The 57220-nt window shown below is 63.0% G+C and carries 50 protein-coding genes and 1 tRNA gene (1 of these 51 cut by a window edge); 26 read left to right on the top strand and 25 right to left on the bottom strand.

The window, feature by feature from the left end:
* A protein-coding gene (locus NKH63_RS28580; protein ID WP_023716470.1) for a DUF3422 family protein crosses the window boundary here: on the bottom strand, positions 1-828 show its 5' portion. 456 nt of this gene lie to the left of the window's left edge; the window shows 828 of its 1284 coding nt (coding positions 1-828); the start codon lies at positions 826-828; its stop codon lies beyond the left edge, outside the window.
* A 364-nt stretch (positions 829-1192) separates the two neighbouring features.
* Here NKH63_RS28580 and NKH63_RS28575 point away from each other — a divergent pair, with 364 nt between their 5' ends.
* Genes NKH63_RS28575 through NKH63_RS28565 form a run of 3 tightly spaced genes read left to right on the top strand, consistent with a single transcriptional unit; the run spans position 1193 to position 3997 of the window.
* Positions 1193-1996: a FadR/GntR family transcriptional regulator gene (locus NKH63_RS28575; protein ID WP_352482361.1), complete on the top strand. Its 804-nt coding sequence runs from the start codon at positions 1193-1195 to the stop codon at positions 1994-1996.
* A 55-nt stretch (positions 1997-2051) separates the two neighbouring features.
* On the top strand, positions 2052-3188 hold the full coding sequence (locus NKH63_RS28570) for an alpha-hydroxy acid oxidase (RefSeq protein ID WP_023716468.1): 1137 nt from the start codon (positions 2052-2054) through the stop codon (positions 3186-3188).
* Between the two features lie 38 nt (positions 3189-3226).
* A complete protein-coding gene (locus tag NKH63_RS28565; RefSeq protein WP_352791198.1) occupies positions 3227-3997 on the top strand; it encodes a metallophosphoesterase family protein in 771 nt (256 codons plus the stop codon).
* Positions 3998-4025: 28 nt separating this feature from the next.
* Here NKH63_RS28565 and NKH63_RS28560 read toward each other — a convergent pair whose 3' ends face one another.
* Together NKH63_RS28560 and NKH63_RS28555 are read right to left on the bottom strand one after the other, a co-directional pair.
* Positions 4026-4166, bottom strand: a complete 141-nt coding sequence (locus NKH63_RS28560; RefSeq protein ID WP_023716466.1) for a hypothetical protein — start codon at positions 4164-4166, stop codon at positions 4026-4028.
* Between the two features lie 291 nt (positions 4167-4457).
* Complete coding sequence (locus tag NKH63_RS28555) at positions 4458-5156, bottom strand: type 1 glutamine amidotransferase (protein ID WP_023716464.1); 699 nt, start codon at positions 5154-5156, stop codon at positions 4458-4460.
* A gap of 74 nt (positions 5157-5230) precedes the next feature.
* Between NKH63_RS28555 and NKH63_RS28550 the strand changes: the two genes are divergently transcribed.
* From NKH63_RS28550 to NKH63_RS28535, 4 genes are all read left to right on the top strand, one after another.
* A complete protein-coding gene (locus tag NKH63_RS28550; protein WP_352919788.1) occupies positions 5231-5893 on the top strand; it encodes a hypothetical protein in 663 nt (220 codons plus the stop codon).
* A 31-nt stretch (positions 5894-5924) separates the two neighbouring features.
* On the top strand, positions 5925-6659 hold the full coding sequence (locus NKH63_RS28545) for a 16S rRNA (uracil(1498)-N(3))-methyltransferase (RefSeq protein ID WP_352919787.1): 735 nt from the start codon (positions 5925-5927) through the stop codon (positions 6657-6659).
* Between the two features lie 204 nt (positions 6660-6863).
* Positions 6864-8237, top strand: a complete 1374-nt coding sequence (locus NKH63_RS28540; RefSeq protein ID WP_023716461.1) for a glutamate--cysteine ligase — start codon at positions 6864-6866, stop codon at positions 8235-8237.
* A 103-nt stretch (positions 8238-8340) separates the two neighbouring features.
* On the top strand, positions 8341-9417 hold the full coding sequence (locus NKH63_RS28535) for a DUF937 domain-containing protein (protein WP_352482366.1): 1077 nt from the start codon (positions 8341-8343) through the stop codon (positions 9415-9417).
* Positions 9418-9593: 176 nt separating this feature from the next.
* Here NKH63_RS28535 and NKH63_RS28530 read toward each other — a convergent pair whose 3' ends face one another.
* The gene (locus tag NKH63_RS28530; RefSeq protein WP_352919785.1) at positions 9594-9884 is read right to left on the bottom strand and encodes a DUF1127 domain-containing protein; all 291 of its coding nucleotides are present in this window, start codon (positions 9882-9884) and stop codon (positions 9594-9596) included.
* Between the two features lie 178 nt (positions 9885-10062).
* On the opposite strand from NKH63_RS28530, the gene NKH63_RS28525 reads away from it, so the two are divergent.
* The gene (locus tag NKH63_RS28525; RefSeq protein ID WP_023716458.1) at positions 10063-11019 is read left to right on the top strand and encodes a LysR substrate-binding domain-containing protein; all 957 of its coding nucleotides are present in this window, start codon (positions 10063-10065) and stop codon (positions 11017-11019) included.
* Between the two features lie 59 nt (positions 11020-11078).
* Here the strand turns inward: NKH63_RS28525 and NKH63_RS28520 are convergent, their stop codons facing one another.
* Entirely contained in the window at positions 11079-12506 is a 1428-nt protein-coding gene (locus tag NKH63_RS28520; RefSeq protein WP_198030444.1) for an MFS transporter, read from the bottom strand.
* Positions 12507-12639: 133 nt separating this feature from the next.
* Here NKH63_RS28520 and NKH63_RS28515 point away from each other — a divergent pair, with 133 nt between their 5' ends.
* The 3 genes from NKH63_RS28515 (at position 12640) to NKH63_RS28505 (ending at position 16316) form a co-directional block, all read left to right on the top strand.
* Positions 12640-13542 carry a LysR substrate-binding domain-containing protein gene (locus NKH63_RS28515; RefSeq protein ID WP_023716457.1) on the top strand — a complete coding sequence of 301 codons (903 nt, stop codon included), beginning with the start codon at positions 12640-12642 and terminating at the stop codon, positions 13540-13542.
* A gap of 73 nt (positions 13543-13615) precedes the next feature.
* Positions 13616-15181, top strand: a complete 1566-nt coding sequence (gene xseA, locus NKH63_RS28510) for an exodeoxyribonuclease VII large subunit (protein WP_352919782.1) — start codon at positions 13616-13618, stop codon at positions 15179-15181.
* Between the two features lie 7 nt (positions 15182-15188).
* A complete protein-coding gene (locus NKH63_RS28505; protein WP_352919779.1) occupies positions 15189-16316 on the top strand; it encodes a DmpA family aminopeptidase in 1128 nt (375 codons plus the stop codon).
* 61 nt (positions 16317-16377) lie between these two features.
* On the opposite strand, the gene NKH63_RS28500 is transcribed toward NKH63_RS28505, so the two are convergent.
* The 4 genes from NKH63_RS28500 to NKH63_RS28485 form a co-directional block, all read right to left on the bottom strand.
* Positions 16378-16632, bottom strand: coding sequence for a DUF768 domain-containing protein (locus tag NKH63_RS28500; protein WP_023719384.1), 255 nt, complete (start codon positions 16630-16632; stop codon positions 16378-16380).
* A gap of 509 nt (positions 16633-17141) precedes the next feature.
* Positions 17142-17486, bottom strand: coding sequence for an Atu4866 domain-containing protein (locus tag NKH63_RS28495; protein WP_502895967.1), 345 nt, complete (start codon positions 17484-17486; stop codon positions 17142-17144).
* Positions 17486-18214, bottom strand: a complete 729-nt coding sequence (locus tag NKH63_RS28490; protein ID WP_352919776.1) for an SDR family oxidoreductase — start codon at positions 18212-18214, stop codon at positions 17486-17488. Before NKH63_RS28490 ends, NKH63_RS28495 begins: the two co-directional genes overlap by 1 nt.
* A 90-nt stretch (positions 18215-18304) precedes the next feature.
* Positions 18305-19057, bottom strand: coding sequence for an SDR family NAD(P)-dependent oxidoreductase (locus NKH63_RS28485; RefSeq protein ID WP_352919773.1), 753 nt, complete (start codon positions 19055-19057; stop codon positions 18305-18307).
* Between the two features lie 137 nt (positions 19058-19194).
* Here NKH63_RS28485 and NKH63_RS28480 point away from each other — a divergent pair, with 137 nt between their 5' ends.
* Positions 19195-20118, top strand: a complete 924-nt coding sequence (locus NKH63_RS28480; protein WP_352547841.1) for a LysR family transcriptional regulator — start codon at positions 19195-19197, stop codon at positions 20116-20118.
* Positions 20119-20162: 44 nt separating this feature from the next.
* Here the strand turns inward: NKH63_RS28480 and NKH63_RS28475 are convergent.
* A tRNA-His gene (locus NKH63_RS28475) sits at positions 20163-20239 on the bottom strand.
* 345 nt (positions 20240-20584) lie between these two features.
* On the bottom strand, positions 20585-21043 hold the full coding sequence (locus NKH63_RS28470) for a phasin (RefSeq protein ID WP_023719389.1): 459 nt from the start codon (positions 21041-21043) through the stop codon (positions 20585-20587).
* Positions 21044-21296: 253 nt separating this feature from the next.
* On the opposite strand from NKH63_RS28470, the gene NKH63_RS28465 reads away from it, so the two are divergent.
* Positions 21297-25097 carry a PAS domain S-box protein gene (locus tag NKH63_RS28465; RefSeq protein ID WP_352919771.1) on the top strand — a complete coding sequence of 1267 codons (3801 nt, stop codon included), beginning with the start codon at positions 21297-21299 and terminating at the stop codon, positions 25095-25097.
* 272 nt (positions 25098-25369) lie between these two features.
* Here NKH63_RS28465 and NKH63_RS28460 read toward each other — a convergent pair whose 3' ends face one another.
* Entirely contained in the window at positions 25370-27328 is a 1959-nt protein-coding gene (locus NKH63_RS28460) for an acetoacetate--CoA ligase (RefSeq protein WP_352919801.1), read from the bottom strand.
* A 182-nt stretch (positions 27329-27510) separates the two neighbouring features.
* On the opposite strand from NKH63_RS28460, the gene NKH63_RS28455 reads away from it, so the two are divergent.
* The gene (locus NKH63_RS28455; RefSeq protein ID WP_023719392.1) at positions 27511-29361 is read left to right on the top strand and encodes an AsmA family protein; all 1851 of its coding nucleotides are present in this window, start codon (positions 27511-27513) and stop codon (positions 29359-29361) included.
* An 11-nt stretch (positions 29362-29372) separates the two neighbouring features.
* On the opposite strand, the gene NKH63_RS28450 is transcribed toward NKH63_RS28455, so the two are convergent.
* The 5 genes from NKH63_RS28450 to NKH63_RS28430 form a co-directional block, all read right to left on the bottom strand.
* Entirely contained in the window at positions 29373-30191 is an 819-nt protein-coding gene (locus NKH63_RS28450) for an ABC transporter permease (protein WP_352791192.1), read from the bottom strand.
* Complete coding sequence (locus tag NKH63_RS28445) at positions 30188-31156, bottom strand: ABC transporter permease subunit (RefSeq protein WP_031194151.1); 969 nt, start codon at positions 31154-31156, stop codon at positions 30188-30190. The genes NKH63_RS28450 and NKH63_RS28445 overlap by 4 nt, the downstream gene beginning before the upstream one ends.
* A gap of 9 nt (positions 31157-31165) precedes the next feature.
* Positions 31166-32305: an ABC transporter ATP-binding protein gene (locus NKH63_RS28440; RefSeq protein WP_023719395.1), complete on the bottom strand. Its 1140-nt coding sequence runs from the start codon at positions 32303-32305 to the stop codon at positions 31166-31168.
* 72 nt (positions 32306-32377) lie between these two features.
* Positions 32378-33478, bottom strand: coding sequence for a polyamine ABC transporter substrate-binding protein (locus tag NKH63_RS28435; protein ID WP_352919767.1), 1101 nt, complete (start codon positions 33476-33478; stop codon positions 32378-32380).
* 352 nt (positions 33479-33830) lie between these two features.
* Positions 33831-34778 (bottom strand): DMT family transporter, encoded by a 948-nt coding sequence (locus NKH63_RS28430; protein WP_352791196.1) that lies wholly within the window; start codon positions 34776-34778, stop codon positions 33831-33833.
* 246 nt (positions 34779-35024) lie between these two features.
* On the opposite strand from NKH63_RS28430, the gene NKH63_RS28425 reads away from it, so the two are divergent.
* Positions 35025-35771, top strand: coding sequence for a class I SAM-dependent methyltransferase (locus tag NKH63_RS28425; protein WP_352919765.1), 747 nt, complete (start codon positions 35025-35027; stop codon positions 35769-35771).
* Between the two features lie 41 nt (positions 35772-35812).
* Here NKH63_RS28425 and NKH63_RS28420 read toward each other — a convergent pair whose 3' ends face one another.
* Positions 35813-37264 carry a helix-turn-helix domain-containing protein gene (locus NKH63_RS28420; protein WP_023719400.1) on the bottom strand — a complete coding sequence of 484 codons (1452 nt, stop codon included), beginning with the start codon at positions 37262-37264 and terminating at the stop codon, positions 35813-35815.
* Between the two features lie 239 nt (positions 37265-37503).
* On the opposite strand from NKH63_RS28420, the gene aceA reads away from it, so the two are divergent.
* Both aceA and NKH63_RS28410 read left to right on the top strand, forming a co-directional pair.
* Positions 37504-38793, top strand: coding sequence for an isocitrate lyase (aceA, locus tag NKH63_RS28415; protein ID WP_352919762.1), 1290 nt, complete (start codon positions 37504-37506; stop codon positions 38791-38793).
* Between the two features lie 61 nt (positions 38794-38854).
* On the top strand, positions 38855-39097 hold the full coding sequence (locus tag NKH63_RS28410; protein WP_023719402.1) for an SMc00767 family acetate metabolism repressor: 243 nt from the start codon (positions 38855-38857) through the stop codon (positions 39095-39097).
* A gap of 64 nt (positions 39098-39161) precedes the next feature.
* Here NKH63_RS28410 and NKH63_RS28405 read toward each other — a convergent pair whose 3' ends face one another.
* The gene (locus tag NKH63_RS28405; protein ID WP_023719403.1) at positions 39162-39623 is read right to left on the bottom strand and encodes a RidA family protein; all 462 of its coding nucleotides are present in this window, start codon (positions 39621-39623) and stop codon (positions 39162-39164) included.
* A gap of 431 nt (positions 39624-40054) precedes the next feature.
* Between NKH63_RS28405 and NKH63_RS28400 the strand changes: the two genes are divergently transcribed.
* Positions 40055-40444 (top strand): ANTAR domain-containing protein, encoded by a 390-nt coding sequence (locus tag NKH63_RS28400; RefSeq protein WP_156948085.1) that lies wholly within the window; start codon positions 40055-40057, stop codon positions 40442-40444.
* A 32-nt stretch (positions 40445-40476) separates the two neighbouring features.
* Here the strand turns inward: NKH63_RS28400 and NKH63_RS28395 are convergent, their stop codons facing one another.
* The gene (locus NKH63_RS28395) at positions 40477-41193 is read right to left on the bottom strand and encodes an HAD family hydrolase (RefSeq protein WP_352493833.1); all 717 of its coding nucleotides are present in this window, start codon (positions 41191-41193) and stop codon (positions 40477-40479) included.
* A gap of 168 nt (positions 41194-41361) precedes the next feature.
* Between NKH63_RS28395 and NKH63_RS28390 the strand changes: the two genes are divergently transcribed.
* The 4 genes from NKH63_RS28390 to NKH63_RS28375 all read left to right on the top strand — a co-directional run bounded on the left by NKH63_RS28390 (position 41362) and on the right by NKH63_RS28375 (position 45659).
* Positions 41362-42795 (top strand): glutamine synthetase family protein, encoded by a 1434-nt coding sequence (locus tag NKH63_RS28390; protein ID WP_023719406.1) that lies wholly within the window; start codon positions 41362-41364, stop codon positions 42793-42795.
* A 59-nt stretch (positions 42796-42854) separates the two neighbouring features.
* The gene (locus NKH63_RS28385) at positions 42855-43223 is read left to right on the top strand and encodes a four helix bundle protein (protein WP_023719407.1); all 369 of its coding nucleotides are present in this window, start codon (positions 42855-42857) and stop codon (positions 43221-43223) included.
* A gap of 89 nt (positions 43224-43312) precedes the next feature.
* Positions 43313-44599 carry an NAD(P)/FAD-dependent oxidoreductase gene (locus NKH63_RS28380; protein WP_352493830.1) on the top strand — a complete coding sequence of 429 codons (1287 nt, stop codon included), beginning with the start codon at positions 43313-43315 and terminating at the stop codon, positions 44597-44599.
* A gap of 259 nt (positions 44600-44858) precedes the next feature.
* Complete coding sequence (locus NKH63_RS28375; protein WP_352919759.1) at positions 44859-45659, top strand: SH3 domain-containing protein; 801 nt, start codon at positions 44859-44861, stop codon at positions 45657-45659.
* Positions 45660-45726: 67 nt separating this feature from the next.
* On the opposite strand, the gene NKH63_RS28370 is transcribed toward NKH63_RS28375, so the two are convergent.
* Complete coding sequence (locus NKH63_RS28370) at positions 45727-46473, bottom strand: SDR family oxidoreductase (protein ID WP_023719410.1); 747 nt, start codon at positions 46471-46473, stop codon at positions 45727-45729.
* 274 nt (positions 46474-46747) lie between these two features.
* Between NKH63_RS28370 and zwf the strand changes: the two genes are divergently transcribed.
* The 3 genes from zwf to edd all read left to right on the top strand — a co-directional run bounded on the left by zwf (position 46748) and on the right by edd (position 50809).
* Complete coding sequence (gene zwf / locus NKH63_RS28365; RefSeq protein ID WP_352919758.1) at positions 46748-48217, top strand: glucose-6-phosphate dehydrogenase; 1470 nt, start codon at positions 46748-46750, stop codon at positions 48215-48217.
* Positions 48199-48912: a 6-phosphogluconolactonase gene (gene pgl / locus NKH63_RS28360; protein WP_352482394.1), complete on the top strand. Its 714-nt coding sequence runs from the start codon at positions 48199-48201 to the stop codon at positions 48910-48912. Before zwf ends, pgl begins: the two co-directional genes overlap by 19 nt.
* Before the next feature lie 73 nt (positions 48913-48985).
* Positions 48986-50809, top strand: coding sequence for a phosphogluconate dehydratase (gene edd / locus NKH63_RS28355; protein WP_352482395.1), 1824 nt, complete (start codon positions 48986-48988; stop codon positions 50807-50809).
* A gap of 48 nt (positions 50810-50857) precedes the next feature.
* On the opposite strand, the gene NKH63_RS28350 is transcribed toward edd, so the two are convergent.
* From NKH63_RS28350 to NKH63_RS28335, 4 genes are all read right to left on the bottom strand, one after another.
* Positions 50858-52525, bottom strand: coding sequence for a vWA domain-containing protein (locus NKH63_RS28350; RefSeq protein ID WP_352919755.1), 1668 nt, complete (start codon positions 52523-52525; stop codon positions 50858-50860).
* 111 nt (positions 52526-52636) lie between these two features.
* Positions 52637-53635 carry a GlxA family transcriptional regulator gene (locus tag NKH63_RS28345; protein ID WP_023719415.1) on the bottom strand — a complete coding sequence of 333 codons (999 nt, stop codon included), beginning with the start codon at positions 53633-53635 and terminating at the stop codon, positions 52637-52639.
* A gap of 16 nt (positions 53636-53651) precedes the next feature.
* Positions 53652-54551, bottom strand: a complete 900-nt coding sequence (gene folD / locus NKH63_RS28340) for a bifunctional methylenetetrahydrofolate dehydrogenase/methenyltetrahydrofolate cyclohydrolase FolD (RefSeq protein WP_352919753.1) — start codon at positions 54549-54551, stop codon at positions 53652-53654.
* A 209-nt stretch (positions 54552-54760) separates the two neighbouring features.
* Positions 54761-55411 carry a hypothetical protein gene (locus NKH63_RS28335; protein WP_352919750.1) on the bottom strand — a complete coding sequence of 217 codons (651 nt, stop codon included), beginning with the start codon at positions 55409-55411 and terminating at the stop codon, positions 54761-54763.
* Between the two features lie 674 nt (positions 55412-56085).
* Between NKH63_RS28335 and proC the strand changes: the two genes are divergently transcribed.
* Positions 56086-56901, top strand: a complete 816-nt coding sequence (proC, locus tag NKH63_RS28330; RefSeq protein ID WP_352919747.1) for a pyrroline-5-carboxylate reductase — start codon at positions 56086-56088, stop codon at positions 56899-56901.
* Positions 56902-57220: the final 319 nt, after the last annotated feature.

Below are 57220 nucleotides of genomic sequence, written 5' to 3'. Positions count from 1 at the left end.
CCGCTCGCCGACGATGCCGTCATAGGCACGGCTGGCGCCGAACCGGTAGAGGCTGGAGGCGGCATCCGCCTCCAGTTCGGCGGCAAGTTCGGTCAGGTCGGCCAGCAAGGTCTGGCTGTCGCGGGTTTCGGCGACCTTCATTTCCAGCGTGGTCTGGGCCAGCCTGTCCTCGATGCGGCGGGCACGCCCCGAAAGCATCAGCGCCAGCGGCAGCCCAAGCATGGCCAGCGTGCGGTAGGTCTCGATATCGATCAGCCGCTGCGACAGCGCCCCGGTGCGCGCCGGTGTCAGCCCGCGATCGAGCACCAGCATGCGGGTCAAGCCGTCGCCATCCTGGCGGAAATCGGTGACGATGGCCGCGTTGCCGCGCTCGACCAGCGAATAGCACAGGCTGGTCGGGTCGAAGCCGGCGATCAGCCGCTCGTTCGCCGGTGTCCATTTGCGGATTTCGAGCCTGATGCCGGAAATCACCGTGCCCGGCGGCGAAAACCCGTTGCCGAAGGGGGTATCTTCTTGCCCCCTGCCGTTTTCGGCGAGCGGCCCTTCCCAGAGATAGGTCGAGAACTCCGTGTGCCGTTCCCAGCGCAGCGAGCCCTTGCCCCACTTCATCGCGTGATGGCGGGCATGGCGGTCGGGCGCGGCAATACCAAGGCGCTGCGACAGTTCCGAAAGCACTGCCAGATCGACGCTCGATCCGCCTTCGGTCATGAAGGAAAGCTGCACCAGCACGCGCGGCTTTTCGACCAGCGGATGCGGTCGGGCGTGGACCTCGCCGAGCGCGCCGGGCCGACCTTCGTGCGCCGGAAAGCCCATGACGCTGCCGCCCATGGCTTTGGCGCGCAGCTGGAATTCGAGATTGGACGGGTCGGCGTCTGGCACGGCTGGTCCCCCGGGCTTCTCTGAGCCCTTTGGCAATGATGTCCCTCTAGAGCGGTTTTATCGTTTCACGGAAACGCCGAACCGCTCTATCCCTTTGATTCTGCGCAATTCCGGACGGAAAACCGTTTCACACTTTTCCTGGAATTGCTCTAGAGGCAATCGCCAGGGGACGCAAACAGCCAGTTTAGCAGAAGGTGATATGAAGCCGCGGCTGTGAAACCGACCCGGCCGGGCGAATTGGATAAATAATTTGACCAGTTGGCGACGCTGGCTTTATCTTGCGCGACATCGGTTCAACCCCCAGGCACCCCGTTTGAGCGACATTTTCTCCCGGATCGAGCATTCGCGCACCGCCGACGAGGTGGTGCAGCAGATCGAGAGCCTGATCCTCGAAGGCGTGCTGCGCACCGGCGACCGGCTGCCGGGCGAGCGCGAGCTGGCGCGCCAGTTCGAGGTGTCGCGGCCGATCCTGCGCGATGCCTTGAAAGCCTTGGAAGGGCGCGGGCTATTGACGACACGGCCAGGCGGCGGCACCCATGTCGCCGACGTCATCGGCCAGCTGTTCACGAAGCCGGTGGCCGACCTGATCTCGATGCATCGCAAGGCGGTGACCGACTATCTGGAGTACCGCCGCGAGATCGAGGCGGTGGCGGCGGAATATGCGGCGCGGCGCGCCACATCGGACGATCTGGCGCTGCTCGACCGCATCATGGCACGGATGGACGAGGCGCACCGGACCGGCAATTTCGACGACGAGGCGGAAATCGACGTTGAGTTCCATCACGCGATCTGCGAATGCGCGCACAACATCATCCTGCTGCACACGCTGCGCGCCTGTTACCGGCTGCTGTCGGAAGGCGTGTTCCAGAACCGGCGGCTGGTGTTCAGCGTGCCGGGTGCGCGCGAGGCGCTGCTTTCGCAGCACCGGGCAATCTACACCGCGGTCAAGGCCGGCGATCCGGCCGCGGCGCGGCAGGCGGCGATGGACCACATCTCCTATGTCGAACGGTCGATGGCCGAGGCCGAGCGCAGCGGCGACTGGCAGCGCGTGTCGCGGCTGAGGCTCAGGCAGCGCTCCGAGCCCGGTGATGGCGAGCCGGCAAGAAAACAGCCGTAGGCCGCGGCCAGAAAATTCAACGAAGAACCAGCGAAGAACCAGCGGAAAAAGATCCATGAGCAGCATCCTCACCATCGCCGACCTCAAGGACCTGGCGCGCCGCCGTGTGCCGAAGATGTTCTTCGACTACGCCGATTCCGGCGCCTGGACCGAAAGCACCTACCGAGCCAACGAAGAGGATTTCCAAAAGATCAAGTTCCGCCAGCGCGTGCTGGTCGACATGGACAACCGCTCGCTGGAATCGACCATGATCGGCGAGAAGGTGGCGATGCCGGTGGCGCTGGCGCCGACCGGCATGACCGGCATGCAGCATCCGGACGGCGAGATGCTGGCGGCGCAGGCGGCGGAAGAATTCGGCGTGCCGTTCACGCTGTCTACGATGAGCATCTGCTCGATCGAGGATGTCGCGTCGGTGACCAGGAAGCCGTTCTGGTTCCAGCTCTATGTGCTGCGCGACAAGGATTTCGTCTTCGATTTGATCGACCGGGCAAAGGCGGCGAAATGTTCGGCGCTGGTGCTGACGCTCGACCTGCAGATCCTGGGCCAGCGCCACAAGGATATCCGCAACGGGCTTTCGGCGCCGCCGCGGATGACGCCGAAGCACCTCTGGCAGATGGCGACAAGGCCGCGCTGGTGCGTCGGCATGGCCGGGACCAAGCGCCGGAGCTTCCGCAACATCGTCGGCCATGCCAAGGGCGTCGGCGACCTCGCCTCGCTTTCGTCGTGGACGAAGGAGCAGTTCGATCCGCATCTGTCGTGGAAGGACGTCGCCTGGATCAAGGAGCGCTGGGGCGGCAAGCTGATCCTGAAAGGCATTCTCGACAAGGAAGATGCGATGATGGCGGCCAGGTCGGGTGCCGATGCGATCATCGTTTCCAACCATGGCGGCCGCCAGCTCGACGGCGCCTCGTCATCGATCATGGCGCTCGAAGAGATCGCCGATGCCGTCGGCGACACGATCGAGGTGCATATGGACGGCGGCATCCGTTCCGGCCAGGACGTGCTCAAAGCACTGTGCCTCGGCGCCAAGGGCACCTATATCGGCCGGCCTTTCCTGTACGGCCTCGGCGCACTCGGCAAGGAAGGGGTTACCAAGGCGCTGGAAATCATCCGCAAGGAGATGGACATAACGCTGGCACTGTGCGGAAAGCGTCTGGTCACCGACATGGGCAAGGATCAGCTTCGGCGCTAAAGTCCCGTGACGGCATGACCACGGAGGCGACGCAGGCATTGACGGAGCCCGGCATCAATTTTTACGAGGCGCGCGGACCGCAAGGCATGCGCCTTTTTGCGATCGGCGATGTGCACGGCCGGCTCGACCTGCTGGCCGCCATGCACCGGCGGATCGAGGCGGAGCTCGGTCAAAGGCCGTCGGCCGATTGGCGCGTGATCCATCTCGGCGACTATGTCGACCGCGGCCCGGACTCCAAAGGCGTCATCGATTTCCTGATCGACGCGCAAAAACGCGATCCGCGTCACCTGATGCTGGCCGGGAATCATGATCTCGGCTTTCTCGATTTTCTCGATGTCCCCGATCCGGACGGGCTGTTCATGCGCTATGGCGGCATCCAGACGGCGCTGTCGTATGGTGTGTCACTCGGTGGGAGCAGCGCCTGGTTTGGCCGCGCCGATGCGGCATTGCGGCAAGGGCACGCCGCACTGGTCGAGGCGGTGCCGCAGAACCATGTCGAATTCCTGCGCTCGCTGCCCTTTTCAGTGACGTTCGGCGATTTCTTCTTCTGCCATGCCGGCATCCGGCCCGGCATTGCGCTGGAAAGCCAGAGCCCGCAGGACCTGATCTGGATCCGCGAGGTCTTCCACGATCACACCGGTCTTCATCCCAAGATCGTGGTGCACGGCCATACGCCGGTGCCCAAGCCCGAGATCACAGGCAACCGCGTCAATGTCGACACCCTCGCCTGGCAGTCGGGAAACCTCACCGCGCTCGTCGTGGACGGCGCGGACAAGCATATCCTGACAGTCACGGGTGAGCGGGCTTAGGGAAGGCGTGGGGTTATGAGCAGAGGGTCTAGCGAAGCGCGGCGGTGACGCCGTAGCCGTCGACGGCATTGTGGTTGTTGGCTGCGTCGGCGGAATAAATGCCGAGGCCGCACAAGACAATGGCCGACAACATGGCAAAGGACAAAAAGGCTGCTTTCACGGACGTCATCTCTTGTTGAGCTTCCTGCATCTATACACGAGCGGGTTACCAATGCGTTGAAACGCAAAATTCGTCGCAAATGTCTGACGGTTTCGCGCTTCTAGGCATGTTCTGTATCGGCGGTGTGTCGCGCGGGTCACAGGATAGGTTCATCGCGGTTGCACGGAAGATGCAGAGCGGCGCCTTTTAGGCTAGCGGATTGACACAGGCCAAGGATGAAACGCGTTATCCCCGGCGGATTTGGCGCCGCGTGCCAAATATGCAACGTCGCCAAATAGGCAACGTTGGCTGTATGAGTCGTCAGATCGTCGCCACCCAGGCGCGGGCGATGGCCAGGCCGGCGGCATCGGCTTGCGGTCCGTTGCGGGCCATTTCATCGTCGAGCCGACCTGCCCATTCAGGATGCCGCTCGGCAATCAGCGGTGCGAAGGAGGTGCTCCAGTCGCGAACCATCGGCCGGTCGGCCTCGAAATGGAACTGGAAGCCATAGACGGCGCGGCCGATGCGGAACGCCTGGTTCTCGGCGACGGCGTTGCCGGCCAGCCGCACGGCCCTCTCAGGCAAGACAAAGGTGTCGTCGTGCCATTCGAAGATCGGGAATTTTTCGGGCAAGGCGGCGAGCACCGGATCGGCGTTCGCGGCCGCGGTGAGCGCGACCTCGTGCCAGCCGAACTCCGAGGCACCGCCGATCTGGTTCTCGCCGCCAAAGGCGCGCGCGACCAACTGGCCGCCAAGGCAGATGCCGAGCACCGCGCGATCCCTCTCGGCAAAATCGCGCGTCAGGTCGAGCAGGCCCGGAAAATAAGGACAGAGCTCGTCGTCCAGTGCATTCTGGGCGCCGCCGAGCACCACCATGGCGTCATGCCCGCCGCTATCTTGCGGCAGCGCGTCGCCGCGATAGGGCCGGCGCAGGTCGATATCGGCGCCGGCCTCGACAAGCGCCGCGCCGATCTGGCCAAGGCCCTCATTGTCGAAGTTCTGGACGACCAAGACCCGCATCGAAACCTGCTGACATGAAATAGATGCAGCGAGCGATATCATGGCGCCAGCATCGCAGCCAACAAGGAACGCCTATGCCACTGCAAAACCGGGTCGATCCGTTCGGCGCCATCCATGCCGTGCCGGAGCGCGGCCTGTTCATGGGCAATCGCGGCATCATTCACGACGCCGAGACGAGAACGCTGTTGAAGAAGCGCTGGGCGCTGCAAGCCTGGATCATCTGCGTCTGCGAATTCCGCAATGTGCGGCGCGAGCCGATGGGGCGCAACCGGCAAAGCGACGACCAATTGGGCGGCAAGGCCGGCTGGACCGAACTGTTTTTCCTCGACGAGGTGACGGCGCTGGCGGCCGGGCACCGGCCGTGCTTTTTCTGCCGGCGCGAGCGAGCCAGGGATTTTGTCCAGCGCTTCGGCGACGCCTTCGGCATTGCCGAGCCGCGCGCGCCGCAACTCGACAAGCGCCTGCACAAGGAGCGCCTGGCATCGGGCGGACCGGCGCCGAGACTGGAACCGGAGGCGCTTGCGGACTTGCCGGACGGCACGATGATCTCGTCAGGAAACAGGGCGTACGCCCTGTTTGACGGCGCCGCGCTGCCCTGGAGTTTCGGCGGCTATGGCGAACCGGTGGGGTTCGGCGGTTTTTCCGACGGTCCAATCCGCATGCTCACGCCGGCGACAACTGTTTCGGTGCTGCAGCAAGGCTACCAGCCTGTCTGGCATCCTTCCGCCGAGGCTTGACGCCGAGGGTGACGTTGCGCATTCCTCGGCGATGCGCGCCAATTACAAGATGCAGCGGCTGTTCGTGCCGGACGAGCTTGGACCGGATACCGAGTTCGACGTCGGCCCGCAGCAGAGCCATTATCTCTCGCGTGTGCTGCGGCTCGGCGAAGGCGCCGAGGTTCTGGTGTTCAACGGCCGCGACGGCGAATGGTCGGCGGCGATCGCCGCGAAATCGAAGAAGGCGTTGCGCCTGAAGGTGATGGCGCTGCAGCGGCCGCAGCCGCCACTGCCCGATCTCGTCTATTGCTTCGCGCCGCTGAAGCAAGGACGGCTCGACTACCTCGTGCAAAAGGCGGTGGAGATGGGCGCCGGCAGCCTGCAGCCGGTCATCACCCAGCATACGCAAGTGGCAAAACCCGGCATCGAGCGCCTGCGCGCCAATGTCGTCGAGGCGGCCGAACAATGCGGCATATTGGCGGTACCGGATGTGCGCGAAGCGGAAAAATTCGAGCGCCTGCTCGACAACTGGGATCGTGAGCGGCGGTTGATCTTCTGCGACGAGGATGCCGCCACCAACAATCCCCTGCCGGCATTGCAGGCGGTGCGGGAGAACAAGCTCGCGCTGCTAGTCGGGCCGGAGGGCGGCTTTTCCGACGAGGAACGCAGGATGCTGAGAGCGCTGCCGTTCGTTACCGCCATTCCGCTCGGGCCGCGCATCCTGCGAGCGGATACGGCGGCGGTGGCGGCACTGGCGCTGATCCAGGCGACAATCGGCGATTGGTGATCAATTCCCGTTACCCTCTGGCTCAGGATTTTTCGCTTGATCGGCTACTGACATTTCGTCCATCTAGCGCCGGCGGTCGTCCGGCCGCTCTGCAGCGCAGCGCGTCCTTTCGGGCGCGCAAAGGACGCTGTAGCATATTGATTGGGCACATGATCCTTTCCGAAAATCGAAGCCGATTTTCGGGGTCATGTGCGGAGGGCTATTATGGCGCGCGATACTACCGATTTCCGGCCGATAGAAAGCGTCGACGAACTCGTCGAGCATCTGGCCGAAGGCAACAAGCCGCGCGACAAATGGCGGATCGGCACCGAGCACGAGAAATTCCCGTTCTACATCGACGGCAATGCGCCGGTGCCCTATGGCGGCGAGCGCGGTATCCGCGCCATCCTCGAAGGCATGCAGGACAAACTCGGCTGGGACCCGATCATGGATGCCGGCCGCATCATCGGCCTGGTCGAGCCGACCGGCCAGGGCGCGATCTCGCTGGAACCCGGCGGCCAGTTCGAACTTTCCGGCGCGCCGCTGGAGACGATCCACCAGACCTGCCGGGAAGGCAATGCGCATCTGGCGCAGGTACGCGAGATCGCCGAACCCATGGGCATTCGTTTTCTCGGCCTTGGCGGCAGCCCGAAATGGTCGCTGGCCGAGACGCCGAAAATGCCGAAGTCGCGCTACGAGATCATGACCCGCTACATGCCCAAGGTCGGCACCAAGGGTCTCGACATGATGTATCGGACCTGCACCATCCAGGTGAACCTCGACTTCGAGAGCGAAGCCGACATGCGCCGCAAGATGCAGGTGTCGCTGAAGCTGCAGCCACTGTCGACGGCGCTGTTTGCCAACTCGCCCTTCACCGAAAGCCGGCCGAACGGCTTGCAGAGCTGGCGCGGTGAGATCTGGCGAGACACCGACAACCAGCGCTCCGGCCTGCTCGAATTCTGTTTCTCTCCCGATTTCGGCTTTGCCGATTACGTCGAATGGGCGCTCGACGTGCCGATGTATTTCGTCATCCGCGACGGCCAGTACCATGACATGACGCACATCACCTTCCGCCAGTTCATGGCAGGTGCTGCCCGTAACGAACTGCCGGACGGGCTGCCGACGATGGGCGACTGGGCGAACCATCTGTCGACGCTGTTCCCCGACGTGCGGCTGAAGCGCTTTCTTGAAATGCGCGGCGCCGATGGCGGGCCGTGGCGGCGCATCTGCGCGCTGCCGGCCTTCTGGGTCGGGCTGCTCTACGATGCGGCTGCGCTCGACGCGGCCGAGGCGCTGACCTCGAGCTGGAGCTATGACGAAGTGCTGGCAATGCGCAACGCAGTGCCGGAACAGGGCATTTCGGCGCCCTTCCGTAACACGACGTTGCGCGAGATCGCCCGCGACGTGCTCGTCATCTCGCGCATGGGACTGAAGAACCGCGACCGCAAGAACCGCGACGGCTATGACGAGACCTCGTTCCTCAACACGCTGGACGAGGTCGTCGCGCGCGGCACGACCAGCGCCGAAGAGATGCTGTCGGCCTACCACACACGCTGGGGCGGCTCGATCGAGCCGGTGTTCATGGAATACGCGTATTAACGCTTCGCTATCCGCATGAGCCACGGTCCGGCAAATTCGCTTCAATCAGTGATGGAAACGAACTAGGCTTCTCCAAACGAGGATTTTCCCGGAGGAGAAAACAATGCCTTCCTTGTTCGATATTCTGGCACAGGCCCAGAACGGCAACGGCATGCAGGCGCTGGCCCAGCAGTTCGGGCTTTCGCAGCAGCAGACGCAGGCGGCGGTCGCGGCGCTGCTGCCGGCCTTTTCGCAGGGGCTGAAGCGCAACACAGCGGACCCTTACGGGCTCGGCTCCTTCATGACGGCGATGGCCAGCGGCCAGCACGCCAAATATTTCGAGGATGCAAGCCGGGCCTTCTCACCGCAGGGTCTCGATGAAGGCAACGGAATTCTGGGGCATTTGTTCGGCTCGAAGGATCTGTCACGCGCCGTCGCCAGCCAGGCCGCGCAAGCGAGCGGTGTCAGCCAGCAGGTCCTGCAGCAGATGCTGCCGGCAATCGCCTCGATGATGATGGGCGGGCTGTTCAAGCAGACCACCAACCAGCTAGGCGGACAGATGCATGCGGCAGGGGGTGGGCCCGGCGGCGGCAATCCGCTCGGCGAACTCATCGAGCAGATGATGCGGCAAGCGGGCGGCGGCAGCCAGGCGCCGGCCCCTCAGCCTGCAGGCCCAGCGGACAATCCGCTCGGCAAGGTGCTGCAGGATATGTTCGGCGGCGCACAGCAGCCGCAACAGACGCAGAGCCCTTACGGCGACAACCCGCTCGGCAAGGTATTGCAGGACATGTTCGGCGGCGGGCAGCAGCCGCAAAGCCAGCCGCAGCAGACACAGAACCCTTATGGTGACAATCCGCTCGGCAAGGTGCTGCAGGACATGTTCGGCGGCGGCGCGCAACAGCCGCAGCAGCCGCAGAACCAGCCCCAGCAGACACAGAACCCTTATGGTGACAATCCGCTCGGCAAAGTACTGCAGGACATGTTCGGCGGTGGTGCGCAACAACCGCAGCCGCAGGCGCGTCAGGCGCCCCAGCAGCCCCAGGCGCCGCAGCCGCAGGCCAATCCGAGCGGCAGGCCGAGAAATCCGTTCGACGACCTGTTCGGCAAGATGTTCGAGACGGGTGCCCAGCAGCGCGACGACTACCAGAAAGGCATGGAGTCGATCTTCGACCAGTTCAAGCAGGGTATGGGCCGGCGGTAGACTAGACACCGGCATCCAATCATCAGTGCCGCCCAAAAAAGAAAGCCCGGTCCTGGGAGGACCGGGCAGCGCGCAGGCTGGCCGGGGGGATCCGGCAGGGAGTGGGGAGCCTGCGTAACTTGGTGGCTTCGTGCCTCAAAAAGGTTCAATGCGACCAAAATCGCGAATTTGTGCGATCAGGCCACCTTGCGGGCAATATCCTCGATCGTTTCGGCGCGCTCGACCGCGATGACGCGAAGCCTCTCGGTCGGATCGCGGCCAAAGGGCACACTGACAGCGACGTGCAGGTCGGCGCGGGTCAGACCGATGTCGGCGAGCTCGGCATCCGACATCTCGCCGAGGCGATAAAAGGCGCGACGGTTTTTCCAGGCGCGGTAAACATTGGCAGCGGCATTGGCCACGCGCGTCGCAACGGCCGGACGCGAGGTGATGCGCGAGGTCTCGGTAGCGAAATCAAACGTAGCCATGTCGGTCTCCTTCACATTCGAACGAGCGAAACCAGTCGATCGGGCGCTGGCGACAGCGGCCGTTCCGGCTTCGATTCACATGCCTTCATGTGGACAGTCGGAATTTGCCACGGCGCGATTGATTAATCCAACGAATGTTTCTAATCTTTAGCATCAACATCAATGATGGATTAGACCGATGAAAGCGCCGCTCGATCTCGATCAGTTGCAGACCTTCATCTCGATTGTCGACACCGGCAGCTTTACCCGCGCGGCGGAAGCCGTGCATCGCACCCAGTCTGCGGTGTCGATGCAGATGCGGCGGCTCGAAGAGCGGATCGGCAAGCCGCTGTTCGAAAAAGACGGCCGCACCAACCGGCTGACCGAGGAGGGCGACAGACTGCTCTCCTACGCAAGGCGGCTGCTCTATCTCAACAAGGAAACACTGGCCGCCTTCGACGACCGCCGGCTCGAAGGCACCATCCGCATCGGCACGCCGGACGACTATGCCGATCGCTTCCTGCCCGAGATCATGGCGCGGTTTGCCCGTTCCAACCCGCATGTCGAACTGACCGTTATCTGCGAACCGACGCCGGGACTGGTCGAACACATCAAGCGCGGCAATCTCGACCTGGCGCTGGTGACGCACAATGACGCGCGCGGCCAATCGGAAGTGGTGCGGCGCGAACCGCTGCTGTGGGTTACCTCGGCCAATCATGCGACGCATGAGCAGCCGATCCTGCCGATGGCCTTCGGCCGGCCGAACTGCATCTGGCGGCGGGCCGCCGCCGACGTGCTCGACCAGCAGAACCGCGACTACCGCATCCTGTTCACCAGCTTCTCGGCCACCGTTATCGCCGCGGCGGTGCTTTCCGGCCTGGCGATCTCGGTGCTGCCGGAATGCGCGCTGCGGCCCGGCATGCGGGTGCTGGGCGAGGCCGACGGTTTCGGCGCCCTGCCCGATTGCCGCATCGGCATCATGCGCGGCCAGACCTCGCGGCCGGAGATCGTCGACGCGCTCGCCCGCCATATTTCGGAAAGCCTCGACAATATTTCCGTGCCGCTCGGCGAGGAGACCGGCACGTTCGATTTCGCCGCCCTCGCCTTCGCGAAGATGAAGCGGACCAAGCCGAACCAGATCCTGCCGGGCTGGTAGGGCTTCGTGTCTCATAGCGCCATGGGGCCTGCCACCGTGGAGCCGATGCAAGTTAGGGCTCAATGACGACGGAAATTCAGTGCGACGAGGATCATCGCCGCGGTACCGGCAGCGGCGAGATAGACGGCCATCCGCACACCCTCAGCGGTAGCGACGCGCAGCGCTTCTCCTGTCAAACCGCCGGTGCCGGCGTTTGCAACGGCTACCAGGACAGCCAGCCCCACCGCGCTACCGACCTGCTGACCCGTGGATGCAATGCCTGAGGCGATGCCTTGCTCATGCGCGGCAACGCCCTTGGCTGCGGCTGCGAACATTGTTGGAAAGGTGATGCCGCCGCCGAGGCTGAAGACAATCAGTCCGGGGACCAGGTCGGCATAAGTGCTGTCCGCCGACATGGCCATGCCCAGGCCCGCCGTACCAATCGCGCCGATCGCAAGGCTGACGACGAGTGTGTTTCGTGTACCCAGACGGGTCGCCATCCGACCGCTCAGCGCATTGCCCGACAAGACGGCCAACATCGGGACCATGAAGGCGAAACCAGTCTGCAGAACGCCGAAGCCCTGCACTGTCTGGAAGTAGAAAGACAGGAAATAGAGCAAAGAACCGAACGTGGCGGTGAACAGGAATGTGGTGACGACGCCGGTGCTGAGGTTGCGGTTGGCCAGCAGCCGCAGCGGCAGCAACGGGTCGCGGCTATGCGCCTCTATGGCCACGAAGAGCGCCAGCAACAGGATCCCAACGGCAGCGCTGACCAGAATACCCTGTGAGGCCCAGCCGTACTCTGGACCCTGGACGAGCGTGAAAACGAGCAGGGTGGTACCGACCGTCGCCGTCAATGCGCCCGGCAGATCGAACTTGCCGCCTGACTGGTACCCGCTGTCTCCTAGAATCACCGGAAAGGCCGCCACGATCGCGATGCCGGCCAAAGGCACGTTGACGAAGAACACCGCCTCCCAGCCGAATGCCTGGGTCAGCACGCCGCCAAGCAACGAGCCCAGAACCATGCCCCCGGCACCAGAGCCGGCCCATACGGACAAAGCGATATTGCGTTCGCGACCTTCGCTGAAGGTGGTGTTGACCAGCGACAGGGTGGCCGGGAAAAGAAAAGCGCCGCCCAAGCCCTGCACGGCGCGCGCGGCAATCAGGATCTGAGGCGTCGTGGCGAAACCGCCGACCAGCGAAGACACTGCGTAGAGGACAAGCCCGAAAACGAACATTCGCCGACGCCCAAGCAGGTCGGATGCCCTGCCTCCAAGCAAGAGGAAGCCGCCAAACGCAACCGCATACGCACTCACGACCCATTGCAGGGTCTGCGCCGAGAAGCCGAGGCCCAGGCCGATCTCGGGCAAAGCGACAAAAACGATATTGTAGTCGATCGAAATAATAAGCTGGGCAAAAGCCAGCAATGTCAAAACCAGACCAAACCGTGGTCGGGCCGATACGTCAGCCACGCTCGAGTGGTGGCTCATATTCAACTGGTCGGTCATGCCGATTCCTTTTTCCAAATGGAGCCCAGCACCCGCTGATCAGCGCGGCAATTGGCAAGGTAGTATCTGGACGAAACAGCCAAAATGGCATAGAACTGGAAGCATCGTCCTCTATTGGCAACGATGTGCGACTGTGCTGGATTTGAACGATCTTTATTATTTTGCGAAGGTGGTCGAGAAACAGAGCTTCACTGCCGCAAGCCACGCGCTTGGACGATCAAAGTCCAACATCAGCCGGCGCATCATCGAGCTCGAGAAACAGCTGGGCGTCTGTCTTATCCAGCGAACCTCCCGCAGCTTCGCCGTCACTGATATCGGCCAGGAGGTCTATCAGTTTGCTGTGGGAATGCTGGTCGAGGCGGAATCGGCCGAAGGCGCCGCGGCGCGACGACTGGCCGAGCCCAGCGGTACGGTCCGCTTCACCTGCTCGATCGGCATGGCGCAGTCGTTCCTGGCGGAATTGCTACCCCGGTTCCTTTTAACGTTTCCCAAGGTAAACATCATCCAGCACGCGACCAACAGGTATGTGGATCTTGTCGACGAGGGGTTTGACCTTGCGCTTCGCGGCCATGTCGAGCCGCTGCCCGATTCCAGCCTGATCCAGCGTCGGTTCGCGCCGACGCCCTGGCATCTTTTCGCCGCACCCATCTATCTTGCCGGCGCAGGCACACCGACAAGCCCACAGGACCTTGCCGACCATGGCGGCCTCGCACTGAACGGGCTGACCGGCGGGGCGGTCTGGAATCTGCGCAATATCGGCGGCGAGACTGTCCTGATGCCGCTCACGGCGCGCTTGCGCAGCGACGATCTGGGAACACTGAAACAGGCTGCCATTGCGGGCCTGGGGATCGTGGCGCTGCCGGCCTATTTCTGCCAGGCCGAAACAGGCAATGGCATATTGCAACGCATCCTGCCGCAATGGACGGCGGGAGAAGCTGGGATCACTTTGCTGTCGCCTTCGGGGCGCAGCCTGTTGCCGGCAGTTCGAGCGTTCAGCGATTATCTGGCTGCCGAATTTTTGGCCGTAGCGAGATGATGGGATCGCGTTATGACACGCGGCCGGATACAGGCGCCTTGACGGCGGCCAACAACCGTCCCCCAATCGGCCGATGAGCGACACAGCATCCGAATCACGCACCAACGCCACCGAGTATACGGTGAGCGAGATTTCCGGCGCGCTGAAGCGCACGGTCGAGGACGTCTTCGGCAATGTACGGGTGCGCGGCGAGATTTCCGGCTATCGCGGGCCGCATTCCTCCGGCCATGCCTATTTCTGCCTGAAGGACGATCGCGCGCGGCTCGACGCCGTGGTGTGGAAGACCACGATGAGCCGGCTGAAATTCCGTCCAGAGGAAGGCATGGAGGTGATCGCCACCGGCAGGCTGACCACCTATCCCGGAAAGTCCAACTACCAGATCGTCATCGACAATCTTGAGCCGGCCGGTGCCGGCGCGCTGATGGCGCTGCTGGAAGAGCGCAAGCGCCGGCTGCAGGCCGAAGGCCTGTTCGACGCCGGCCGCAAGCGCCTGCTGCCCTTCATGCCGGGCGTCATCGGCGTCGTCACCTCGCCGACAGGCGCCGTCATCCGCGACATCATCCACCGCATCAAGGACCGCTTTCCGCTGCATGTGCTCGTCTGGCCGGTGCGGGTGCAGGGCGAAATGGCGGGAGCGGAGGTGACCGCTGCCGTCAACGGCTTCAACGCACTGCCATGGGACGGCGCCATCCCGCGGCCCGACCTGCTGATCGTGGCACGCGGCGGCGGCAGCCTGGAGGATCTGTGGGGCTTCAACGACGAAGCGCTCGCCCGGGCCGTCGCCGCTTCGGCCATTCCGTTGATTTCCGCGGTCGGCCACGAGACCGACTGGACGCTGGTCGATCTGGCGGCGGATGTGCGGGCGCCGACGCCGACGGGCGCCGCCGAAATCGCCGTGCCGGTCAAGGTCGACCTCGAAGCGACGCTTGCCGGTCTCAGCGCACGGTTGAAGACCGCGGTGTCGCGCAATTTCGAACGCAAGCGGCAAGCGGCGCGCGCGGCCGCCCGTGCGCTGCCCTCGCCCGACCAGTTGCTGGCGCTGCCGCGGCGGCGCTTCGACGAGGCGACGAGCCGGCTTGGCCGGGCGCTGTCGGTCAGCGTCGAGCGCAAGCGGGCCAGGCTTCTGGGGCAGCGGCTGACGCCGGCCACCTTGTCGCGGCGCATGAACGAAGCCCGCACGCTGATCCGCCGCGACCTCGCCCGTGCGCAAGCGGCGTTCCTTGCCATCGTGCGCGAGCGTCGGGCGCGGTTTTCGCGCACGGCGGCCAGACTGTCACCGGCGCCGATCGCGAGGCGGCAGAAACTGCAAGGCGATGCCCTGCTGGCCCTGACGCGACGGCAGGACCACGCGATTTCGAGACGACTGGACCGTCTGCGTGGAAAACTGACGCAGGCTGATCGGTTGCTGGCGACGCTCTCGCACAAGGCCGTGCTGGCGCGGGGCTTCGCACTGGTCAAGGATGTGGACGGCGCGGTGGTCAAGCATGCGGCGGACGTGGTGTCGGGAATGGCGCTTTCGCTGGAGTTCGCCGACGGCACCGCGGATGCAGTCGCCATCAGTGGCACGGCGCGGCCGAAGACGGTTGCCAAGCCCGCGGCCAAGCTCAAGGCGCCGGGCGGCCAAGGTTCGCTTTTCTGAGGAAGAAATGACCGACCCTCATCTTGCGACGCCCTCGGGCAAACCGCGCGCCCGCGCCTTCGCGATCCCATTCGATGGCACGCCGGGCCGCTTCAACGCCATCACCGATGTGCCTGGCGTGACGGTCGGCTATACCACGCTGATCTCAGGGGACGGGCCGCTCGTTGTCGGCAAGGGTCCAGTACGCACCGGCGTGACCGCGATCCTGCCACGGCCCAGGGGCGAACTGGCCGTACCGGCGTTCGCCGGCGTGTTCAGCGCCAATGGCAATGGCGAACTGACCGGCTCGCATCTGATAGAGGAACTCGGAGCGTTCAATCTTCCCATCACCATCACCAACACGCATTCCTGCGGCGTCAGCCGCGACGCAACGCTGCGCTGGATGCAGAAAGTGCTGCCGCAATCGCTCGACAGCGCCTGGGCACTGCCGGTAGCGGGCGAGACTTATGACGGCTTTCTAAACGACATCAACGGCCACCATGTGAGCTTCGAGCATGTATTTTCGGCGCTCGAGACGGCTGAAAGCGGGCCGATCGAAGAGGGCAGCGTCGGCGGCGGCACCGGCATGATCACCTTTGGCTTCAAGGGGGGATCGGGCACATCCTCGCGCAGCGTCGACTGGAACGGAGAGCGTTTCACGATCGGCTGCTTCGTCCAGTCGAATTTCGGTGCGCGGCGGAACCTTGTCGTGCGTGGCGTCAGGGCCGGAGCGGAACTCGCCGAACCCGCGATCCGGGACAACACGCCGCGAGCGGAAAAGAGCTCGATCATCGCGATCGTCGCCACCGATGCGCCATTCATGCCGCATCAGTTGAAAAGACTGGCGAAACGCGTGCCGCTCGGCGTCGCGCTGACCGGCGGCTATGGATACAATTCATCCGGCGATATTTTTCTCGCCGTCAGCACGGCCAATGCCGATGCGGCGCGCGGCGCCGCCGGCAAGCTGGTCAGCGCCGGCTACATGCCGGATGCCGACATCAACCCGTTCTTCGACGCCGTCGTTCAGAGCGTGGAGGAAGCCATCCTCAACGCGCTGGTCGCCAATGATGACATGACCGGGCGCGACGGCAATTTCGTGCCGGCGTTGCCGAAAGCATGGCTCGAGGAGAGATTTGGCAAGGCTGCGCGGCGATAAGACCGCGCAACTGCATCAGACAGGCAATAATCGCCCGGCAGGTTTTGCCGGGGGCGATCCGTCAGCCGGCAGGCTTGTTGGAATTCTGCTCGTCCTGATCGGCCTCGGCCGCCTCTTCGAGCCTCGAAGCAATGAGCTCCTGAATGTCGCCGACCTCTTCCTGGATATCCTCCAGGGGTATGCCGGCTTCGGCAGCTTTGGCCGCACATTCCCTGGCGAGGGTCTCGGCCTGCTTCTCGATTCTGGCTGGCGAGGGCTGGCAATGGACTTTTTCGCCAATCCACCCGCGCAAGAACTCGATCGCGTGTTCACTCATACTGCTGTTTCCCTAGCGGCTATGCCGATTGGTAATCATAAACGTCGGCATCTTCGAAAAGATGCGTGCTGCCATTCGAGCCGAGTCGGCTTCGCCCGGCAAGCCGAACTTGTCCGAGGTCCACAGAGCTGAAGGGAATGGTGGGTTCAAGGAGCACGTTCTGGTTCTTGAGGACTGATTCTCTCGACGAAACTCGTTTGACCCGCGCTATTGTTTCTATTTGCTTTTTTTCGGTTTTCAAGCCGTTTTAGATCACAATAGATAACACAATAGCTAGCACATTTACCGCGCACTCGCCGGCACCACGTAAAGGCGAGCCGTCAAAGCCGCCGCTATATAGTGACAACCATTTGCAATGTCGACTCTGCCCGCGATCCTGCTTCTTTCCGCCGCGCTTGCCGGGAGATATGTGGTGTGGCGGGCCTTGTGGTGCAAACTGCCGAGCGCCTCATGCAAGGCATGCAATAGCGTCTTGTGGAACCCTGAATTGCTTGTCTCAGGGTGGCTCTCTACCGCTGGCGATAAAGGATCATGCCGGCATGATAGAGAACGCCTTCGACGAACTCACCGTCCGCGGTGAAGCCCGTATCGTCCCAGTATTCTATGTGGTTGCCCTGCACTTCATAGCGTCCCCGATAGGCGCTCTCGCGGTCACCGCGCGCTTCGTCATAACGGCCGTTCGGCAGGAGTTCGTGCCTGATATGGCGATCCTCGGTGACCCACATTCCGACATAGGGGTGATCTTGGCGCGTCATTGATTCCTCCGCAAGGATTGGAGTTGAAGGAAGGGTCAGGCCGGTTGGGGCTACAGCAACGGCAATACCCGTAAGCATTGCGGCCAAAGTGGATCGCATCAATGCGCCGCCTTCGTCGGACGCACGACGATCTCGTTGACGTCGACATCGTCGGGCTGTTCGATGGCGTAGCGCACTGCCCTGGCGATGGCATCGGGTTGCAGGGCAATAGCACGCCAGGTTTTCATGGCGGCGGCAGCGGCTTCGTCGGAGATCGTGTTGGCCAGCTCGCTTTCCACCACGCCAGGATGAATGCAGGTTACGCGGATATCGTCACTCTCCTGGCGGAGCCCATCGGAAATCGCGCGGACGGCGTATTTCGTTGCGCAATAAACGGCAGCCGTGGGCGAGACGGCCAGTGCGCCGATGGAACCGATATTGATGATATGCCCGGAGCCGCGTGCCGTCATCTCCGGCAGCACCGCCGCGACGCCGTACAGAACACCTTTGATGTTGACGTCCACCATCAGCTCCCACTCGTCGACCTTCATGGCTGCCATGGCCGAGAGCGGCATGACGCCCGCATTGTTGACGATGACGTCGACCTGGCCCCATTCGGCCCGCGCAGCATCGGCGAATGCTGCGACATCCGTCCTTTTGGTGACGTCGAGCGCTCGTACGCGAACGATTCCACCAGCTGCCTCGATTTCGGCTGCGAGGACTTCAAGGCGGTCGGTGCGCCGTGCGCCAAGCATCAGCTTTGCACCTGCCGCGCCAAGTTCGCGGGCGATGCCAGCACCGATGCCGCTGGAGGCACCGGTGATCAGAACAACTTTGTTCATGGTCATCGAGATAATCCTTTTGGTTCAGCGGTTATTTTCACGATGTGAAGGATGGCGTGCGGGTGAGCTCCCGCAGTGCGCCAGCCTTATTTGGGGTCACTGGGCGGTGTAGCCGCCATCGACCAGAAGCAGGGACCCGGTGATGAAGCTGGACGCCGGCGAGGCAAGAAAGGCGATGGCCTCGGCAACTTCTTGCGGCTGGCCGATCCGGCCGATCGGATGCGCGTTGCCAAAGCTGCGCAGCATCTCCCGGCCATTCTCCACCACACCTTCCATGATGTCGGTTTCGATCACGCCAGGGGCAACGGCGTTGCAGCGAATGCCCATGCGCCCGTATTCGATCGCGATCACCTTGGTCAGCTGTGCGACAGCGGCTTTGGAGGATGCATAGGCCGCCTGCGTCTCGAAGGCCGCAACCGCCGAGATCGATGAGACGTTGACGATCGCGCCACCACCGCCGGCGGCCATCAACTCCACTGCGGCACGGGCGGTGACGAAGCTGCCGCGCGCATTGATCTGCAGGATGCGGTCATAGTCGTCGACCGAGGTCTCCGTCAGACGTTTGTTGAGCGTGCGACCGGCATTGTTCACGACGATGTCCAGTCGTCCGAAGCGCTTCGCCGCGAGTTCGACCGAGCGTCTGGCCAGAGCCTCGTCAGCGACATCACCGACCAGGGTTGCCACATCCTCGGCTTCCAATTCACGTACGGTGTCGCTGAGATCGCTTGCCACGATCCCGGCACCCCTGGCACGCAGCAGCTCCGCCGTGCAGCGGCCGATGCCGCGTGCCGCGCCCGTCACGAGGGCGACTTTTCCATCCAGGTTCCAGGAGGAAGGCAGTGATGTCATGGGTTATCTCCTTGGTCATCCGGCATCGGCTTGATCGGGAGGATCAAGCCTTTCTTGCCATTGCGACAGAGATAGAGCCATGGCATTGTCGCGATAACCCGCCCGCTGGTAACCTCGATGGTAAGTTTAGCTAACCAATGGACATCGATCTCAATGCAATTGCCGTCTTCGTCACAGTGGCCGAGGAACGCAATTTCCGCGCTGCGGCAGACCGGCTGGGCGTGACGCGCTCGGCGGTCAGCCAGAGCGTCCTCAGGCTTGAACAGCGCCTTGGCATCGCATTGCTGCAGCGCACGACACGTAGCGTAAATCTGACCGAGGCGGGCGAGCGCCTGCTGGCGAGCGTCGCACCGGCGATCGCCGACGTGAACGCGGCAATCGAAGCCACCACGGAGTTTCTGGACCGCCCACGCGGCCGGCTGCGGATCGCGGTTTCGTCGATCGCGGAGACGTTTCTGTCAGGGCCGTTGCTGGCGTCCTTTGCAGAAAGATTTCCCGAGGTGCATCTGGATATCGTGGTCACCGACGAGGAATTCGACATCGTTGCCGAAGGTTATGATGCGGGCGTGAGGCTCGGCGAAGTGATCGAGCAGGACATGATTGCCGTGCCGGTATCGGGCGATCAGCGACAGATGGCCGTCTGCGCCCCGCGCTATCTCGAAAAGTTCGGAGCACCCGCCCATCCGCGCGAGCTTGTGGCTCATCGTTGTATCGGCTGGCGGCCGGCGCCGGGAGTTTCGCCCTATCGGTGGGAGTTTGGCGAGGACGGGCGCGAGTTCGACGTGGCGGTTGCGCCCGAGATCACCACTAACGACATGTGGCTGATGATCCGGCTGGCCGTCGCAGGCGCCGGAATCACGTTCGGCATGGCGGACACATTCCGCCCCTGGATCGACCGCGGCGAGCTTGTGCCAATCCTCGACGACTATTTTCCGCCGTTTGCGGGCTTCTATCTTTATTTTCCCAGCCGACGGAATATCGCGCCGAAGCTGAGAGCCCTTGTGGATCACCTGCGCGGTGCGCGTCAGGCGGGATCGCAGGTGACCGCGCCAGGGTCGTAGAGATCGCTTGGCGCTATTGGTCAGAAACCTGGCTGAAAGCTGAATGGTACCGTTGGCTGGGATCGAACCAGCGACCTCCGGATCCACAATCCGGCGCTCTAACCATCTGAGCTACAACGGCACGCTTGCCCGAGCGAGATCCAGACGGAACGTTCATTCTCCGGGACCCGCTCTGTCGTTCGGCGATGCGTCCATACGGGCTATCGGAGTTTAATTCAAGGCTTTTGGCAAAGCAAAAGATCGCTCCGGCATCGCGTCATTTTTCGCCGGACAAAGAAAAGGCCGGCGGGAGGAGGTGCCGGCCTTTTCCTGTTACGAGCCAGCGGGAGGAGGTGCTGGCTGGTTATCCCGGTGAGCAGAGGGAGGAGGTTCCACCCGCCGGGTATTCGCTTAAACCACTATATCGCACATCTATTTGTCTGACGAAATGCGACCTTTTGATGCATCGTCAAACTGTGTGCAAATATTAGGCGATCTTAATTTCTTTCACGGCCTTCTCGAAGGCGCTCTTGATCGGCTTGGATACGTCCTCAGCCGCCTTGGCAGCAACCGCCTGGAAGTCCTTGGCCTGCTCAACGGTCATTTCGACGCGCTTGCGCAGGAACGCAGTCTGCAGCTCGACGACTTCCGACAGCGACTTGGCGCCAATCAGGGCTTCGAAATGCGAGAAGCCGGCCTCGGCATTGGCGCGCAGGGCGGCGATGGTCTTGAGCGACAGGTCGCTGGAAACGGTCTTGGCGGTCTCGTAGGTCGACTCCAGAGCCTTCTGGGTCTCCTCGGCGCCGGTCTTCAGCTTGGCATAGGCCTCTTTCGACTGCTCGACGCCCTTTTCGGCGAAGGCGCGGATCTGATCGGTGGCCTTGGAAGCGTCGAAGCTTGGGAATTCAACGTTTTCGATCGTGTCGGCGGTCTTGGTCCTGGACATTTTCCATCCTTTTCAGCGGCAGCGGCTTTGACAGAAAGCCGTCTCGTTCATCTATCGTGGCAATATAAAGGCAAATTTTGTGCATTGCAACATGTTTGTTGCATCGCACCATTGATTATTTGTTTCGCGACGTTAACCACGCGCCTAGAGATTCCGCTGGTTGCACGCTATGACTTGTGGACCTTCGCGCCGTCGGCTTTTATTAACAAAGCGTTAACCGCAAATTGCCCGCTCTGTGAGGGTCGCCAAGCGCATGCCGGCTGAAAACTACTCCTTCCTCGATGTTGCCGTGCTCGACGCGGTCCGCCTGCGCTTCGCCGCCGGCGACGCGATCGCCATTCTGTCGGCGGATCTCGAGCAGGTGATATGGGCCAACGGTCCCGGCGCAGCGGTATTCGGCTATCCGGACATCGGAGCCATCATCGGCGCTTCGGCAGGATTGCCGCTGATCGCCAGGCGCCAGATCATGGCAACCAGCGGTTTTCCGCAGATCGGCCGCGACCGTGCCATCACGGTCCGGCTGGCGACCGGGCTGACCAGCCGCGCGGTCGGTTTCCTGGCCAGCGCGGTGACCATGCCCGATGGCGAGGAAGCAGTCATGCTGGCGCTGCCGGCGGCGCAGACCGGCTCGCGCAGTGCGGCCGAGATCGCCGATCGCGCCATCAGTGGCTTTACCGAAGACGGCCACTACATCGCCTTTGTCGACGCCAAGGGCAATATCGACGCCGCGTCGGACGGCTTTTCGTCGCTCGGCATCCAGCCTGAGACGCTGGCCGCGCTGGTCGCCGACGTGGCGAATGAGAGCGACCGCATCGTCAAGCGCCTGGTTCCGGGCGGATCCAGCTCCTATCCGGCGGGCCTTGCCCGTCTGACGGACGAGCGGCACCTGCTGGTGGTGATCGACGAGGACCGGCTTGACGGCGAGGCCCCTGTTGGCGAGCGCGCCGGCGCGGAACCCGGCAGCGAGGCAGCAGCGGCGCCGAGCGGTCTTCCCCAACCAACGGACCAGGACAACGAGCAGCCAATCGCCGAGCCGCCAATCACCACCACCGGCGCGGCGGAGATCGACCTTGCGGCGATCGAAGGCAGCTCCGCATCGGCGGAGCACGAGCCTGCCGACACAGCCAAGCAGGTTTCGGGGGCCGACAATCAGCACACGGCTGGCGAAACGCCGACGCAGCATGACCATTGGTACTTCAATGCGGGCGACGACACGCAGGTCCCGCCCGGGGCAGGTGTGTTCGGCGAAGCCGAGACACCAGCCAGCCCCGCCGCTTCGCCGGCCGGTCTGGACGCCCCGCAGGAAAGCGCCACACAAGCGATCAAAGCCGCTTCCCGGGCCCAAGGCCGCGGCCCCGCGATTGATCGTACGGCCGCGCCCATGCGTTTCGTCTGGCGTACCGACGCAGAGGGCCGGTTCAGTGCCCTGTCGCCGGAATTTGCCGAACTCGTCGGCAAGCCCGCAGCCGACGTGATCGGCCGCCGCTTCGAGGACGTTTCAGCCGCCTACGGCCTCGATCCTTCAGGCGAGATCGCCGGCCTGCTCGAACGGCGCGACACCTGGTCCGGCCGCTCCGTGCTGTGGCCGGTCGCCGGCACCGATCTGAAGATACCCGTCGATCTGGCGGCGCTCCCGGTTTACAGCCGCAGCCGCGTTTTCGAAGGTTTTCGCGGTTTCGGCGTCGCCCGCAGCAGCGATGCGGTGATCGATCCCGACGCGGCCGGCATGGCCCTTGTCGCCGAGGAGAAGCCTGCCGCGGTCGGGCCCGAAGCCGTTGAACCTGCCCCCGAGACACCGAAAGCCGCCGATCCGTTCCGGGGCGAAGTGCCGGCGTTGACCATCGTGCCAAAGCCCGAGCGGCGCTTTGCCGACAAGGTGATCCGGCTGGCCGAGCACCGGCAGCCGGCCAACGACAAGGGCCTGTCGACGCTGGAACGCAGCGCGTTTCGCGAGATTGGCGAGCGTCTCAAGAAGGACAGCACCCCGGCCGAAAAGCCGGTAGACGAACAGCCCAGCGCCGAGAAGCCAAAGCCGGCTGCGGAGACCGCGACCAAAGTTGAGGCAGCCGGCAAGGCCGACGAACCAAAGCTGAAAAAAGCCGGTCCGACGGACAAGGGTGAAATGCCGGCGCCAAGTCCGGAAAGCGAGGCGGCCGAACCGCCCGAGGCCGATGCCGAGGACCAGAACGATCTTGCCCGGCTCGACGGCGAGCAACCCGACGAGACGGCAGCAGAGGCGCAAGCCGGCGAACCCGTCACACGCCCTGTTTCCGGATCGCTGCTCGACTATGCCGACCGCGAACCCAGCGATGAAGCGCAGGAAGGCGTTGAGCCCAGCACGAACCGTCGAACGATCGTCGCCGAAGCGCCGCAGGATGGCGACGACGACAGCATGACGGCCGAAGATTTCCGTGACGCCGAGGACAGCGAGGATTGGTCCGAGGACAGCACAGCCGCAGCCGACGTTGCCGGCCAGGTGCCGCCCATCGGGCGGCCGCTGGCACCACCGCTCAAACGCGACGGCTTCGTGCCGTCGACGTTTGCCGGAGAGGACAACAAGGGGCCGGATACCTCGATCCTCGGCAAGCTGCCAGTGCCGGTGCTTATCCATTCCGGCGACCAGCTGCACTACGCGAACGACGAATTCCTCGGCCTGACCGGCTATGCGACGCTCAATGCCTTGGACGAGGCCGGCGGGCTCGGCGCGCTGTTTGCCGATCCTTATGCCGACGACGGCAGTTCGGACGGTAGCGACCGCGCTCTACGGCTGAAGACGCGCGACGGTCAGGAATTTCCGATCGACGCGATTTTACGCTCCGTCCCCTGGGGGAGCGGCAAGGCGCTGATGCTGGTCGTACGCCGTTCCGGCGACGACGAAGCAGCAGCCATTCCACATGGCGCCGCCGACGATCAAACGCGGCCGGATGTTTCCGAGCTCAAGGCGCGCATCGCCGAAATGCGCACCATCATCGATACCGCCACCGACGGCGTCGTGCTGATCGGCCGTAACGGAACGATCCGTTCAATTAGCCGTCCGGCGGAAGCGCTGTTCGGCTTCGACAGCGACGAGGTGACCGGCAAACCGTTCATCTCGCTGTTTGCGATCGAAAGCCAGCGCGCGGCGCGTGACTATCTCGAGGGGCTGTCGGAGCCCGGCGTTGCAAGCGTGATGAACGATGGCCGCGAGGTGATCGGACGCGAGGCGCAGGGGCGCTTCATCCCACTGTTCATGACCATCGGCAGACTGCCCAACGACAGCGGCTTCTGCGCGGTGGTGCGCGACATTACCCAGTGGAAGCGCGCCGAAGAGGACCTGACCCAGGCGCGCGCGGTCGCCGAACGCGCCTCGTCGCAGAAGACGGATTTCCTGGCCCGCATCAGCCACGAGATCCGCACGCCGCTCAACGCCATCATCGGCTTTTCCGAGCTGATGGTGGACGAGAAATTCGGGCCGGTGGCCAATGACCGCTATCGCGACTATCTGCGCGACATCAACCGTTCGGGCAACCACGTGCTCGATCTGGTCAACGACCTGCTCGACATTTCGAAAATCGAGGCCGGTCAGCAGGAGATGGCTTATGAGGCGGTGTCGCTCAACGACACGCTGGCCGAGACCGTGGCGATGATGCAGCCGCAAGCCAACCGGGAACGCGTCATCATCCGCTCCAGCTTCGCCTCGCGACTGCCGGAAGTGGTGGCCGATCTGCGCAGCGTGCGGCAGATCGCGCTCAACATCTTGTCGAACGCCGTCCGCTACACGCAGGCCGGCGGCCAGGTGATCGTGTCGACCGCCTATGAGCTCTCCGGCGACGTCGTCATGCGCGTGCGCGATACCGGCATCGGCATGAGCCAGTCCGAGATCGAGCAGGCGCTGAAGCCGTTCAAGCAGATCAACGCGCTGAAGCGCGGCCGCGGCGACGGCACCGGTCTCGGGCTGCCGCTGACGAAGGCGATGGTCGAAGCGAACCGTGCCCGGTTCACCATCAACTCGACGCCCGGCGAGGGAACCCTGGTCGAAGTCGCCTTCCCCTCGACCCGCGTGCTGGCCGGTTAGGTCTATGGCTGCGCAAAGAAAAAAGGCGTCCAATGGGACGCCTTGAATGATAGAATTGCTGTCACAACGGGGGCTTGAGCGAATCAGATCCTCTGGGGGCTAAGAGGAACGGGATTTCTCCCTCAAGTTACGCACGACTATCGATGCCGGGCCTTAACAAATCCTTACCGGCACGCCGGAAAATTTACCAATGTGTACCACTCATGAAATCTAGGTAAATTCCGCGGAGACATTTCGTTAACCATGACCCGGTTCCAGCCCGGGCTTCATGCTTAGTCGGCAAGCTGCGGCAGATTGCGGAACAGCTCGAGCGCTTCGGGATTGGCGAGCGCTTCCTTGTTCTTGATGGCGCGGCCATGCACCATGTCGCGGACCGCGAGCTCGGTGATCTTGCCCGATTTGGTGCGCGGAATATCGCTGACGGCGACGATCTTGGCCGGCACATGGCGCGGGCTCGCCCCGGTGCGGATTTTCGCACGGATGCGTTTTTCCAGCTCGGCATCGAGCTCGACGCCGGCAGCCAGCCGCACGAACAGCACGACACGCACGTCATTGTCGAAATCCTGGCCGATGCATAGCGCTTCGAGGATTTCCGGCATCTGCTCGACCTGATTGTAGATTTCCGCCGTGCCGATCCTGACACCGCCCGGATTGAGCGTGGCGTCGGAACGGCCATGGATGATCAGCCCGCCATGGGCGGTCCATTCGGCGAAATCGCCGTGGCACCAGACATTGTCGAAGCGCTCGAAATAGGCGGCCTCGTATTTCTTGCCGTCAGGGTCGTTCCAGAAGCCGATCGGCATTGCCGGAAACGGCTTGGTGCAGACGAGCTCCCCCTTCTCCTGGCGAAGCGGACGGCCATCATCGTCCCAGACGTCGACGGCAAGGCCGAGGCCGGGTCCCTGGATCTCGCCGGGCCATACCGGTTCGATCGGCACGCCGAGCACGAAGCAGGAGACGATATCGGTGCCGCCGGAGATCGAGGCGAGATGCACGTCCTTCTTGATGCCTTCATAGACGAAACGGAAATCTTCCGGCGACAGCGGCGAGCCGGTCGAGGAGATGGTGCGCACACTGGAAAGATCATGCGTGTGGATCGGCTTCAGGCCGGCCTTGCGCACGGAATCGATGAATTTGGCCGAGGTGCCGAAGTAGGTCATCTTCTCGGCATCGGCGAAGTCGAACAGCGCATTGCCGTCCGGGTAGAAAGGCGAGCCGTCATAGAGCAGCAAGGTGGCGCCCGACGCGAGGCCCGACACCAGCCAGTTCCACATCATCCAGCCGCAGGTGGTGAAATAGAAGAAGCGATCGCCGTCGAGCAGGCCGGCATGCAGCCGCTCTTCCTTGACGTGCTGGATCAGCGTTCCGCCGGCTGAATGGACGATGCATTTGGGGATGCCGGTCGTGCCTGACGAAAACAGGATGTAGAGCGGATGCGAAAACGGCAGCCTTTCGTAACTGACAGGCCTGGCGGCAAAGGGTGACAGCGCCTCCTCCAGCGCAGCCGCCTTGCCGATGGTTGCCGCGACGTCGGTCGACGTGCCGAGATAATCGACGATCAGGACTTTGCGCACGGTGGCGAGCTTCGCCACCACAGCCGCGATCTTGTCGGCGACTTCGATCGCCTTGCCATTGTACCAGTAGCCGTCCGGCGCGATGAAGACGACAGGCTCGATCTGGCCGAACCGGTCGAGAACACCCTGCTCGCCGAAATCTGGGGAGCAGGACGACCAGACGGCGCCGATCGAGGCGGCAGCCAGCATCGCCGCAACGGTCTCCGGCATGTTCGGCATCATCGCGGCGATGCGGTCGCCCTTCTTCACCTTGAGCGACAGGAAGAGCTGTTGCAGGCGCGAGGTCAGCGCATGCAGCTCGTTCCAGGACAGCCGCCGCTCGACCTTGTCCTCGCCGCGAAAGACGACTGCGTCGCCAAGCCCGGTTTTCTTCAGAAGATTCTCGGCGAAGTTCAGCTTCGCGTCAGGGAAGAAGGTCGCGCCGGGCATCTTGTCGCCATCGACCAGCACGCGTTCGCCCTTGTCGCCGACGATGCCGTAAAAGTCCCAGACCAGGCTCCAGAAGGTCTCGCGGTCATCGATCGACCAGCGATGCAGGTCGGCATAGGAGGAGAAAGCCTTGCCGGCCCTGCTCGCCGCGGCGTTCATGAAGGCGGTCATCGGCGCTGCGTCGATCTGCTCTTGCGTCGGCATCCAGAGCGGTGCGTCGTCGGCCATCATTGTTCCTCCGCAGGCTGCATCGCTTATGCATATCGCGATGCAGCAGAGCAAGATTTTGTTGGACCGCGCCGGTCAGGGTGTGCGCAAATGCCATCGCCGGGCCATAAAGACTTGAAATGCGTCAGCCGTCGGTTACACCCGTCGGGCGATTTTGTCGGAATGGAAGCATACGGGGCGATATGCCATCACCTTTGATCCGACGCGGAATATGGGCGATCGGCGCAGCCGTCACCGTCGTCGCGCTGGTCGTTGCAGCCTTGCCGTTGATCGCCTCGACCCGTATCGTGCGTGACCGCATCGCGTGGGAAATGAGCGCCTGGAGCGGTTTCAGGGTCACCATCGACGGCGCGCCGCGCATCGAGGTCTGGCCGAATTTCCGGGCGATCCTGAGCGACGTGACGCTGTCGCAATGGACAGAGACGGATGCACCGCCTGTGATCGAGGCCGAACGGGTCGAGGTCGACCTCTCGGCCATGGCGGCGCTGCGTGGCGACGTGGTGTTTTCGACGGCGCGGCTGGTGCGACCGACGATCAGGGTTCAGCGTACCGCGAGCGGGTTTTTCCTGCCTGCGATTCCGAGCGGCGGGCGCATTACGCGTTCGATCGATGCTGCCCGCGCGGTGATCAACACAAATCCCGCCAAGCCGGATCTCGGCAAGCTGCCGGCAGATCCGTTCGGCACAGTCGAGTTCAGGGATGGCCGCGTGGTCGCCGCCATCGGCGGCAAGGACCAGGAGATATTGAGCAGCCTGAGCGGCCAGGCGAATTGGGCCGCGATGAACAGCAATGCGACGCTGTCGGCGACCGGGATATGGCGCGGCGAAAGCGTTTCCGTCGACGCCGCATCGCCGAACCCGCTTGTGCTGTTTGGCGGCGGCGCAGCACCGGTCACGCTTTCCTTCAAGGCGGCGCCGGCCAGCTTTTCCTTCGACGGGCTGGCCAGCATGTCGGAGAACGGCTATTTCGACGGCCAGGCAAAATTTGCCGCACCTTCGCTGCGACGCGTGCTCGAATGGTCGCAGGCCGGCATCGCGCCCGGTGCGGCAATCGGCTCGATCTCGGTTTCAAGCAAGATCACGGCGACGGCCGGGCGCATCAAATTCGAAAATACGGCCCTGACCCTCGACAACAACCCCGGAATGGGCGCGCTGGACTTCACCTACGGCGAGGCACTGCCGGTGATCTCCGGCACACTTGCCTTCGATACGCTCGACCTCAGATCGTTTCTCTCCGCCTTTACCCCCGTACCATCCGCCGGCGCCGCCGGCCCGGGCGAGATCGACACAAGCTTCGCCGACCGGATCAATCTCGATCTCAGGCTGTCCGCCGCGCATGCCACGGCAGGTGCAATCCAGCTTGCCGACGTCGCCGCCACCGCCCAGGTCAAGAACGGCCTCGCCGTCTTCGACATCTCCGATGCATCCGCCTTTGGCGGCAACGTCCAAAGCAGCGTCCGTTTCGACCGCAAGCCCGCCGGCACGGAAGTCGAGATCCGGCTGCTTGCTTCCGACATCGACGGCGGCGCTTTCGGCACCGCGGCCGGGATGACGCGGCTGGTGCCGATCGGCACCGGAACCGTTTCGGTCATCCTCAAGGGGCCGGGCAGAACCTGGGACTCCATTTTCGAAAACGCCAATGGCTCGCTGTCCGCGACCTTCGGCGCGGGTGCGCTGAGCCGGCTTAATCTGCCGGCGTTCCTCAAGCACACCGAACAGGGTGGATTCTTTGCGCTTGACGACGTCTCGGACGGAACGCTGCCGATCGACGGGGCCGAGCTCAAGGCGAGCGTTTCGAACGGCGTGGCGCGCATCGACAAGGCCGAGGTGAATTCCGCGCAATACAAGATCTGGCTTTCCGGCATCGCATCCTATGCCGGACGCGGGCTGGCGCTGTCCGGCGGCATCGTCCAGCCGAGCCAGGCTGCCACGCAGACGAACGGCCAAGCGCCCAAGCAGTCGTCGTTCTTCGTCGGCGGCACCTGGAGCACGCCGTTCATCTCGCCGATAAGTCGCGGTGTTTCAGGCGAGTAAGCAGCAGGAACTCAACCTCGCTGCGCCGCCTGCTCGTCGCGCTGGCGCTGCACCTCGCGGCGTTTGTTTGCGAGCGAAGCGATGATCACGCCAACTGCGACGACCGCGATCAGAATGGTGCACGCCGCGTTGATTTCCGGCGTCACGCCAAGGCGGACCTGGCTGTAGATCTTCATCGGCAGCGTCGTGGCGCCGGGCCCCGAGGTGAAGCTGGCAATAACCAGGTCGTCGAGCGAGAGCGTGAAGGCCAGCATCCAGCCAGAGACGATCGCCGGCATGATGACCGGCAGCGTGATCTGGAAGAAGGTCCTTACCGGCGGCGCACCGAGATCCATCGCGGCTTCTTCCAGCGAACGATCGAACGTGATCAGGCGCGATTGGACCACCACAGCGACGAAGCACATGGTCAGCGTGGTGTGGGCAAGCGTCACCGTGAGAAAGCCGCGGTCGAAGCCGACAGCGACGAAGAGCAGCAATAGCGACAGGCCGGTGATGACTTCCGGCATGACCAGCGGCGCAAACACCATGCCGGAAAACAGCAGCCGGCCGCGAAAGCGCGTGTAGCGCGTCAGGGTGAGCGCCGCCAGAGTGCCGAGCACGGTCGCCACGGTGGCCGAGATGACGCCGACGCGCGCCGTCACCCAGGTGGCGTCCATCAGACCCTGATTGTGGAACAGCGACACGTACCATTTCGTCGAGAAGCCGCCCCAGACGGTGACCAGCTTCGACTCGTTGAAAGAGAACACGACGAGCAGGACGATCGGCAGGTAGAGAAAGGCAAAGCCGAGCACGATCGAAACGATGTTGAAGCGGCTCCAGGTAGCGTTCATAGGTCCTGCTCCTGGGCACGCGCCTGGGCTCGCTGGAAGAGCATGATCGGCACGATCAGCAGCAGCAGCAAGATGACGGCAACGGCAGACGACACCGGCCAGTCGCGGTTGCCGAAGAATTCGCTCCACAGCGTCCTGCCGATCATCAGTGTCTGCGAGCCGCCGAGCAGATCGGGGATGACGAACTCGCCGACGGCGGGAATGAACACCAGCAGGCAGCCGGCGATGACGCCGGGCAGCGACAGCGGGAAGGTGATCTTCCAGAAGGCGCTGGTCGGCGGGCAGCCGAGATCCTTGGCGGCCTCGATCAGCGAATTGTCCATCTTCTCCAATGCCGAATAGAGCGGCAGGACCATGAACGGCAGATAGGAGTAGACGATGCCAATGAAGATCGCCGTGTAGGTGTTGAGGATGATCAGCCGATGGCTGATGATGCCAGTGGCGAGCAGCAACTCGTTGAGCAGGCCCTCGGGCTTGAGAATGCCTATCCAGGCGTAGACACGGATCAGGAACGAGGTCCAGAACGGCAGGATCACCAGCATCAGCAAGGTCGGGCGGATCGTCGCCGGAGCGCGTGCCATGCCATAGGCGATGGGATAGCCGATCACCAACGTCAGGACCGTCGAGATGGCGGCGACGATGACGCTCGTCACATAGGCGTTGAAGTAGAGCGCGTCCTGCGTCAGCCAGATGTAGTTGTCAAAATTGAGCGCGCCAAACCACGCGACAACCCCGGAAACGCCGTCGCGGAAATCGAGCACCGGCGTGTAGGGCGGCATGGCTATCGCGGTCTGCGACAGCGAAATCTTAAAGACGATGATAAAGGGGACGAGAAAGAAGAACAGCAGCCAAAGGTAGGGGATGATGATGACGAGACGGCTAACCAAAGCCGCTCCCAGCCTGGCCAAGGCGGATTTGCCGGCAGCGCTTGCCGAGGAGCTTGTTGCGGCGGTGACAGCGGACATGATCAGTCCCTACCGTGTCAGCACGACGCCGGCGTCGGGTCGGAAGGAAACCCAGGCGCGGTCGTTCCAGGTCAGCGGATCCTCGGTGATGCGTGCCGCGTTCATGGTACTCGCCCGCACCACCTGACCGTCATCCAGCCTGACGTGATAGATGGTCATGTCACCGAGATAGGCGATGTCGTAGACCTCGCCCTCGATGGCGTTGACGGCACCCGCCGGTTTCGTGGAGGAAACCTTGATCTTCTCCGGCCTGATAGCAAAGGTAACGGACGTTCCGGCGGCGGCACGGCCGGCATTTTCGGTGCGGATGGTGATGCCGTTGCCGGCGTCGATGCTTGCGCTGCCGGCCTCGCCAGCCGCGATCTTGCCGTCGAACATATTCACATTGCCGACGAAGCCGGCGACGAAGCGGGAACCCGGCGCCTCGTAGACCTCGGCCGGCGTCGCCACCTGCATCACCTCGCCCTTGTCGATGATGGCGATGCGGTCGGCCATCGTCATCGCCTCTTCCTGGTCATGGGTGACGACGACGAAGGTGAGGCCAAGGTTCTGCTGCAGGTCCATCAGCTCGAACTGCGTTTCCTCGCGCAGCTTCTTGTCCAGCGCGCCAAGCGGCTCATCGAGCAGCAGGACTTTCGGCCGCTTGGCCACCGAGCGGGCCAGTGCGACACGCTGGCGCTGGCCGCCCGACAATTGGTGCGGCTTGCGTTTGGCGAACTGCTCGAGCTTGACCAGCTTCAGCATGTCGGCGACGCGCTTGTCGATATCGGCCTTGGCCATGCCTTCCTGCTTGAGGCCGAACGCGATGTTGTTCTCGACCGTCATGTGCGGAAACAAGGCGTAGGACTGGAACATCATGTTGACCGGCCGCCGATATGGCGGGATGCCGCGCAGATCCTGGCCATCGAGCAGGATACGGCCGGCGGTCGGTTCCTCAAAGCCGGCAAGCATCCTGAGCAGCGTCGATTTCCCGCAGCCCGAGGCCCCGAGCAGGGCAAAGAATTCGCGTTCGAAGATGGTCAGCGACAGATTGTTGACGGCAGTGAAGTCGCCGAACTTCTTGGTGACGTTGTCGAACTGGATGTATGGCTTGGCATTCGGATCGTTCCATGGCGCGAAATCCCTGCGGATGCTGCCAAGCGATTTCATGTCCCACTCCGTGCCTGATTCTGCCCCTGAAAAACGACCCCGGCAGTCAGCCACCGGGGTCGCGTCAGATCACTATTGTCCCGTGATGACCTTGGTCCACGATCTGGTGACGAGACGTTGCGTCTTGGGGTCATATGGACCGACAGTGAACAGCTTGGCCAGCGTCGAGTCATCCGGATAAATGCCCGGGTCATCAAGGATCTCCTTGCTGACGAGCGGCTGAGAGGCCTTGTTGCCATTGGCGTAGAAGACAAAGTTGGTGGATTTGGCAATAACTTCTGGTCTCATCATGTAGTTCAGAAATTCGTGTGCCTCGGCGACATGCGGTGCATCGGCCGGGATCGCCATTTCGTCGAACCACATTTCCGCACCTTCCTTTGGAATCGTGTAGGCGATGTCGACCCCCTTTTTCGCTTCCGCCGCACGGTCGCGGGCCTGGAAGAGATCCCCCGAAAATCCGACAGCCACGCAGATGTCGCCATTGGCGAGCGCGTTGATGTATTCCGACGAATGGAATTTGCGGATAGAAGGCCGGATGCTCAGCATGAGTTCTGTGGCCTTGGCAAGGTCGTCAGGAGAGGTCGAGTCAGGCTTGAGGCCAAGATAGTTCAGCACAGTCGGAAAAATGTCTGTAGGCGAATCCAGGAAGTACACGCCACAATTGGCGAGCTTGGCGATATTCTCCGGCTTCAGGACCGCATCCCAGCTGTCGATCTTGTCGACGCCGAGGGCTTCCTTCACTTTCTCGGTGTTGTAGCCAATGCCTGTGGTCCCCCACATGTAGTTGACCGAGTATTCGTTGCCGGGGTCGAACTTCGCAACCCGCTCCATCACCACGTTCCACATATTGGAAAGGTTGGGCAGCTTTGACTTGTCCAGCTTCTGATATACCCCGGCCTGGATTTGACGGGCCAGGAACGGGCTTGCCGTCGGCACCACGACATCGTAGCCGCTACCACCGGCAAGCAGCTTGGTTTCGAGAATTTCGTTGGAATCATAGGTGTCGTAGACGACCTTGATGCCGGTTTCCTTGGTGAAGTCGTCGATGATCGAACTGTCGATATAGTCCGACCAGTTGAAGACATTGACGACACGGTCCTCGGCATGCACGCCCAAGGTAAAAACTGCCAGAAACGCCGAAGTCGCCGAAAGCCAGAGCGCTTTGCGGGTCATGCTATTCTCCTTCGATGAGTGTTCCGTCGCCAGCTCGTCGCGGCGTGCGCCCGGCTGGGCATTTGCTTCAGGGTATTGAGCTTGCAGGCAGGCCACAAGCGCGAATTGCCGGCGCCATTATGGTTCGGCGACGAGGCGACAGTGAAGACTTGGCGTGGCGTTGGTGGTGTTGCGGCGCCGTCAGAAGCTTTCGCTACGGCGCGCGCAGGGAGACGACGATGTTGTCCGGCCTCGATGCAGCCGGCATGGAGACTTGGCAAGATACGCCTGTCTTGTTGTTGCCGTGATCGCAGCCTGCCCGCGCGGCTGCGACATTGTCAATGGTCCATCTCGCTTTGGCGCGCGCGCTGCATCAATTAGGCGAAGGCACACCGGTGACGCCCGCCCGCTGCGGCCGCGCCTGGCGCTTGAATTCGAGCCCGATATGGACGAGGAGCGCCGTGACGACGACCGCACCGCCGACGATGGTACGCGCCGACGGCACCTCGGAATGAATGAGCCAGACCCAGATCGGGCCTAGGATCGGCTCGAACGTGCCGAGCAGCGCCGCCACGGCCGCCGGAACAAGCCGGGCGCCGGTGGCGAAGAAGGCGAGGCCGAGCCCCAGATTGACCACGCCGAAGGCAAAAAGGAAGCCCATATCGTGGCTGGAAACGCCCAGTGCCGACGCCTGCGATGCCGCGAAGGCGGCCGCCAGCATCGTCCCGAGGCACGTCGCCGGAGTCATGCGCACATGGGCAAAGCGGCGCGTGATGACGGTTGCGATCGAGAACATAACGGCAATGAGCAGCGCCAGCCCATCGCCGATCGGCGATACGGCGCCATCGAGCGATTCCGAGACCATGACGGCGACGCCAGCAATGACGGCGGCGATCGCCAGCCAGGTCGCCACGGCCACCCGCTCGCGAAACAGCGCCCAGGCAAACAACGCCGCCAGAAGCGGCACACCGGCCTGCATCAACAGGATGTTGGCGACGGTGGTATATGCAAGCGCCACGACGAAAGAGGTCGACGCCGTGGCGAAACAAAACGCCACCGCAAGGCCGGCCAGGCCCATGCCGCGAAACAGCTTCAGCGTGCCACGCCAGCCGTCGCGCCAGACCATGAAGCAGAGCAGGAAGGCGGCGGCCCAGACCGAGCGCCAGAACACCACCGTCCAGCTGTCGCCGGCATCGATGAAACGGGCAATGGTACCGCCGAGGCTCCACATCAGCGCCGACAGGAACACCAGCAGGAAACCGATACGCTCCTCATTTCGCGGAGGCGAAACGGCGATCTGCGGTGATGATATGTCGGTCATGATTACGACTGTCGGCGGTTTCGAGGCGGCACGATGCAAAGCGGACGACAGAAACGTGCCTTAATCGCGTAACGCAAAGACGGGGATGGGGAGTGATCCAGCATCGTGTTCCATTTGGCGCACCGACAGGTGCACAGAGATGCCCGATCATCGACAGACGCCCCATGCTCGACGTACGGTGCAAATGTATAGGGCGCCCCCATGGATGAGCCATTCTACAAAACGGCGGCGATTGGCTATGACGAGTTGTTCGCCCGTGCGACGAACTCGTTTATCCCGTCCTTGCTGAAGGCAGCACGGATTGCGCCTGGCCATCGCGTGCTCGACGTCGCAACGGGCACCGGAGCGGCAGCGCAAGCCGCTGCCATCATTGTAGGCCCTTCCGGCGCCGTGATTGGCGGCGACATCTCGCCGGCCATGCTCGAATCCGCCAAACGCAATTTGAAAGACCAGCCAATCACCCTCGCTACGTTCGACGCTCACGCGCTTCCTTATGAGGACCGTCGGTTCGACGCAGTGACCTGTCAGCTTGGGCTCATGTTCTTCTCGGACCAGCTTGGAGCGCTTTCGGAATTTCGCCGGGTTCTGCGCCCCAACGGCTGGACTGCAGTTAGCGTGACAACGACGCCAGAGCGTTCGTTGTTCGCCAGAATAGGTGCGGTAATCGCCCGCTATGCCCCTGAGAAAGCTGAAAAGCTAAATCGCTTCTTTTCCATCCCCGACGCGACGTGCTTGCATGATTTGCTCTATCGCGCCGGGTTTCGAAAGATTGACGTCCAGCTCGAAACGCGGCCCATCAAGTTCTCGTCCTTCGACGACTATTTCAGCGGCATTGCCAAGGGCGCAACATTGAGCGGTCAGGAGTATGTCCAACTGCCTCCGGATATGAAGCACATCGTGCGCGAGGAGGTCTGGCGCGGGCTAGCGTCGCCGAGCCCTGGAGAGCCGCTGACGATTGAAATGGACGTTCTGATAGGCAGCGGTAGCCGATAGAATGCGCCCGCGGCACGATCCCCGGCAACTCTGATTTGCCGTCACTGAAAATCGAACGCCGACAGTCCCGTCACCATTTCGTCGAGGCCGAGCGGGCGTGTCACCGGTGGCTCGGCGCGGGCGAGGCAGCCGATGCGTTCACACAGCCGGCAGGCAGCGCCGACCGGCGTAGCCGACACAGCGGCGTTCTGTCCGGCCTTGCCGATGGCGGCCGGCCCCGGCAACGCTGCTCCATAGACGATCTCATCGCGAAAACCGATGTCGCAGCCGAGCAGCAGCGCTGTGCGGCGCGGTCGCTCGGCAAACGAGCCCTGCGGGCCTTCGAGCGTGCGGGCGATGCAGAGGAACGCCGCACCATCTGGCATTTCCACGGCCTCGACCAGGATCTGGCCGGGTTGGCCGAAGGTGGTATGGACCGGCAGCTTCGGACAGCCGCCGCCGAAGCGGCTTTGCGGAAAGCCGTGGCTGCCCGCCTTGCGGAAGCGATTGCCGGCACTGTCGACCTCGAGCATGAAGAATGGCACGCCCGACGCACCCGGCCGCTGCAGCGTGGTCAGCCGGTTCGCCGCTTGCTCGAAGGAAACGCCGAAGCGCGACCGCAACATGTCGATGTCATAGCGGGCGCGGACCGCAGCGGCGTGAAAAGGCTGATACGGCATCATCAGCGCGTGCGCGGCATAGCGGCCGAGCTCGAAACGGGCGAGCCGGCGGGCTTCGTCCGTGGCCAGCTTCAGCGCCTGGATCTCGACAGCGACAGCAACGCTCATGCGGATCAGGCAGGCCTCCATAGCCACCTCGCGCAGCTGATCGAATGGCGACAGGCGCTCGGACAGGAACAGGCGCTGCGAGTGACGGTCATAGCGACGGCGCCAGTTGGGCATGGTGGCGACCGGCAGTACCTTGACGACGACGCCGAATTCACGCCGCAGCCAAGCCTTCAACGCACTGAACAGATCGTCGCCGGGATCGAGCACCGACGTGAATGCCTCGGCTTCCTCTTCGAGCGCGGTAAAATGGTTCGGCCGGCGTTCGAAAATCTCATGCACCTCGTCGATCGGCAGCCGGGCGCCGGAGAGTGCGGTGGCTTTGCCCTCACGCGCGAGCAGCTCGTTGAGATCGGATAGCCGCGCGGCCTGCTCGCGATAGGCGCGAAACAGCTTTATCACAGCGGCGGAAGCGTTGGGCGCCGCCTCGGCAAGCTCGATGAGTTCCTGGTCGCCTGGCAGTTCGCCGGCCAGCAACGGATCTGAAAACACTTCCTTCAAATCGGCGACCGAACCCCTCGCCTCGCCCTGCAATTCATGTGGGTCGACCTTGTAGACGGACGCCAGTCTCAGGATCAGTTGCACCGTCAACGGCCGTTGGTTGCGCTCGATGAGATTGAGATAGGACGGCGAGATGCCGAGCCCTTCGGCCATCGCCGTCTGGGTCAGGCCCTTGGCGTTGCGGATGCGACGAATGCGCGGCCCGGCAAAGATTTTATGGTCGGCCAATCGACTGTCCTTGACAAGAATTTTACATCCGCTGATGGCATGGCGGCGTTTACAATCATGACAAATTTACAGCTCTCATCAGTCAAACACAACACAGGTTTTCTCTTATTTCATGGCCAATTTCGGAGTTTGTCTCGCTTGCCTAGTGCCGACATGTAAATGATGTCACGCACACGGCGCACATATTCCTTCTGTACGGCGTTTCCGAAACCGGCATTAAAGCCAGCCTGGAGTGACCAATGACCGATTTTTACAACCTTGTCCCGTCGGCGCCCCAAGGGCGCTTCGATGGCATCGAACGGCCGTATTCGCCAGAGGACGTGAGACGGCTGCGCGGCTCGGTGCAGATTCGGCAGAGCCTCGCCGAAATGGGGGCAAACCGGCTGTGGCAGCTCATCCATGAAGAGGATTTCGTCAACGCGCTCGGTGCCATGTCGGGCAACCAGGCAATGCAGCAGGTGCGGGCCGGGCTGAAAGCGATCTATCTGTCGGGATGGCAGGTCGCCGCCGATGCCAACACCGCTTCCGCCATGTACCCGGACCAGTCGCTTTATCCCGCAAATGCGGCGCCCGAACTGGTCAAGCGCATAAACCGCACCTTGCAGCGCGCCGACCAGATCGAGACTTCCGAAGGCAAGGGGCTGTCGGTCGACACCTGGTTCGCGCCGATCGTCGCCGATGCCGAAGCCGGCTTCGGCGGGCCGCTCAACGCCTTCGAGATCATGAAGGCATTCATCGAGGCGGGTGCGGCCGGCGTCCATTACGAGGACCAGCTGGCTTCGGAGAAGAAATGCGGCCACCTCGGCGGCAAGGTGCTGATCCCGACCGCTGCACACATCCGCAACCTCAACGCTGCGCGGCTTGCCGCCGACGTCATGGGCACGCCGACGCTGGTCGTGGCCCGCACCGATGCGGAAGCGGCACAGCTCTTGACCTCCGACATCGATGAGCGCGACCAGCCCTTCGTCGATTATGGCGCCGGCCGCACCGCGGAGGGCTTCTATCGTGTCAGCAATGGCATCGAGCCCTGCATCGCCCGCGCCGTCGCCTACGCGCCCTATGCGGACCTGATCTGGTGCGAGACTTCCAAGCCCGATCTGGCGCAGGCCAGGACGTTTGCCGAGGGTGTGCGCAAGCACCATCCCGGCAAGCTGCTTGCCTATAATTGCTCGCCGTCTTTCAACTGGAAGAAGAATCTCGACGACGCGACGATTGCGAAGTTCCAGAAGGAACTCGGCGCCATGGGTTACAAGTTCCAGTTCATTACGCTGGCCGGTTTCCACCAGCTCAACTTCGGCATGTTCGAGCTCGCCCGCGGCTACAAGGAGCGGCAGATGGCGGCCTATTCGGAACTGCAGCAGGCGGAATTCGCCGCGGAAGCCAATGGCTACACCGCCACCAAGCACCAACGCGAGGTCGGCACCGGCTATTTCGACACTGTCTCGATGGCGATCACCGGTGGCCAGTCTTCGACCACGGCCATGCATGGATCGACCGAGCACGCCCAATTCAGGCCGGCAGCGGAATAGCGGAATAGCAGACAAACAGAGGGAACGCCCAAACGGGCATGACAACACAAGGAGAAGACCAATGGCATCGATAAGCCGCGTCAAGGAACGGGCCGAAGAGCAAGCCACCAGCATGAATGTCGACCAGCAGGCGACCATTCGCATGTTGGCGAACGATCTGCACAGGCTCAATCAGTCGGTGATGAAGGCGGTCGAGGCCGGCGTCTCGGTCGAACTGGTGCGCTCGGCACGTCACCATGGCGGCGATGGCAACTGGGGCGATCTGCTGATCCCGGTCATCGTCACACAGCGGAGCCACGACTAATGAATTCTACCGCACCGCGCCTTTTTGAACGCATGCTATCGCACCTCGCAGGCTGCGGCTCTGCCTAGTCCGGCAGAGCTGCTAATGCAACGATTTCAATGACAAGATCAGACTGAGCAAGCGCTGCAACTCCAATAACTTCCGAGGGCGGCGGGTTGTTGTAGCTGCAGTGCTTCGGGCAGTGCACCGCAAAGAATTCGTCCAAGACGTCCAAGCGGAAATTGGGGGAGCTCAGAACGCCGCCATCGGGAAATGGCCCCTTAACAAAGAAGGTCAGCCGGATGAGATGCTCGAGCGCGCTGCCAAGCTCCTCCAGATCTGATTTGATGTTGGTGAGAACTGCGCGCCACTGTGCTGCCGCGTCGCCAATGGCGCCGCCGCCGCTTTTGCCGATCGGATCGTAGTCCTCGGCCGTCGCGGTATTTCCGGAAAGGTAGACAAACCCCTTTGCGCCGGTAACGACCGTACCCTTTCCCCATGGCATCAACCGGCCGTTTTTAAATTTCTTATGAGTCACGAGTTCCATTGTCATCTCCCGTCGCTCAAAGAGACGTGCTTAGCCAACGAGGAAGGATAGTCCAGCGAGGCGATGCGACAAGCTCGCGACAGACTTGCCTCGCCTTCATCCAACCTGCTTCAATCCGGCTACGGCTGCGAGTTGATGCGTTCGCGCTGCACAGCCAAACTTCGCTGAAGCCTGCCCAGTTGTAATGGCGACTTCTCCTTTCGAGCGGCGGCAAAGAAAAGCACTTAATTTTAATTTTAATGTTTCTTGCGATATTCTCCTGATATGCCATTTCAGCTTGACATGAGCAGCGATCTCACGCCAATTACCTCTCAAGTTTCAACCCTGCATTGAAACACTGAACAACGGCCTGCCCCGCCATGTGCCCAGCGAATCGCGAAATCGAGACTGCAAAGCAGGCGGCGTTCGTTAGCCGGGGCGTGGAGACGCGGATGCTCCCAGATTTCTCGCGGGTGCTGGTGGTCGGAAAATCACCGATCAACCGGGTCGTGGTTTCAAAGATCGTTGAGCGGTCCGGCCTCAAACCGATCTCGGAAACTCCCGAAACCGCGGCAAAGGCCTTGCACGCGCTGATTCCCGGCACTGTCGTTCTCGACGGCGGAGCGGAGAACGGTGACTGCGACGCCTTGCTGTCGGGCATCGATGCGCTGCGAAGGGCGTCAGGCAAATCGCTTCCGTTGGTGATCCTGCTCTCAGTCAAGACCGGCACTCCGGAGACCCTGGGCCTGTCGAGCGTCATCGATGCGGTGGTCGTCAAGCCGATCACCACCGAACGGCTGCAGCCGGTGATCGACCGGCTGGTCGGGCTCGGCCGCAACTGACCTCTACCGCGACGCGTCGACTGCAGACCTGATCAATCAATCTCGCCGATACGCTCGATCAGGCCCGGCAGTTCACCGAGATTGGCTATCTGGCGAAAGCGCGGTGCTGAGACCGGCGGCTCGACATGCTCCAGCACCCAGGTCAGTTCATGCGGCACGTGGATGCCCCAACTGCCGGCTTCGATTGCCGGCACCACGTCCGATTTGAGCGAGTTGCCGACCATCATGCCCTTTTCCGGGCCATCGCCGTAGCGGCTGAAGATCCGGCTATAGGTGGCAGCGCTCTTGTCGCTGACGATTTCGACCGCATGGAACAGCTCGCCCAGTCCGGATTGCGCGAGCTTGCGTTCCTGGTCGAAGAGGTCGCCCTTGGTGATCAGCACCAGGCGGTAGGCGCCGGCCAGCTTTTCCACGGTCTCGCGCGCATAGGGAAGCGGCTCGATCGGATGGCTGAGCATCTCGCGGCCCGCGGCGAGAATTTCGGCAATGGTTGAGGCAGGCACGTGGCCTTCGGTGACCTCGATCGCCGTCTCGATCATTGACAGCGTAAATCCCTTGATGCCGAAGCCGTAGACCGCGAGGTTGCGCTTCTCGACCTCCAGCAATCTTGCCGAAATCCAGTCCTCCTCGGCGTGGTCGGCGAGCAGCGCGGCAAAGCGCTTCTCGGTCATGCGGAAGAACTGTTCGTTCTGCCACAGCGTGTCGTCGGCGTCGAAGCCGATCGTCGTCAGTTTGCGGCTGTGTTGCATTCGGCGTCTTCAATTGCGGCGTTGCGGGACGCCGACCCTAGACCAGGATGTTTTTATCCGGAAGTCGTTGTGTTCCCCCGGTAATCGAGGCGCACGCCAGCCGGCTCCCCTTCCCTTTGGTCGCCGGCAACGGCTATACTCCACAATCTGCAACAAATCTGGTGATTGATGCCGCCTGCAAAAAAGGAAGTCCGTCCGTCGAGCCGCGGAGGACGCGCCCGCACGCCTGCCTTCGTGAAAAACCAACGTGGCGTCAAGAACTGGAAGGAAGTCAGCGCCTGGCTGGAATGGCGCGGCATCGAAGACATCGAATGCATCACGCCCGACCAGGCCGGGGTTGCGCGCGGCAAAATGATGCCGTCGAAGAAGTTCACCTCCAACACCTCGCTTGCCCTGCCTTCGGCGGTGTTCATGACGACGATCTCGGGTGGTTATCCGGAGGACGGCAACGGCTTCCACTATCCGGAGGACGATGGCGACCTCAAGCTGATGCCTGACCTCTCGACGCTGACGGTGGTGCCGTGGGAGGAGGACCCGACGGCGGCGGTCATCTGCGACCTCGTCCACCAGGACGGCCGCTCGGTCGAGTTCACACCGCGCAACGTTCTGAAGCGCGTGCTTGCCGCCTATGACAGACGCGGGCTGAGACCTGTGGTGGCGCCCGAGATCGAGTTCTACCTGGTGCGCAAGAACCCCGATCCGGACTACCCGCTGACCCCGCCAGTCGGGCGCTCCGGACGGCCGATCGGCGGCGGCGCCGGCTATTCGATCGCCGGGGTCAACGAATTCGACGAACTGATCGACGACATCTATCATTTCTCCGAAAGCCAGGGCCTGGAGATCGACACGCTGATCCACGAAGAGGGCGCCGGCCAACTCGAAATCAATCTGCGTCACGGCGATCCGATCGAGCTCGCCGACCAGGTGTTCATGTTCAAGCGAACCATCCGCGAGGCGGCGCTGAAGCACGAGATCTATGCCACGTTCATGGCCAAGCCGATCCAGGGGCAGCCCGGTTCGGCCATGCATATCCATCAGTCAATCATCGACAAGAAGACCGGCAAGAACGTCTTTTCCGCGGAGGACGGCTCGGAGACCGAGGCCTTCTTCCACTTCATCGGCGGCATGCAGAAACATGTGCCGAACGCGCTGGTGATGTTTGCGCCCTACGTCAATTCCTACCGGCGGCTGACGCAGGCGGCCTCGGCGCCGGTCAACAACAAATGGGGCTACGACAACCGCACCACGGCCTTTCGCGTGCCACGCTCCGACCCGGCAGCGCGGCGCGTCGAAAACCGCATTCCTTCCTCCGACGCCAATCCCTATCTGGCGCTGGCCGCATCGCTCGCCTGCGGGCTGATCGGCATGACCAATAAGATCAAGGCCGATCCGCCGGTACTGACGACCGCCAATGAGGATGAGATCGACCTGCCGCGCGGCCTGCTCGAAGCCGTCGACCTGTTCGAGGCCGACGAGGAACTCTGCGCCCTACTCGGCAAATCCTTCGCAGCGACTTATGCGGCGATCAAGCGGGCGGAATTCGAGACCTTCATGGAAGTGATCAGCCCATGGGAGCGGGAGTATTTGCTGCTGAATGTGTAGTAGGAGAGTAGGGCAATATGGCAGTAGGGCAGTTAGGGCAGTAGGGCAGTAGGGCAAGGATGACGGACAAGATCGCATCGTACAGGGATCTGATCGTCTGGCAGCAAGCCATGGACCTAACGGTTGCAATCTCCCAAGTCACAAGGACCTGGCCGAAGGACGAGCTCTACGGGCTGACGGGTCAGGTGCGTCGGGCAGCAACGTCTGTGCCAGCCAACATCGCCGAGGGTTACGGCCGAGAAAGCCGAGCTTCCTACCAGCAGTTTCTCAGGATCGCCCAGGGATCACTCAAGGAACTGGAGACACACCTTCTAATCGCGCAACGGGTTGGAATTACCTCTCGCGAGGCAGTCGAATCATTGATGCCTCACAGCGAGAGCGTAGGAAAGCTCTTGCGGCTTCTCATCCGCAAGCTGTCGGCTGAATAGACACCTACTGCCCTACTGCCCTACTGCCCTACTGCCCTACTGCCCTACTGCCCTACTGCCCTACTCCCCTACTCCCCTAGCCGAGCATCATGACTTACCAATCCCCAATCTCCCCCGGCCGCTCCTGGTACGAGGACACGGCCGGACCAAGGCCCGAATATCCGGCGCTCGACGGCGACCGGACATGCGACGTGGTGATCGTCGGCGGCGGCTTTACCGGCCTGTCGGCTGCGGCTCATCTCGCCAAGTCAGGCGCGGATGTCGTGCTTATCGAAACGCATCGTTTCGGTGACGGCGCATCGGGCCGCAATGGCGGCCAGCTCGGCACCGGACAGCGGGCCTGGGCAGAGGAGCTGGAAGCGGAATACGGCTTTTCCTGCGCCAAGGCGCTGTTCGACCTGGCCGAAGAGGCCAAGGCGCATCTCCTCGACTTCGCCGCGGTGCACCAGATCGAGATCGACTATATGCCCGGCCAAATGTCGGTGGCGCACAAAAAGCGCTATGTCGACGACTACAAGGCGCATGCCGAGATCATGGCAAGCCGGTTCGGCTATCCGCACATCTCATTCATGGATGCCGCGGAGACAGCCGAGCGGCTCGGCTCGACGCATTATTTCGGCGGCACCCGCGACACGGGCACCGGCCACATCCATCCGCTGAAGCTGGTGATCGGCACCGCAAAAGTCGCGGCACAGGCCGGCGCAAAGCTTTTCGAGCAGACACCGTCGACCGGCATCACCTCCGGCGGCGGCAAAGTGAGGGTGACGACGCCGAAGGGCACGATCATCGCCGGGAAGTGCTTGATCGGGGTCAACGCCTATGGCGGCACGCTCGAGCCGGTGAGTGCTTCGCATATCATGCCGATCGGCTCATTCATCGGCGCAACGGTACCGCTGGGCGCCGATTCCAAAGTGTTGCCGGGTGGCGAGGCGGTCGACGATTCGCGCTTCGTCGTGCGCTATTTCCGCAAATCGAAGGATGGGCGGCTGCTGTTTGGCGGGCGCGAGATCTACGCAGTCAACGATCCCAAGGACATTCACATCCACATCCGCCGGCAGATCGCCGAGATCTATCCGGCACTGAAGGACATTGAGATCACCCATGGCTGGGGCGGCTATGTCGGCATCACCGTACCGAGAAAGCCGTTCGTGCGCGAAGTCATGCCCAATGTGATCTCGGTCGGTGGTTATTCCGGCCACGGCGTCATGCTGTCCAATTTTTTCGGCAAGCTTTATGCCGAGACGGTCGCCGGCAACCGCGACCGGCTGAAGCTGATCGAGGATCTGAAGATTCCGCCTTTCCCCGGCGGCCGGCGTTTCCGCGCGCCACTGCTCTTTCTTGCGCTCAACTGGTACGCGTTGCGGGACAGGATTTAACCAGGCGTTGCAGAATCCTTAACCAGGGCGCAGAATCCCCGCCAAGGGCGCAGTGATGCCACAATCGCGGGCGAAAGATGATGCTCGTGGGCAGCTGAACGGGGAATTTTTGCGGGCCTGCCCGCTTTTGGTTTGGGAACGATGCCGATCGAAATGCCGGCTCTCCGGCATCGGTCGTGAGAACATCGGCCCGCAAATGGAGGTGGCAAGTGTGAGAGAGCCCTTCAGTTTCGGTGCGCCGGAACGACGGCGCCTTGCGATGCAATTCGGTTACGATATGCGGCCGACGTTCTGGCACGGGGTCCGGTCGAACGCGCATCTCGTGATCGCTGCGCTTGGCACGGCAGCACTGCTCGGCGTTGCCGCAGTGGCGCTGTGGCTGGCCTTGCCGGCCAATGAACGACAGGCGGCGGCGAGCCCTGAGCAGACCGTTCCGACCATTCCGGTCAAGACGACGAAGATCATGCCTTCCAAGGTCGCTGCGGCGCCGCGGACGACGGGCAAGGCCGACGCGGTTTCCCCGGCGGTGGCCGCGGCGGAAGCCGACATACCGGCGCTGGCTCCCAACAATCCCCGCTGGACGGGACCAAAGACGGCATCGGCCGCCGCCACAGCAGCATCCGACCAACTGGCAAGCCAGACCGATCAGGCGGCCGATAAATCGTCTGCTTCGGTGGCATTCGCCGATCCGGCAGCGAAACCCGACGCTGCGGCATTGTTTGCCAAGGTGGCGGCTCCCGGCAGCTCGACGAAAAACACAGGGCCCGACGGTGCGCAGACCGCTGCCATCCCCACACCCAAGCCGCAACTGCCGACGCAGTCCGCGAGCGAAGACGACAACAGCACCAAGGCAAAATCCGGAAAAACCAATACTGCCGGTACCGGACGCATCCTGAGATCCGTCACCATGCGCACCGGCCCAAAGAAGAATGCGGCCGCCATTCTCACCGTGCCGGCCAAGACCTCGGTGCAAGTGATGAGTTGCAAGCAGTGGTGCCAGATCGTCTACAACGGCAAGCGCGGCTGGGTCTACAAGAGCTACGTCAAAACCGGGGCGTAGGACAGACAGAGCGATCGCGGCTCGGATCGCTCGCCATCAGCCGCCTGTCGCCGGATGGCCTAGGGGTTCAAATGCAACGGCCGCCGTCGACTTCCAGCGCCACGCCGGTGATGAAAGCTGCTTCATCCGATGCGAGCCAAAGCGCGGCATTGGCCACGTCAAGCGGCGTCGAAAGCCGGCCGAGCGGGATCGATGCGCGGAACTTCTCGCGGATCTCGGGTGTGTCGGCGCCCATGAATTTCTCAAGCATGCCGGTCTCGCCGGCGACCGGGCACAGGCAGTTGACACGGATGTTCTTTGGCGCGAGTTCCACCGCCATCGATTTGGTCGCGGTGATCGCCCAGCCCTTCGATGCGTTGTACCAGGTGAGACCAGGCCGCGGCCTGATACCGGCCGTGGAAGCCGTCGTCAGGATGACGCCGCCGCCTTGCCGCTCCATGGCCGGCACCACAGCAAGTGCTGCGTTGTAGATTGCCTTCATGTTGACTGACGTGATCAGGTCGAAGGTCGCTTCGTCGACTTCCAGCATGTCACCGTTGCGATGGGTGTAACCGGCATTGTTGACCATGATGTCGATGCGACCGAAGGCGCTCATTGCAGCATGGACCATGTCGTCGAATTCGGACCGCAGCGAGACGTCGGTCTGGGTCCAGATCGCCTTTTCGCCGATCTCGCCGGCGACGCGCTCTGCGTCCTTGGCGTTCAGATCGGCGACAACGACCCGCGCGCCCTCCTCGGCAAAGCGCCTGGCCATGCCCTCGCCAAAACCCGAGGCAGCGCCGGTGATGATGGCGACCTTGTTTTGGAGGCGCATGCCTTTCTCACTCATCGTTGAAGACGATCGACGACGCGTTTGGCCATGGCCATCGAAAGATGTGTGTCCATTGCCGATTTCTCCTTTGGCTTTCGCCTTGATCCCGCTCTATGCTGCACCTGCGAACGCTCCCGGAAGCATCGCTTGCCGACAAGCCTCCGGCCAGAGCCGGTGTCAAGAGCACACGCGGATGTGACGCAATGACACTGGCAAGTTTAAATCGATTAGATTATATCAGCCGCGTTATCGCGACCGGCGTCAGAGCGGACAGACCATGACCAGCCAGATCATCCCCGTCGACCCTTTCGACTTTATCATTTTCGGCGGCACCGGCGATCTGTCGGAACGCAAGCTTCTGCCGTCACTGTACCACCGGCAGCGCGACCACCAGTTTTCCGAGCCGACGCGCATAATCGGCACATCACGTTCGAAGATGACCGATGAGGAATTCCAGTCTTTCGCCAGGCAGGCGATTGCCGATCATGTGAAGCCGGAAGATATCGACGCCACGGAACTGAAAACGTTCCTCGCACGGCTCTCCTATGTCCCGGCCGACGCAACCACAGGTGCCGGCTTCGACAGGCTGAAGAAGGCGATCGGCGACAGCGAACACATCCGCGCTTTCTATCTGGCGGTGGCGCCGGCGCTATTCGGCGACATCTCGCACAAGCTGAAGGAGCACGGGCTGATCACGCCGAATTCGCGGATCGTGCTGGAAAAGCCGATCGGCCGCGATCTCGCTTCGGCGCGCGCGCTCAACGACCTGGTCGGCGACAACTTCCATGAAAGCCAGATTTTCCGCATCGACCACTATCTCGGCAAGGAGACGGTGCAGAATTTGATGGCGCTGCGCTTCGCCAACGCGCTCTACGAGCCGTTGTGGAATTCCGCCAATGTCGATCATGTGCAGATCACCGTGGCCGAGACGGTCGGCCTGGAAGACCGCGTCACCTATTACGACAAGGCTGGCGCGTTGCGCGACATGGTACAGAACCACATGCTGCAGCTGCTCTGCCTCGTCGCCATGGAGGCGCCGTCGTCGATGGACGCCGATGCCGTCCGTGACGAAAAACTGAAAGTGCTGCGGGCGCTGAAACGCATCAACGGCAACGAAGCGCCCAAGCACACGGTGCGTGGGCAATACCGTGCCGGCGCCTCGGCCGGCGGGCCGGTGAAGGGCTATGTCGAGGAACTCGGCAAGAACAGCAACACCGAGACCTTCGTTGCGCTCAAGGCCGAGATCGGCAACTGGCGCTGGGCCAGCGTGCCGTTCTACCTCCGCACCGGCAAGCGGCTGGCGACCCGCGTTTCGGAGATCGTTATCGAATTCAAGCCAATCCCGCATTCGATCTTCGGCGAGAGCGCCGGGCCGGTCTCCGCCAACCAACTGGTCATCAGGCTGCAGCCCGACGAAGGCGTCAAGCAGTTCATCATGATCAAGGATCCGGGCCCGGGCGGCATGCGGCTGCGCCAGATCCCGCTCGACATGAGTTTTGCGCAATCCTTCGACGGCCGCGCGCCCGATGCCTATGAGCGGCTGATCATGGACGTCATCCGTGGCAACCAGACGCTGTTCATGCGCCGCGACGAGGTCGAGGCTGCGTGGAAATGGATCGACCCGATCCAGGACGCCTGGGAAAGCGGAAGGCAAGAGGCGCAAGGCTACACCGCAGGCACATGGGGCCCCTCGGCCTCGATTGCGCTGATCGAACGCGATGGGCGGACATGGCACGAGAGCAATTAGGCGGCGCCTACAACTGGCACGAATTTGCCGGACGCCAGGAGTTGGCGACAGCGCTTGCCGGCCACGTCGCCGGCCGCCTGTCAAAGGCGATCGCCGAGCGCGGCACGGCACTGCTTGCAGTCTCGGGCGGCACGACGCCGGCGAAATTCTTCGCGGCGCTTTCGACCGTTCCTATCGCCTGGGAAAAGGTGACGATAACATTGGTCGACGAGCGCTTCGTGCCGCCCTCGTCGCCGCGCTCCAATGCCGGTCTGGTTGCCGCCAACCTGCTGCAGAACGCGGCCGCCGCCGCGAATTTCGTGCCGCTCTACCACGCTGCGGCAACTATCGCGGGCGCAGCGGTCTCCGACAGTGAGGCGCTGCAAGTGCTGCCCTGGCCCCTCGATGTTGTTGTGCTCGGCATGGGAACTGATGGCCACACCGCCTCGTTCTTTCCGGATGCCGACAACCTGGCAAGATTGCTCGATCCGTCGTCGCAAAGGATCGTGCTTCCGGTTCACGCGGCAAGCGCCGGCGAGCCGCGGCTGACGCTGTCACTGGCGCGGATCATCAATGCCGGCTTCATCGCGCTGCATATCGAGGGCGCGGAAAAACGCACCGCATTCGAGGCCGCGCTTGGAGTTGGAACACGAAAGCCCATTCGCGCCGTGCTCGATGCAACTCAAAAGCCCGTAGAGGTTTTCTGGGCACCCTGATCTCAACTTGGCTGCAGGTCCCGGCAACAGCCGGAAGGTGTTTGCGGGACCTCGCCTGAAAGGACCGACCGCCATGACCGCAAGACGCGACATCGAAGCCATCACCCAGCGCATCCGTGAGCGCTCCAGGCCCGGTCGCGAGGCTTATCTCGGCCGCATCGCCGAAGCCTCGAACCGCACCGCCAACCGGGCCGTGCTGTCCTGCGGCAACCTGGCCCATGGCTTTGCCGTGTGCAGTCCTTCCGAAAAGGTGGCGCTTGGCGGCGACCGGGTGCCGAACCTCGGCATTATCACCTCCTATAACGACATGCTGTCGGCGCATCAGCCTTTCGAGACGTTTCCGGCACTGATCAAGGACGCGGCCCGCGAGGCCGGCGGCATCGCCCAGGTGGCCGGCGGCGTGCCCGCGATGTGCGACGGCGTAACCCAGGGCCAGCCCGGAATGGAGCTGTCGCTGTTCTCGCGCGACGTGATCGCCATGGCCGCGGCGATCGGCCTGTCGCACAACATGTTCGACGCCGCCGTCTATCTCGGCGTCTGCGACAAGATCGTGCCGGGGCTGGTGATCGCGGCGCTGACCTTCGGTCATCTGCCGGCAGTCTTCATCCCGGCCGGGCCGATGACGACCGGCATTCCGAACGACGAAAAGGCCAAGATCCGCCAGCTCTATGCCGAGGGCAAGGCGGGGCGGGCCGAACTGCTCGAAGCCGAATCCAAATCCTATCACGGGCCGGGAACCTGCACTTTCTACGGCACCGCCAATTCCAACCAGATGCTGATGGAGATCATGGGCCTGCACACGCCTGGCGCCTCGTTCGTCAATCCGGGCACGCCGCTGCGCGACGCGCTGACCAGGGAAGCGACCAAGCGGGCGCTGGCGATCACAGCGCTCGGCAACGCCTACACGCCAGCCGGGCGGATGATCGATGAGCGCTCGATCGTCAACGGTATCGTCGGCCTGCACGCCACCGGCGGTTCGACCAATCACACCATCCATTTGATCGCCATGGCGGCGGCGGCGGGCATCGCCATTACCTGGCAGGATATTTCCGACATCTCGGAAGCCGTGCCGCTGCTGGCGCGGGTCTATCCGAACGGCCTTGCCGACGTGAACCACTTCCACGCCGCCGGCGGGCTCGGCTTCCTGATCCGCGAACTGCTCGACGCAGGCATTTTACATGAGGATGTGCAGACGGTGTGGGGCGAAGGGCTGCGCCCCTACGCGGTCGAGGCCAAGCTCGGCGCCGATGGCGGCGTGGTGCGCGAGGCCTCGCCGCGCCAGAGCGGCGACGAGAAGGTGCTGGCGCCGTTCAAGAAGGCGTTCCAGCCGAGCGGCGGGCTGAAAGTGCTTTCAGGCAATCTCGGCCACGCCGTCATCAAGACATCGGCGGTCAAGCCGGAGCGGCGCATCATCGAGGCACCGGCCAAGGTGTTCGACAGCCAGCAAGGGCTGAACGAGGCGTTCAAGGCGGGGTCGCTGACCGGCGACTTCATCGCCGTCATTCGGTTCCAGGGCCCGAAGGCCAACGGCATGCCGGAATTGCACCGGCTGACCACCGTGCTCGGCATCCTGCAGGACCGCGGCCAGCATGTGGCGCTGGTTACCGACGGGCGCATGTCGGGTGCCTCCGGCAAGGTGCCGGCGGCGATCCACGTGACGCCGGAAGCGGCGGAGGACGGGCCGATCGCCAGGATTCATGACGGCGATATTATCAGGCTCGACGCCGAGGCCGGAACGCTCGAGGTGCTGGTGCCGGCCGGCGATTTCGCACTGCGCCGGCCCGCGGACAGCGACCTCATAGGCAATGAATTCGGCTTCGGCCGGGAGCTCTTCGCCGGGTTCCGGCAGATGGTGGGCCGCGCCGACCATGGCGCGAGCGCCTTCGGCGTGGCGTGACTTTTTCGGCCATGAGGAAGAGCGGCTGGTGGCCGCTCTCCCTTGGACCTATTGAACCGTCAGCTCGGCTCGCGCGCCGGCCCTGACCGTTACAGCGCCTTCCTTCGAGCTGCTGTCCGACTTCTCCGAAACCACCGCGTAGTCGCCAACCGACAAGGTGGCCTGATACTTCTGGTCATAGGCGTAGCCGACCGACTTGCGGGTTCCATCGATGTTCTTCTTGGCCTCGAATATCTCGATCTTCGAGGCCCCTGGCGCGGTGATCGCCAGCACGCCGGCGTTCATGGCGATCTTCAGATCCTGATGTTCGCCAATTTTGACACTGAACGGCTGCTCGGCCACCGCGAGATCGACGGTCGCGACCATTACATAATCGTCGGGCGGCAGATCGAACTTGCTGTCGGGGCCGTAGGCATAGGTCACCTCCTGCCTGGTCCCGCCGATGTCCTTTTTCGCCTGGAACACCTTGAAGCCGACGCCAGAACCCTCGGCCTTGTCGCCACCGGCAGCATAGTAGGCGTTGGCGACGACATGCCCGACGCCGACGATGATATCCTTGTCGATGACCCTGCCGGCGGCAAGCGGGACCGTCTCGGTAACCACGCCCTGGCCGATCGTGACGGTCACCTTCTCGTCGCCGGCCGGCAGCACGACTTTCGTGTCGCCATAGTAGGTCGGCAGGGTGTCGACGCCTGGATAGGCGATCACGACCGCCGCGCCGCCGTCAACGTCCGCCCCTTCGCTTGGCCGCGGGTGGATAACCAGCGTGCCGGCATTCAACGTGAAGAGCGGCTTGGCGACCTGGCCAGGCTCGATCTTGATCTTCTGTTCGGCCTTGGCCTCGCCGGCGCGCGCGACGACGATATAGTCGCCTGCCTCCAGATTGCCCTTGTAGGCGCCGTATTCGGTGGCGACGGGATCGCCGCGCGTGCCGTCGGAATTCGCCTTATAGATCTCCCAGGCATTGCCGTCGGTGACGGGATCGCCACCTTCGGCAAGCACGACGGTGGGCACGAAATTGGACTCCGCCGGCTGGGCAGGCGCCGGCTGGGGAGCAGGCTGCGGGGCGGCAGCCGGTTCAGGAGCGGATGGCGGCGGCGCAACGGTCTCGACGAGGGCGTCCTGCAATGCCTTTTCATCCGATGCTTCGATATATTTGCCGCCGGTGTTATCGGCCAGGCAGGCGACCTGCTTGCCTTCGGCAGCCGTCAGGCCAAAGCCGACGACATCGACGGTGAAGTCGATGCCGGCAGCCTCAAGCTCCTTGCCGAGCGCACAGGGATCGCCGCTGCATGTCTCGATGCCATCGGTGATGAGAACGACCGTCGCCTTGTCCTCGGTGTATTTCAATGCTTCCGCCGCTTGCTTGACAGCGGCGGTCAGCGGCGTCTTGCCCTGAAATTTCAAGCTGTCGGCCGCGGCTGAGATCGCACTTGCCGAGCCTGCCTGCGGCGGCACGATGAGTTCGATGTCGTCGCAACTGGCCTTCTCGCGATGGCCATAAGCCATGAGGCCGATTTCCTCATCGGCCGGGACCGATTGCAGCACGTTCCGCAGCGATTGACGGGCGATTTCGAGCTTGGGCTTGCCGTCGATCTGCGCCCACATCGAGCCGGAGGCATCGAGAATGACGATGACGCGATCGGCGGCGAAACCGAACCCCGTCGTCCAGAGCAACAGGGCCGCCGCAGCGACGCTCCGCACAAATCCCGCCATCAAAATCTCCCCCGTCAGTCGCCGCCGCTCGGCGCCGGAACGCTATTTGACGCCGCGTCGCGACACAAGCCCGGACGGAGTACGAAGCTGCGTCGCCTCTCTGCCAAACCCTCAATAGGTCGTGCGGCGTTCCTCGGAAGGCGGCCGGCCGAATTGCAGCCGGTAGCTCTGGGCAAAATAGGAATGCGAGGTGAAGCCGGTGGCGATTGCCACGTCGAGGATCGGCATGTTGGTCTGGCGCAGCAATTCGCGCGCCCGCTCGAGCCTGAGCCGCATGTAATAGCGCCCGGGCGTCACACTGAGATGGCGCAGGAACAGGCGCTCGACCTGGCGCACCGACAGGCCCGCCGACTTGGCGAGCTGCACCGCCGACAGCGGCTCGTCGAGATGGTCGGCCATCAGCTCGACGATGCGGCGCAGCTTCTCCGACTTGCCGGTCAGGTCGCGTTCCGGGCCGACGCGCTGGCGGTCCCCGGCCGAGCGGATGCGCTCATGCTGGAACTGGTTGGCGACGCCATTGGCGAGACTCGAGCCGAAATCGCCGCGCACGATTTCCAGCATCAGGTCGATCGAGGTGGTGCCGCCGGCGCAGGTGTAGCGCTTGCGGTCGATCTCGAAGACGTTGCCGGTGCAGTTGATGTCCGGAAAGCGTTCGAGGAACCCGGCGCGGTTTTCCCAATGGATAGTGCAGCGATAGCCATCGAGCTGGCCTGCCTCGGCAAGCAGATAGGAGCCGACCGAAAGCGCGCCGAGCGCATTGCCGCGCCGACCCCAGCTGCGCAGCGCAGCCAGCACCTTGCTCTTGCCGGGAAATTCCGTCGTCAGCCCGACCGAGACGAAAAGGATATCGACCGGCGGCAGATCGACAACGGCGTAGTCGATCTTGAGCGGCAGGCCGTTGGAAGCCATGACGGCATCGCCGTCGGCCGACACCGTCGTCCAGCCATAGAAATCGCGGCCGAGCAGCCGGTTCGCCGACCGGAACGTGTCGATTGCCGCGGCCAGCGAGAACATGGAGAACTTGTCGACCAGCAGAAACCCGAACTGCCGGCCGCCCTGAACGGGATCATTGGTGACCGGCCGTTCTAAGGGAACAGTGAGGTTCGGCAAGGACGCTGCTCTCTGGTCAGAAGGAAGGCCGTTTCAACCCGGCTGCGAGGTAGGCGGAAGCTAGCGTGTTGGCCATCAGCATGGCAATGGTCATCGGCCCGACGCCGCCAGGCACCGGCGTGATGGCGCCGGCCGCCTTCGCTGCTTCGGCAAACTCGACATCGCCGACGAGGCGGGCCTTGCCTTCACTCTTTTCAGGTGCGGCGATGCGGTTAATGCCGACGTCGATGACGGTGGCGCCAGGCTTGACCCAGTCGCCGCGGACCATTTCAGGCCGGCCGACGGCTGCGACCAGAATATCGGCGGTGCGGGCAAGCGCCGGCAGGTCCCTGGTGCGGCTGTGTGCGATGGTGACCGTGCAGTTGGCGGCAAGCAGTAGATTCGCCATCGGTTTGCCGACGATGTTCGAGCGCCCGACGACGACCGCATTGAGGCCGGACAGATCCTTGCCGCGCACCCGTTCGATCAGCAGCATCGAGCCGGCCGGCGTGCAAGGCACGAAGGCGGTCTCGAGCTCGCCGGTGCCGAGCTTGCCGACATTGATGAAGTGGAAGCCGTCGACATCCTTCTCCGGCGCGATGGTCTGGATGACTTTGCCGGCATCGATATGGCCGGGAAGCGGAAGCTGCACCAGGATGCCGTTGATGGCCGGATCGGCGTTGAGCTGGCCGATGATCTTCAACAGGTCCGGCTCGGAGGTCTCGGCCGGCAGCGTGTGCTGAACCGAATGGAAGCCGCATTCCTTGGCGGTACGGGATTTGGAGGCGACATAGACCTGGCTCGCCGGATCCTCGCCGACGATGACCACCGCGAGGCCGGGCTGCCGTCCGCCCTTTTCCGTCAGTTCGGCGACCAGAGCCTTGACCCGCCGCACCACGTCTTCGGCGACGCTTTTTCCGTCAATCAACTCAGCCATGAACCACCCTCGACGCCGATCGCCTAAGCCTGCCGCGTTAAAGCATCCCCGCGGCGTGCTCCAGATACCTTTTATGCATGTCGTTGCCCAGAACCATGCGCAGCCGGGCGGACATGCAGCGCGGCATTTTCACGAAAATCGAGCGGGGCAATCCCGTCAATGCGCCGTCCCATGCCGTTAACTCGAAACCGGCATGTTTTATTCGACGCTTAGAAATAGCGGCGCGTGCGGTTTTCGGTGAGCTCGCGAACCGCTTCGCGGAATTCACGCAGGCTGGCACGGATTTCCTCGATCTGGCTTTGCTGATCGGCGGCTTCCGAAACCTGATTTGCCGCCTTCGACCAGGCCTGAGTATAGGCCGAATGCTGCGGCGTGGGTTGCTGCGGATAAGGTGGCTGTCCGGCATAGAGCGGCTGTAGATCGAAGGCAGGCGGCATCGCTGCGCCGGAATTTGTCGCGGCGGAAGTCTCGCCGGACGCCATCTCCTCCGGCGCTCTGCCGGGCATGAGCCTGCGCAGCGCTGACAACACGGTACCGATCGGACCCCGGCGCGCTGCCCGGTACGCTTTGTCCTCAGCGGGACCGGCATCGCGGCCGCCAACGGAGCCAGCGGGGTCGAACAATACATCGGCAGCTGCAGGCTCTTCCGTCAGTATGGTGGCGGCCTCCGGCCCATCAGGATGGAGCTGGCTTGTGCCGGCGGCTGCCAACAGGATCGGACTGGCACGCGCCTCGCGGCGCGACCGGGCGAGACGATGCCGTGTGGCGGCATCCTCGCGCCATGACGCGCCTGCACGGTCCTCTAGCGAAACCAGCGATGCTTCGTCCTCGTCGCGCACTGCCTCGACGAGCGACAGCAAGGACAGCTCGTTCCTCCGGTGTTGACGATTATCCCTGTAAGCCATGGTTCCTGGAGCTTTCCCCTAGGGCTGGGACGTAGCGACCGCCCACTGGTTAAGCGATGCTAAACAGGCATAGGAAATAAAAGGTTAATTTGGTCGGCTGAGAGACCTCGTTTCCCGCCTTAAGACAATGCCATCGAGTTCGTCGCCCGCGATTGGTCGATCACTCGAAAAATGGCGGGATGTCGGTTAGGGTTGGAGGCAGACGTTCCATTGTTCATGAAGTCGCCATCTTGAACACCGTCAGAATTCGGGGGAGGCTATCCGTATGATAATCCTTGCTTTGATACGCCCATGGCGCTTTTCTTCAGGGGCCGTGGCGGCTTGCAAGATGGCTATGGGAGTCGGCGTCGTTGCCGTGGCAGTTGTGCTTGGTTGGGGAGGATTTCTTGTCGGCTTTGGTGCGCTGTTGGAGAATCCAGGCTATCGCTCCCACCTCGTCTGCAATCCCTGTTTTTAGTCTGGGATGGGCCGAACCTGGCCGTCCAGAGTGATCGGGTCAGGACTGACCGAGCCCGATCAGGCGGCGAAAGCGGCGACATAACCCGGCCCCTGATCAAGGTCCGAGAGGGGCTTCCCCGTCCGCCCATGAACGTCTATGGCAAAGCCAACCTTTCGAATGGAGAGCTTCGATGACGATCAGGCTTGTTCTCGCCGGTTGCGGCAATATGGGCTACGCCATGCTCTCGGGCTGGCTGAAAGCCGGCAAGCTCGCTCCGGCTGCGGTGTTCGTGGTCGAGCCCAATGCCGAGTTGCGCAAGCGTGCCGAAGCACTGGGCTGCGCTGCTGCCGCGGATGCCGGCTTCATCCCGGCGGACGCCGTGCCGGCCCTCGTCGTCCTTGCGGTCAAGCCACAGGTGATCCGCGACGTGACGGCTGGCTACATCCGCTTCAACGATGGCCGAACCACTTTCCTCAGCATCGCCGCCGGGACGCCGGTCGCCACGTTCGAAGGCATTCTCAGCGACCGCGCGCCGATCGTGCGCTGCATGCCCAACACGCCGGCGGCTATCGGCAAGGGCATGATGGTGGTGTTTTCCAACAGGCTGGTTTCCGAGGACACCAAACGCCTTGTCGCCGACCTGCTTTCGGCAAGCGGGCAAGTGGCCGGTATCGATGACGAGGGCCTGATGGATGCGGTGACGGCAGTCTCCGGATCCGGTCCAGCCTATATCTTCCATTTCATCGAAGCGCTGACCGTGGCCGCCGAGAAGGCTGGCCTGCCGACCAGGACTGCCAAGCTCTTGGCCATGCAGACGGTCTACGGCGCCGCATCGCTGGCCGCCGAAAGCGGCGAGGAGCCCGGCGTGCTCAGGCAGCAGGTGACCAGCCCCAACGGCACCACGGCTGCGGCCCTTGCAGTACTGATGGGCGAGGACCGGCTGACACGCCTGCTCACCGAGGCGGTGGAAGCGGCGCGGCTGCGGTCGGTAGAGCTGGGGAAGTAACAGCTGTCGAGGCGTGGGTCGGCCGTGCGTTTCAGGGGCAATAGCAAACGCTCTGTAGCGATCCTTCGCGCCCCCCTCTGTCCTGCCGGACATCTCCCCCACAAGGGGGGAGATTGGCAGTTTGGGCGCTCCGCTCACGAACTGCGATGTTGGAGATTGGCGAAAGCCGGCGTGACGTCCGATCTCCCCCCATGTGGGGGAGATGTCCGGCAGGACAGAGAGGGGCGCTGTCCCGCCGACGTCAAAGTTTCTGCACCGCACCTAACCCGCCCCATACAGCATCTCGTCCTGCAGCCGGCGCAAGGCGAATAGCCTGGTC

The organism is Mesorhizobium sp. M0960 (assembly GCF_040319055.1).
GTDB lineage: Bacteria > Pseudomonadota > Alphaproteobacteria > Rhizobiales > Rhizobiaceae > Mesorhizobium.
Note: the sequence above shows the minus strand (reverse complement) of the source record. Positions and strands in the feature narration are given on the sequence as shown.

What these genes read in the sequence shown, in the direction of transcription:
- NKH63_RS28570 (WP_023716468.1), top strand. Translation starts at nt 2,052, where the DNA reads ATGAGCAGCATCCTCACCATCGCCGACCTCAAGGACCTGGCGCGCCGC.
- NKH63_RS28550 (WP_352919788.1), top strand. Translation starts at nt 5,231, where the DNA reads ATGCCACTGCAAAACCGGGTCGATCCGTTCGGCGCCATCCATGCCGTG.
- NKH63_RS28535 (WP_352482366.1), top strand. Translation starts at nt 8,341, where the DNA reads ATGCCTTCCTTGTTCGATATTCTGGCACAGGCCCAGAACGGCAACGGC.
- NKH63_RS28540 (WP_023716461.1), top strand. Translation starts at nt 6,864, where the DNA reads ATGGCGCGCGATACTACCGATTTCCGGCCGATAGAAAGCGTCGACGAA.
- zwf (WP_352919758.1), top strand. Translation starts at nt 46,748, where the DNA reads ATGACCAGCCAGATCATCCCCGTCGACCCTTTCGACTTTATCATTTTC.
- NKH63_RS28380 (WP_352493830.1), top strand. Translation starts at nt 43,313, where the DNA reads ATGACTTACCAATCCCCAATCTCCCCCGGCCGCTCCTGGTACGAGGAC.
- NKH63_RS28395 (WP_352493833.1), bottom strand. Translation starts at nt 41,193, where the DNA reads ATGCAACACAGCCGCAAACTGACGACGATCGGCTTCGACGCCGACGAC.
- NKH63_RS28385 (WP_023719407.1), top strand. Translation starts at nt 42,855, where the DNA reads ATGACGGACAAGATCGCATCGTACAGGGATCTGATCGTCTGGCAGCAA.
- NKH63_RS28525 (WP_023716458.1), top strand. Translation starts at nt 10,063, where the DNA reads ATGAAAGCGCCGCTCGATCTCGATCAGTTGCAGACCTTCATCTCGATT.
- NKH63_RS28450 (WP_352791192.1), bottom strand. Translation starts at nt 30,191, where the DNA reads ATGAACGCTACCTGGAGCCGCTTCAACATCGTTTCGATCGTGCTCGGC.
- NKH63_RS28430 (WP_352791196.1), bottom strand. Translation starts at nt 34,778, where the DNA reads ATGACCGACATATCATCACCGCAGATCGCCGTTTCGCCTCCGCGAAAT.
- NKH63_RS28530 (WP_352919785.1), bottom strand. Translation starts at nt 9,884, where the DNA reads ATGGCTACGTTTGATTTCGCTACCGAGACCTCGCGCATCACCTCGCGT.
- NKH63_RS28350 (WP_352919755.1), bottom strand. Translation starts at nt 52,525, where the DNA reads ATGGCGGGATTTGTGCGGAGCGTCGCTGCGGCGGCCCTGTTGCTCTGG.
- NKH63_RS28375 (WP_352919759.1), top strand. Translation starts at nt 44,859, where the DNA reads ATGCAATTCGGTTACGATATGCGGCCGACGTTCTGGCACGGGGTCCGG.
- proC (WP_352919747.1), top strand. Translation starts at nt 56,086, where the DNA reads ATGACGATCAGGCTTGTTCTCGCCGGTTGCGGCAATATGGGCTACGCC.
- pgl (WP_352482394.1), top strand. Translation starts at nt 48,199, where the DNA reads ATGGCACGAGAGCAATTAGGCGGCGCCTACAACTGGCACGAATTTGCC.
- NKH63_RS28410 (WP_023719402.1), top strand. Translation starts at nt 38,855, where the DNA reads ATGGCATCGATAAGCCGCGTCAAGGAACGGGCCGAAGAGCAAGCCACC.
- NKH63_RS28495 (WP_502895967.1), bottom strand. Translation starts at nt 17,486, where the DNA reads ATGCGATCCACTTTGGCCGCAATGCTTACGGGTATTGCCGTTGCTGTA.
- aceA (WP_352919762.1), top strand. Translation starts at nt 37,504, where the DNA reads ATGACCGATTTTTACAACCTTGTCCCGTCGGCGCCCCAAGGGCGCTTC.
- NKH63_RS28505 (WP_352919779.1), top strand. Translation starts at nt 15,189, where the DNA reads ATGACCGACCCTCATCTTGCGACGCCCTCGGGCAAACCGCGCGCCCGC.
- NKH63_RS28555 (WP_023716464.1), bottom strand. Translation starts at nt 5,156, where the DNA reads ATGCGGGTCTTGGTCGTCCAGAACTTCGACAATGAGGGCCTTGGCCAG.
- NKH63_RS28560 (WP_023716466.1), bottom strand. Translation starts at nt 4,166, where the DNA reads ATGACGTCCGTGAAAGCAGCCTTTTTGTCCTTTGCCATGTTGTCGGCC.
- NKH63_RS28405 (WP_023719403.1), bottom strand. Translation starts at nt 39,623, where the DNA reads ATGGAACTCGTGACTCATAAGAAATTTAAAAACGGCCGGTTGATGCCA.
- edd (WP_352482395.1), top strand. Translation starts at nt 48,986, where the DNA reads ATGACCGCAAGACGCGACATCGAAGCCATCACCCAGCGCATCCGTGAG.
- NKH63_RS28435 (WP_352919767.1), bottom strand. Translation starts at nt 33,478, where the DNA reads ATGACCCGCAAAGCGCTCTGGCTTTCGGCGACTTCGGCGTTTCTGGCA.
- NKH63_RS28370 (WP_023719410.1), bottom strand. Translation starts at nt 46,473, where the DNA reads ATGCGCCTCCAAAACAAGGTCGCCATCATCACCGGCGCTGCCTCGGGT.
- NKH63_RS28500 (WP_023719384.1), bottom strand. Translation starts at nt 16,632, where the DNA reads ATGAGTGAACACGCGATCGAGTTCTTGCGCGGGTGGATTGGCGAAAAA.
- NKH63_RS28440 (WP_023719395.1), bottom strand. Translation starts at nt 32,305, where the DNA reads ATGAAATCGCTTGGCAGCATCCGCAGGGATTTCGCGCCATGGAACGAT.
- folD (WP_352919753.1), bottom strand. Translation starts at nt 54,551, where the DNA reads ATGGCTGAGTTGATTGACGGAAAAAGCGTCGCCGAAGACGTGGTGCGG.
- NKH63_RS28390 (WP_023719406.1), top strand. Translation starts at nt 41,362, where the DNA reads ATGCCGCCTGCAAAAAAGGAAGTCCGTCCGTCGAGCCGCGGAGGACGC.
- NKH63_RS28465 (WP_352919771.1), top strand. Translation starts at nt 21,297, where the DNA reads ATGCCGGCTGAAAACTACTCCTTCCTCGATGTTGCCGTGCTCGACGCG.
- NKH63_RS28445 (WP_031194151.1), bottom strand. Translation starts at nt 31,156, where the DNA reads ATGTCCGCTGTCACCGCCGCAACAAGCTCCTCGGCAAGCGCTGCCGGC.
- NKH63_RS28460 (WP_352919801.1), bottom strand. Translation starts at nt 27,328, where the DNA reads ATGGCCGACGACGCACCGCTCTGGATGCCGACGCAAGAGCAGATCGAC.
- NKH63_RS28470 (WP_023719389.1), bottom strand. Translation starts at nt 21,043, where the DNA reads ATGTCCAGGACCAAGACCGCCGACACGATCGAAAACGTTGAATTCCCA.
- NKH63_RS28545 (WP_352919787.1), top strand. Translation starts at nt 5,925, where the DNA reads ATGCGCGCCAATTACAAGATGCAGCGGCTGTTCGTGCCGGACGAGCTT.
- xseA (WP_352919782.1), top strand. Translation starts at nt 13,616, where the DNA reads ATGAGCGACACAGCATCCGAATCACGCACCAACGCCACCGAGTATACG.
- NKH63_RS28455 (WP_023719392.1), top strand. Translation starts at nt 27,511, where the DNA reads ATGCCATCACCTTTGATCCGACGCGGAATATGGGCGATCGGCGCAGCC.
- NKH63_RS28400 (WP_156948085.1), top strand. Translation starts at nt 40,055, where the DNA reads ATGCTCCCAGATTTCTCGCGGGTGCTGGTGGTCGGAAAATCACCGATC.
- NKH63_RS28480 (WP_352547841.1), top strand. Translation starts at nt 19,195, where the DNA reads ATGGACATCGATCTCAATGCAATTGCCGTCTTCGTCACAGTGGCCGAG.
- NKH63_RS28490 (WP_352919776.1), bottom strand. Translation starts at nt 18,214, where the DNA reads ATGACCATGAACAAAGTTGTTCTGATCACCGGTGCCTCCAGCGGCATC.
- NKH63_RS28520 (WP_198030444.1), bottom strand. Translation starts at nt 12,506, where the DNA reads ATGACCGACCAGTTGAATATGAGCCACCACTCGAGCGTGGCTGACGTA.
- NKH63_RS28485 (WP_352919773.1), bottom strand. Translation starts at nt 19,057, where the DNA reads ATGACATCACTGCCTTCCTCCTGGAACCTGGATGGAAAAGTCGCCCTC.